This is a genomic window from Photobacterium sp. (assembly GCF_057456235.1).
Genome location: NZ_JBVCPH010000007.1, coordinates 170831 through 228501 on the forward strand (window position 1 = coordinate 170831; position 57671 = coordinate 228501).

Sequence of the window (57671 nt, forward strand, 5' to 3'; positions counted from 1 at the left end):
GGTCGAAAGATAGTAATTCATTGCGTAAAATTAAGATAACCCTATGAGTGTAATGATGAAATCAAAAGTCTTTGGCTTAACCCTGCTGCTTGCCGGCCCCCTGGCTTCTCATCATGCGGCGGCGGAAGATGCGGCGCCACTAATGCCACAATACAGCTATTACACGTTATCACCTGACATCACGACCAACTACGTGACTCAGGGCAAGAGGCTCGGTTACCTGCGCCTACAAATTGATTTGATGGTGTCAGATCCGGATCTCATCACCAAAGTGGAGCACCATTCCCCCCTGATCCGCGATGCCATCATTAACATTATCGGCCAGCAGCCTGAAGTAAAAGTGAAATCTTTGGCTGGACGCGAAGAGATCCGCCAGCTGTGCCTGAGCAAGGTCAATGAACTGTTGATCCGCGAGACGAACCAGAAGCTCCTGACCGAATTACTGTTTACAAAATACCTCTACCAGTAGCATTGTCGGTCTTCAATATACCGTAAAGGCACAAAAAGCGCTCGATGAGCGCTTTTTGTTATGATGGAAATACATGGCCATCGCTGCGAGACTATCCCCGCAATAGCTAGGCCGCCGCTTCAGGCCGAATTCTACCCTTTGCCCTGCAATCCCGGACTTTCTCCGCAATATATTGTGTCACCGCACCTACCTGCCCTTCATTGAGATACAGGCCAAGTTTGCTCCGGCGCCATAACGCATCGATTTCAGATAATACAAATTCATGCTCAATCATGTAATCAAGCTCTTTGGCATATAAGCCTTCCCCGAAGTGCTGTCCCATCTCCGCTTCGCAGCTCACTCCTTCCAGTAATACTGATACGCGGGTACCGTAGTTAGTTGCCATCCGCTCGCGGGTGAATGACGTTAGCCATGGATATTGCTGCTCCAGCTGACGGGCCAGCTGCTGACCATCAAAAGCTGCTTCGCCCCCCGGCAAATAGGCATTTTCAGTCCAGGCTTGCCCTATTTGCGGGAAGAACGGGGTCAGTTTGGTCATTGCCGCTTCAGCCAACTTACGATATGTCGTCAGCTTGCCGCCGAAGATTGACAGTAATGGCGCATTGCCCCCTTCCTGATCTAATTCCAGCGTGTAGTCACGGGTAATCGCTTGCGGCGAGTCGGATTCATCATCGCACAACGGACGCACACCGCTGTAGGTCCACACCACATCATCTCGGTTTAATCGCTTCACGAAATGTGCGTTATAGACCTTCAGTAAATAGTCGATTTCGCTGTCATCAATCGCAACCTGACGCGGATCGCCCTGATATTCCACATCAGTGGTACCAATGATCGAGAACCGATCCAGATACGGGATCACAAAGACAATACGGTTATCTTCGTTCTGCAGAATATAAGCCTGAGGTTCATCATGGACACGCGGTACGACGATATGCGAGCCTTTAATCAAACGGATATTGCGCGGAGAATTTTCTTCCAGGCTCTGGTCAAAGAAAGCTTTCACCCAAGGACCCGCCGCATTCACCAGAGCGTGTGCTTTACGAACAAAAGTCTGGTTGGTCAGCACATCGCGCACGGTCACTATCCATAAGTCGCCTTCACGTACCGCTTTTTCAACTTTACAGCGGTTACGCACTTCCCCGCCTTTCTCCGCGACTTCCATCGCGTTCAGTACCACTAACCGCGCATCATCAACCCAGCAGTCTGAATATTCAAAGCCTTTGGTGATGGCCGGTATTAAGACCGAGTCCTGACCAAACCTCAAGCCGTGACTGCCAGGCAAGGTCGTACGTTTGCCGAGGTGATCATAAAGAAACAGGCCAGCACGGATCATCCAGGCCGGGCGAAGATGAGGACGGTGTGGCAAACGGAAACGCATTGGGCGAGCGATATGCGGGACTTTACGTAATAGTACTTCGCGCTCAGCCAGGGCTTCCCCGACCAAGCGAAACTCATAGTGCTCTAAATAGCGCAAACCACCATGGATCAACTTAGAACTGGCAGACGACGTGGCAGACGCGAAGTCATCAGCCTCATATAAGCCGACATCCAGCCCCCGGCCTGCTGCATCGGCAGCAATACCAGCACCATTGATACCACCACCCACAACAATTACATCTAAGATATGTTCGTTTTCTGCCGCCATGCCGTTCCCTTCCTCATTACGCCTATAATTCGAAACTAAACGAGCACCGACAGCTCAATTAAGTTCTCATTCGCTCATAATAGCGAACATGCCATCAAAAATCATCCTTTTTTGTTTTCGATTTGTTACATGAACGTGACGGGCCGCCATTTCCATTATAGTGGTTAGGTATTGATCTTGACCGGAAGAGGTATTGCCGAAAAAAAACAGGCCACCATTTCTGGTAGCCCGTATCTTCACCAATATCGCTCGTCGTTCAGACTGGCATTGACTCGTTAGCCAACAATTTCAGTATGGACGTCATTGTCCTGCAGGTGCTTGACCAGCTCTTCCGGCGGTTGAGCATCGGTGAACAGCATATCAATCTGGCTGATATCCCCCAGATTCACCATTGCATTACGCCCAAACTTAGTATGATCCACCCCCAGCATGACACAGCGGCTGTTTTCAATGATTGCTTGTTTGACACGTACTTCGTGGTAATCAAAGTCCAGCAATGACCCATCAAGATCGATACCGCTGATCCCCATAATGCCGAAATCAAGACGGAACTGAGAAATAAAATCCAGTGTCGCTTCACCGACAATACCACCATCCCGGTTGCGCACTTCACCACCCGCCAGAATAACCCGGAAATCTGCCTTGCCGGTCAGCACACTGGCGACATTAAGGTTATTGGTCACAATGCGGAGGTCATTATGATTGAGCAAGGCACGCGCGACGGCTTCCGGGGTGGTACCAATATCAATAAACAGTGTCGCCCCGTCAGGGATATGTTTAACCATTGCCATCGCGATGCGATCTTTCTCCGCCAACTGCATGACTTTACGGGTTGTATAGGAGGTGTTTTCGGAACTGGATGGGATCGTTGCTCCGCCATGGTGGCGGCGAATTTTATTTTCCGAAGCCAGATCATTGAGATCGCGGCGAATAGTTTGAGGGCTTACCTTAAAACGTTCAACTAGGTCGTCAGTGCTGACATAGCCTTGGGTTTTAACAATATCGATGATTTCCTGATGACGTTTGCTCTGCTTCACGGCTAACGCAGCTCCTGGTTGCAACAAGGCTCCGCGAATGCGAAGCCCTGTCATATTACCTACAGCGTTAGCAAGATGCCAATGACGGCGATCTCAATCATGCATTTTGCTGTGCACTATCAAGTGCCCGTTGTGCATGAACGCTGTTTTCGCCAACCATTGCCAGCACCAGGAAGAAGATGGATAAGCCGCATGCTGACGTCAGCACCATGAAGCCACCATCCCAGCCAAAGTGGTCGACGGTGTAACCCAAAATAGCATTTGCGGCTACGGCGCCACCCAAGTAACCGAACAGCCCCGTCAGACCCGCTGCGGTACCTGCCGCTTTTTTCGGTGCCAGCTCGAGCGCATACAGACCGATAAGCATAACCGGGCCGTAGATCAGAAAGCCGATCGCAACCAGTGCCATCATATCAACCATAGGGTTACCGGCCGGGTTGAACCAATAAATCAATACCGCAATAGTCACCAGTGACATAAACAGAATACCGGCAGGTGCACGGCGCCCCTTGAAGAACTTATCCGACATCCAGCCGCACAATAATGTGCCGGGAATACCCGCCCACTCGTATAAGAAGTAGGCCCACGATGATTTATCGACCGAGAAGTCTTTGACTTCGCTCAGATAGACCGGCGCCCAGTCCAACACGCCATAGCGGATCAGGTAAACAAAGGCATTCGCAATCGCAATGAACCACAATAGCTTGTTGTTAAACACATACTTGAAGAAGATTTCCTTTGCGGTCATCTCTTTCTCATGGGACTCATCATAGTTATCAGGATAATCGTCTTTATGCTCTTCGATAGAAGGGAGACCACAAGACTGCGGCGTATCGCGCATGGCGATTAATGTGAAAGCCGCAACCAGCAATGCGAAGAACGCAGGCACGTAAAACGCAGTGCGCCAGTCATCGTTGAAGGCCCATAACCCCAGCAGGAACATCGGGCCAATCAAACCACCGCCCACGTTATGCGCGACGTTCCAGACCGACACTAATTCACCACGCTCTTTACGTGACCACCAGTGCACCATGGTACGGCCACAGGCCGGCCATCCCATCCCCTGGAACCAGCCGTTCAGGAACAACAGAATAAACATGGCGGTAATACTGCTTGTGGCCCAAGGCATGAAACCAAAGCACAGCATCACCAGGGCCGACATGGTCAAACCGGCAGCAAGGAAATACCGCGGATTGGAACGGTCTGACACGCTACCCATTAAGAATTTCGATAAGCCATAAGCGATCGACACGGCCGCCAGTGCGACCCCCAGATCACCGCGGCTATAACCGTACTCTTCAATTAAGAAAGGCATGGCCAGACTGAAATTTTTACGGACCAGGTAGTAACCGGCGTAGCCAAAGAAAATACCGATAAAGAGTTGCCAGCGCAGGCGCTTATATACAGAGTCTGTCTGCTCGTCAGGCAGACGCTCTATATGAACCGCGGGACGAAATATGCCAAACATAAGATGTTCCTTAAAAGGTTGTTGTTTTTAGCGATAGTTTGCGCGAACGCATAATGTAGGGCGAGGGAAACAATCGATTTCGCTCAATACAGGCAAATTATTGCGCGAATGGGGATGAAATAATGTGAAAACAATCAAAAACGAAGATTTATTTATCAGAAATAGATGTTTTACTCTAGGTTTTCGGAAAAAAATGCCTTCCAGATAACCCATTCCGTAACTTAAGTGAATATCCACCGTCTTCAATCATACCAATCGACGTCATTATCCCGATTGGTATATAGGCAAACCATCTCAAGATGCGAGATGGTTTGGCTCTAAGATCACTCAACGGGTCTTGATAAGCTTAGTATCGACCAGCGCCAGCGCACAGCCACTGATCAAACCAAACAAGTGGGCCATATTGGCCACTGACATACCCAAAGGCCCGGCAAAGCCAATCACCAGCCAGACCAGCATGAAAACGACATAGGGTTGAGGAATCGACAGGCCCCGCTGCGGCGCTAACCACCCTGACCACCAGATATACCCAAGCAAGGCATACACGACCCCAGACAAACCGCCAAAATTAGCACCATGGAGCCAGAACTGCGCAACCCCCGAAATGAGTGCCGACACCAGAAAAACCTGCACCAGTTTGCCGCTACCGCTGTGCCGTTCCAGCTGCCCCGCTAAAATCCACCACCACAGGCAGTTAAAGACAATATGCAAGGTCGAGAAATGGATCATAGCGTGGGAGAAAAAACGCCAGGCTTGCCACTGATCACCGTCCATCAGCGGAAAGTGGAGTGCATCGAATATCGGTTGCTGCAGCCCAAAGAACCACAGCAGATAAATACCGATGACCACCACCATTATCGACAGGCTGAAAGGGCCTGCCTGGGATTTGATCATGGCCAGCAAACTCGGACTGCCATAATGAAACCTGGCCGTGCGGCTTTCAGCGACTTGCCACGATGCAGCCTGATATTTTGCGTTATCAGGGTTCGCCAGAAACGCCGTTAATTCCGCTTCCGCTTCTATCAGGTGTTGTGAGTCCGTTAACCAGAGTGCAAACACCCCCTCAGGTTCAGACGCTAACGTTAACGCGATACCACGTGAGGCCATGTAATCGATAAAAGCCTGTGCTTGGCGAGGGTTATTAAATCCGGCTAACCGATGCATCTGTTACTCCGCTGAATATGGCAACGCCTGTCGGCGCCAGCCTTCAAAACCACCTTCAAGACTATACACTGTTTCATAACCTTGATTAATCAGATATTGTGCCGCACCCTGACTACTTACTCCGTGATAACACATCACAATCACAGGTTGCTCGAAATCAACCCGATCCATGAATTCAACCATTGTATCATTGGTCAGATGAAACGCCTGTTCAGGATGAGCCAAAGCAAATGACTGCGGATCCCTGATATCAACCAGTACGGCTTCAGAACCTGCCTGTTGTAATAAAATGTACGCCTGCTCTGCCGAAATATGTTCAAACTGCTCCATTGACTGCCTCATCTGTTGTTGATCTGTCTGCGTCATCATTACCGCAAAAATGTGATGATCATCCACTATGGGATCCTATCGCTTTTAAAGCGGCACCTTTTATACCCCGCTTATTATACCTCACTCACTTACTCACAACCTTGCACAGAATGTAAGGTCTTATCCACACTTGAAACTCGCACTGAAACTCAACAATTACAGGGCCTAGCGATCACCCGTTCCCTCTCCCACCCTGACCGCTGATCATAATTCAACCAGCTGTGGAAAAGCCTGTGGATTGCGTTGATAATGTGTCCAGCTCAAATAGGATCCACTACATATAGATTAGATCCGTCACAAGCTGTGGATAACTACCAGGGTCATTCACAGTGATACTCACAAATGTGAGTTATCTCTCAATATTCAAGCATAAAAAAACCGACTCTAGGCCGGTTTCTCATCATCATTCATTGTGGATAGCTGAGCAGGATCCTCAGAACACGTCACCCACTGCCAGCTTCAGTTTTTTCATGGCGTTTTTCTCTAACTGCCGGATCCTTTCCGCAGACACTCCATAGTGATCAGCCAGATCCTGCAACGTGGACTTATCATCGTCTAACCAGCGAGAACGAACAATGTGCTGGCTACGATCGTCCAACTCCGCCAAGGCATTAGACAAACGGTTATTGGCGTGGCTTTCCCAGTTATTTTCTTCATAACTAAGGGCAACATCAGAAGATTTATCTTCAAGGAAGTACACCGGAGCGGTATAGCTGACATCTCGGTCATCATCTTCCGCCGGCATCTCAAATGCCGGATCCTGTGCCGCCAGGCGAGATTCCATCTCGCGTACTTCAGAGGGATTCACGCCAAGTTGCTCTGCAACCATTTCAACTTCGGCATTGTTAAACCAACCCAGGCGTTTCTTCGCCTTGCGCAGGTTAAAAAACAGTTTACGCTGGGCTTTGGTCGTCGCAACTTTTACGATACGCCAATTGCGTAACACGTATTCATGAATTTCAGCTTTAATCCAATGCACCGCAAAAGAGACCAGCCGTACCCCAACTTCAGGGTTGAAGCGTTTTACCGCTTTCATCAGGCCAATGTTGCCTTCCTGCACCAGATCGGCCATTGGCAAGCCATAGCCGGAATACCCACGGGCAACATGCACAACAAAACGCAGATGAGACATCACTAAGTTTTTTGCAGAGTCAATATCACCCTCATAATGCAGACGTTCCGCTAACTCTTTCTCTCGCTCCGCTGACAACATCGGGTAGCGGTTGACGGTCTGGATATAACTATCCAGGCTATCTGCAGAAACCAGAGCCATTGAAGACATCGCTTTTGTCATGCAAAAACCTCATGTGTTTTTTTATACCAATGCAACGCTATGCAAATCTCCATAACGTCATGTAACTTACAATAATGCCAAGAAAATGGGTCACTTTGCAAGCGGGCCGCATAATCTACACCATTTGTAGACTCGAAAATGTCAGACAGGTTCAATTTCTTTCAAGTGACGTCCGGCAGAAAGTCGCGCCGCTAACAAACCAAGAAAAGCCGCGGTCATCAGTAAAATCAAGCTTTCATCCCAGCTCAGGCCGACTAACCGGAAGCTGTTATCATAAAGCGCAGCCAGTTTAGCAACGGCGCCGTCAAGAAGTATAGTCACTATCGCCGTCAGTACCCACGCGATAATCGCCCCAATTAATCCGTACCACACCCCGACATACAGATAAGGCCGGAGAATAAAGCTGTCTGTCGCCCCGACCATTTTCATCACTTGTATTTCATCTTTCTGATTCAGCACTTGCAGGCGCAAGGTGTTACCGACAATTAAGAACACGGCAAACAGCATTAGGCCTGACATTAATAATGCTAAGGTGATGGCCAGCTGTTTTATTGCAGCCAGACGTTGCAGCCAGTCACTGTCGAGCCGGACTTCATCAACGCGTGGCTGGGTTCGAATTTTTGCTGCCAGCTCAGTGGCTTTCTCACTGCTCTGCCACGCGGGAACCGGGCGCACTATCACCACCGCCGGCAACGGATTTTCATCTAACAGGCTTAGCGCCTGTTCAAAGCCGGCATGCGCGCGGAAATCCAGCAAGCCTTGCTGCGGAGAAACATAAGTGACGGCCTCAATTTCAGGCCAGTCCTGAATTTTTTCCGCAAAGCTTATGGCCACGGGCTCTGCCACACCGCTTTCTAAATACAGCGTCAGCTGCGTGGGGTTCTGCCAGGGCTGTGCCACCAGCGTGATGTTTTTCGCCAGCAAATAAAAGCTGGCCGGCAGAGTTAAGGCAACCGCCAGCACAGCCAGGGTTAATATATTGCCCAAAGGCCGCTTCATCAGATCGTTGAGCGCTTCGATACCCTGCTGCTTATGGATAGCAAAAAAGCCAATCTTATTACGCGCCATGTGCCATCTCCCTCAGGTGACCTTGCTGTAAGTCTAATCGACGGTAATTACGGCTCGATAACAATGAGGTATCGTGAGTCGCCATCAACACACAGACGCCGACCCGATTAAATTCTTCGAACAGACGCATCACTTGCTGTGAGAGCGCGGCATCAAGGTTTCCGGTGGGTTCATCAGCCAGTAGCAGCATCGGTTTATTGACCACGGCCCGGGCAATCCCTACCCGCTGCTGCTCCCCACCCGATAGCTGGATCGGCAGGCAGCGCGCCTTGTCAAGCAGGCCGACCTTATCAAGCGCGGCAGATACCCGGCGCTTAATATCATTTTCAGGCACTTGCTCTACCCGTAAAGGTAACGCCACATTGTCGTAAACCGTATGGTTCATCAGCAATTTATGATCCTGAAAAATAATACCGATATTACGTCGTAAAAACGGGATCTGTTTATTCTCGATCCGGGTGATGTCATGATCATTAAAATAGATGCGGCCATCACTTGGCCGCTCTATAGCGCAGATCAGTTTCAGCAAGGTACTTTTACCCGCACCTGAGTGCCCGGTTAAAAAGGCCATATCTGCCGACTGCAGATGAAAATCCACTTTTTGCAGGGCTTGCCTGCCGCCACGATAGGCTTTACTTACCTGCTGAAACCGAATCACACTCTATTCCTCGTCACTAAACAGCGCTTCAATAAACTCATCCGCGGCAAATGGGCGCAGATCATCAATCCCTTCGCCAATACCGATATAGCGAATGGGGATATTAAACTGATCAGCGACGGCAAAGATCACCCCGCCTTTGGCGGTACCATCCAGTTTAGAAATAGTAATCCCTGAAACCGGCGCCACTTCACTGAACAATTTGGCCTGACTGATCGCGTTTTGACCCGTGCCCGCATCAACTGTCAGCATAATTTCATGCGGCGCAGCAGGATCAACCTTTTTCATTACGCGGACAATTTTGCGTAACTCTTCCATCAGGTTGCCTTTGTTCTGCAGACGACCCGCAGTATCTGCGATCACGACATCGACATTGCGCGCTTGCGCCGATTCTATCGCATCATAGATAACAGACGCACTGTCCGCCCCGGTATGCTGGGCGATCACTGGCACATTATTGCGCTCACCCCAGACCTGAAGTTGCTCTACTGCCGCCGCACGGAACGTATCACCGGCAGCCAACATGACAGACTTGCCTTCAGCCTGAAACTGCTTCGCCAGCTTGCCGATCGTCGTCGTTTTACCGACCCCGTTTACCCCCACCATCAGAATAACAAAAGGTTTCTTGCTGGTATCGACAACCAGAGGCTGTTCCACCTGCGCCAGCATGCTGGCTAATTCTTCTTTGAGTAAACCATAGAGAGCTTCACCGTCTTTGAGTTCCTTACGGTTGGCTTTTTCTGTCAGGTTCTGGATGATTTTCAATGTGGTATCCATCCCCACATCGGCTATCAGTAGCTGCTCTTCCAGCTCTTCAAACAAATCATCATCAATTTTCTTGCCCCGAAACAGGCCCGAAAAGCCAGAACCGATATTGGTTTTGGTTTTCTTCAAGCCGCGCATTAAACGGGTAAAGAAACCTGCTGTTTTAGGTTTCTCCTGTTCGTGAACCACAGCGTCAGTTGTCACCTTGTCCGCCAGCGCTTCAGCTTCAGCTTCCTCTGCCGCCTTCGCCACAGCTAACGCTTCCGCCTCTTCTGCCGCCTTCGCCGCAGCTAACGCTTCCGCCTCTTCTGCCGCCTTCGCCGCAGCTAGCGCTTCCGCCTCTTCTGCCGCCTTCGCCGCAGCTAACGCTTCCGCCTCTTCTGCCGCCTTCGCCTTCGCCGCAGCTAGCGCTTCCGCCTCTTCTGCCGCCTTCGCCGCAGCTGACGCTTCCGCCTCTTTTTGCTCCTTTTGTTCAGTTGATTGCTGAGAATCAACCTCTGTTTCTACAGTTGGTTTTTCTGTCGTTTGGTCGGTTTGCTCGGCTTGTTCCTCAGAACCAAAACCCAGCCACGAAAATAATCCGCGTTTCTTTTTCTCTGCCATTGGCAAATCCTAGCCCTTGATTGGTACAATTTGCAGTCTAAAAACAGGTGTATACTATCATTTTCTAAACGGTCGAAAAAAGTTATGACGAGACACAGGCAACAAACGGGACGAAATGTGCAAAATAATCGCCGGGAAGGGTTCATCAGAATCATCAGTGGGCGCTTGCGCGGACGAAAGCTCCCGGTCCATGATGTCGACGGGCTCAGGCCGACAACCGACCGAGTAAAAGAGACTGTTTTCAACTGGTTAGCACGAGATATCCCCCAGGCAAAATGCCTCGATCTGTTTGCGGGCAGTGGCAGTTTAGGGTTTGAAGCCCTGTCGCGTGGTGCAGAAAACATCACCATGCTGGAATTAGATAAAAAAGCGGCCAATCAGCTGCAACAGAACCTTACAACGATCGGTGCAAGCAATGCTGAGGTGATTAATACTGACTGCCTGAAGTATTTAGCGCAGCCAGGTACACCTCATGATGTGGTGTTTATCGATCCGCCCTTCCGTAAAGATTTGATACAAAATGTCATCGATCTGCTGGAGGCCAACCACTGGCTCACTCCCCATGCAATGATTTATATTGAAGCAGAGAAAGAATTGGGTGCACTCACGACGCCGGCACACTGGCGTCTGCACCGTGAAAAAACAGCCGGTCAGGTCTGTTATCGTTTATTCGAAAGAGAGGAAGCATGAAGGCGCTGATTACATTAGCTAAAGCCGCTATCGGTTTTGTCTGGCTGATATTACTGATTAATATCTTTAACCCGTTCCCAGGGGTGGCTGCCATCGCGCTATACATCATGACTGGGTTCTTATTTATGATGCATGGTTTGCAGATGTTGATTTTCATCGGAGCATTTGGCGACAAGATCAATATGTCGAAATGGGAAAAGGGGTCAATTCTGATTTTTGGTATCTTTGCCCTGTTAGATATCCGTCGTAAGCATATGATGTAAAAAGATAGATACGAGAAGCGAGGTTACTAGATACTAGGATCTCGCCACTCGTAGCTCAGTTATAAACCGATTTCCAGGTACTTGCGTAACCCGTCTAAGAACATCTGGGTTGCTATCATGATCAGCAACAACCCCATCAGCCTCTCAACCGCTTTCAACCCTTTCTCGCCCAACAACCGGTTAAAGACCTCGTAGAACATCAGGATAACAAACGATGCCCCCCAGGCAAGTATGACCGCAAACGTCCAGTCCCAGATACGGGTTGGATCCTGATTGGACAACAATAATAGCGATGCCAGCACTGATGGTCCGGCAATCATCGGTATTGCCATTGGCACCAGAAAAGGTTCTTCACCTGCCGCCAACCCAGTCACACCACCCGGTTGCGGGAAAATCATCCGAATCGCAATCAGGAACAAAATAATCCCGCCGGAAATACTGACCGTTTCTGTCGAGACATGCAGGAACGTCAGCATCTGTTTACCGCCAAACAAAAACAGCAACAGAATAACCAGCGCAAAGCACAGCTCGCGAACCATGATAAATCGTCGACGTTTCGGCTCAATATGCCGCAGGATCGACAACATTACCGGTAAATTACCCAGCGGATCCATGATTAAAAATAACATGACCGCCGCAGACATTATTTCCACAGGGCAGACCTCAGACAGAGATTCGTAATACGAAGTAAGATGAAAAACAACAATATCAGCCGGACAGCTGATTAAGAGCTGGGGAGTATAACAAACGAACAAAAAGGTGGCGATGAAAACTGCCACCTCAATCAGAATTAAACCGCTATTTTTTATCCGTCAGCGAATTAGTGACTGCACATACGTTCACGATTCGCCGAGATTGTTTCACCCTCCTGAACGACTTTTTGGCGATCAAGTAAAAATGCTAACAACGCATCAAAGGTTAAGTCTTGCTGGCTACAGGTGTAGAAACGGACATCTTCACCATATTCAGCGACGATTGCTTGTTTTAACGAAGCTAAGGTATATGACGTATCTTCCGCAAGTAGCATATTCAACACAGTGTGACCATGGACTGATTGGCTCATCGTAGTACTCGCAACATAAGGGGCTTGACCATATTTAACCATGTTGACTGCGGGTCGTTTTGACTAGGAACAAATAAAGGCATTTAAAATGCAGGTTATAAGTTCAACCCGCTTTTATTGGCGGCGATGGCTTATCTTGTCCGCACTGCCAGCACAATTCAAATTGCCCTTCGTTCACTTCACGGCACTGCTGACACATCCATTGAGTATATTCGGCCTGCTCATAATCTTCTAGCTGTCGCCGCGCCGGTAATACTTGCTCAACGGATACCCATAACCCCACTTCCACGACATTAGCGGGCAGCTCTCCGGCAGCAGCCCCCAGATTCTCACCACTCAGCCGCACCGCGATGTGAGATCCCTCCAACATCCCTTTCAGGGTGTGAGCTTCCAGATTATTCGCCGCGCTGTAAACCTTGACCCATTGCCCTGTCATTACCAGCCCCTTACCGGGAAGAGCCCGTGCAATTCAATAACGGGAATAAAGCCCCTGATTCGCTTTGTTATTTTTTATCACAATGCCAATCAGAACAGTAACGTCGCCACGATCAGTGTCTGCGCCAGGTAGTAGGTTGACATAATAATACCGGTCGAGGGTTTAAATGGCCCCCGAAAACGGTCAACGGCCAGCATCGTATCGGAAGCCATAAAAATTAACGCCCCGACAAAGGCCAGCAGGCCGGTGGTGGAATGCGTTGTTAGCCAGAATTCCCCGGCCGCCCAGGTCATCTGGGCGATCATGACAATATAAACCGCCACAGGCAGCATCAGACGCCCCAGAGAAGGCAGCAATAATAAGAAAATAATGATCCCGCCACCCAACAACATCGCCGGCAACCACCACACCATACCTCCTGAAAGCTGACTCCAGAAAGCCACGGAATACGCGATATGAGCCAGAAGGAAGCAAGCCAGCCCATGGATAAAACGATCTTTAGGAAGCATTAAAAACACATCCCCAACCATCGAGAAGAGCAACCCCGTAAAAATCACCTGCTGATAAAAGCCAGTCAGCCCTGTCTGCCACGTAATACAGAGAAGCAAAAACAGGGTAAATGGCTTAAAGAAAAAAAACTGCCATTTAGGACCATGGTAGGCAGCATTAATATGTAGTAAACCGGATAAAAAAATGGCTAACCAAACCCACATAGGATCACCGTTGTTGTTATAAGCAGGGACAGTTTAAAAACCAAACCAGAATTGTCTAGCTTGGAACCTCGATAACAAGACCCCGATTGAAAAACAGTAACTAAATCTAGCAAGTTGCTATCCCGGTAGCGTTGATACTATTCAGGCATCACTGTTGGGCTATCTTGTTCCGGACCTGCGATGACAGCAAACAAAGGGGGAAACCCTCAGATACAGCGGCTCACTGAACCCAACTAGATTCTGATTCACTTTTATTTACCTTTACGGATCAGATACCAGGCAAATAACAGCGATATTACGACAAAAATCATAACAAATAATTATTTAATATTAATAACTTAACACCAAAAAACCCAGACTAACCACATTAAACCCTACCCGCCACCAAACGACCTCCTTTCCCCTACATTGTCTTTCATCTATAGCTTGTCAGCCTAAAAAATCCAACCAAATCGGAGACTTTATGCTGAATTCGACGATATACGCTGACTATGTTGATTCTCACCATACAACCAACCCCCATTAAAAACCCTTAAGCAGCCCCACGCCAAATTTGATCCTAAATTTCAAAAAAAACAAACACCCCTTCAACACCGCTCACTTACCAACCAAATATAAACATATAAAAACAAATACTTAAGTCAGAGGCGGTAAGGGAATGACCAATTCGAACGCTTTTAAATCACCAAGAAAAAACACAGCTTAACCACCAGATAAAGGCCAGTTAATGCCATGTAAATTGTTTTTATCAAACAAAAACAAGCCTAGCTATTGCCTAACCAACAAAAAAGATGCTATTGTTTTTAACACGATCAATTGAGCAGCAAGCAAAGGAGCCTACCAATGTTAACCCCTTCACAAAAACAAGGGCTTATGATGATCGCAGTTGTGGTTGGTCTGATGACACTGCCTGTGATCTATTAAGTCAAAATAAAAATTCATAGAAATGGCGCCTTTCGGAGCCATTTTTCTACCTGTAACAACCTCACATCTGCACTTTCTCAATCACTGAAAATGCTCTGCGATCAAGCAGATAACCGTAGTAATTCAGTCAATACAATAGATTGATAAACAAAAAGGCCCTGTTACAAAAACAGAGCCCAGGGCATATTGCGATAGAAGATTAAGAACTATTTCGGGGATAAGACAATATGATGCCAGTGAACGGAATAGAACCAGATAGCCAGCGCAGTAAAGCCCAGCACCAGTAACACAGCGGCGCTCCAGACAAAGCGTCCGCTCCGCGGAGTCAGTTCCTTTTCACAATCATGACAAGCACTGAGAAAACCTTGTTTGTCGTCTAACTGGTAGCCCTCTTCATGCACCGTTTTATTGCGCACTGAAGCAATAAAACGCAGCTTTGGCAGAATTTCATGAGGCAGACGCTCTTCGCAACTATTGATTAACTGGTGAAGTCCTTTTCCTTCTGCATGATAATGTTGACGAAGCAAATGCTCGATACGCCGCGAGCGTGTCACTACCATTTCGATATTTGCCATAGGCTTTCCTTCCTGACTGATCTTTGTTTTACCTTAGCGCGAGTCGACTGCCATGCAAAGCATGCTGACACTGATTTACAACCGAATCGTTGCTGTCCTGATATTACAATTATACTTCAGTGTCCGATTTCCTTGCGCTGTTCGCCCGAAAATCCTGCCAGGATCACGAATTCATCGCCTGCTGATATCGTTCTCAGGTTGAGCAGATAATAATGCTGTTTTACAAAACGTTACCGAGCCTGCTAAGGAGATAACTGGTGCCAATATGGATTATTCTGGCTATCGTCACGCTACTCATTGTTTCTGTTTTTTACTATGTGAGATTTTATCGTCGCCATATTCTGGGTGAAAGCGCTCCGGAAAAAAAAATTAAAGTCGAGATTTTAGATAAGCAGAATGTCCCCGTTATCGGTGCGCAGCCAGGCGAAGATAACGAAGACTATTGGATTTATGTCCAGCCCGAACAAGGGGGCCCTAAGCGTGAATTCATGGTGGGTATTCACTACTATCACGCCTTAAATCCCGGCGATAAAGGGATTATGACCTACAAAGGCCGCACTTTTGTTCACTTCGCTTTGCAAAGAGACTAACCCGGCCTTGGCATCTCTGGTCTTTCTGGCTGGTTAAGGCACCAGCCAGGCAGTCTTACTGCTTTTTGCTAACAGCCAGCTGGCTATCAGGGCAAGCCCGCCACAGATCAAGGTCCAGAACGGGATCATAATAATGGGATGGGCAAAATAGAGGCTAAACTCTCTGACTGGCCATAAAAATACCGGATGCAATAAGTAAATCCCTAAGCTGTAGCGACTCATAAACGCCAGTTTTTGCCGCCAGAATTCACCCGGCTGTTCACCATAGCGCTGGCATACGGCAAATATCATCGCGGCGATAAGCACTGTGTTCAACGTTTTATACGAGAGCCAGCGACCGACCGTGTACTCCCCGTTCATCAGGCTGTTGCTCACCACCATGTAGTCTGTTAACAGCAATGCCGCAATACCCAGCGGTAGTAACCATGGCAGTGAAGGCCAGCGAAACCGAAAAAGGCAGTAGCCTAACAGCAGGTAACCGCTGTAAAGGATCAGTTCATGGCTCCAAAATCCATCCACCTTGAACAGAAATAAGGTTGTCAGGGCTAACCAGACGCCGGTGATGCCAACCACACTGCCACGGTCATACTTTCGCACCAGCCATTGGAAGAACGGCACAACAAAATAGAGCGGAATAAAATAGTAGAAAAAGCCCAGATGGTAGTAGGTTTCATGTACCGGTAAGGCTTGCAGGGTTTGCAACGCCACGGCAGGATCAAAGCCGGCCCGGGTCAGTCCGGATAATACCGAATAGAACACTGACCAGACTAAAAAGGGCAGCAGCACTTTGCCCAAACGGCGTTTCACATAGTATTTGGCCTCAAAATCACGGGCATCACTCAGCATCAGGGCACCGGTGATCATAATAAATATCGGTACTGCCCAGCGGCTGAAGCTGTTAAAGCTGATGGCCGTGATCCATTCATTATCGGTGATCACCCCGAGCTGATCACGGTACGGCCCCAGCACATGGATCACTACCACCGCCACCGCTGCCAGACATCGCAACAGATCAAAAAACCACACTTTCTCTCTCACGATCTACACCTCCTGCCGGGCCCTTGCCGAAAGACGCTACGATCTCACCTCTCGCCTCTGAATATAGCAGTCAGCCCGTCAGGATGATCCGGAGAATAGGGATAAGATAATATGCTGTCTGCGCTGCTGCTCTTCGGCCATGTCTTTACTGAGAGGGAATTATAGTGATGAATACCGGCTATATTTCGCAGCCCAGATCACGGCCTGCCGATAACTGGTTGCAACCAAATCTTCTTTAATACCTAAGTCATGGCAACACTCAGTGACTCGCGGCCAGTCGGCATGGTCATAGGCATCTAACAGGTCGAGCACCTGACCCAGTAGCCCCTGATGGTTCAGCAACGCCACTTCCACCTCCTGCTCCAGCGGCAATAATGCCACCAGCTGTTCCAGAGAGTTATCCAGCAACGCATCAAGCAATGAAAACATCCCGATGAGAAAGGCCTGATCGGCTTTTGCGTTAAGGCTGCTATTTCTTGCCAGTACCTCACACATCCGCGCCCGCTGCAATGACTGCGAATATAGCTCTTTGGGCTTATCCAGCGCGGCATGTGCCGTGGCAACCACACCGACAAACATCCGGATTTTATCTTCTCCCAGATACACCAATGCCTGTTTGAACGAACTGATCGGCTCAATAGTGCGGGTACTTGCCGCATTCACGTAACGCAGTAACAGATAAGACAGTGAGACATCGCTACCGATGATCTGTTCTACCCGTTGAAAGTCAACCGGCTCACGGCAGATCTCCTGCAAGAGACGTACTGTGGTCAGCTTTTTGGGTTCTACCTGACGATTCTTCAGCAGCTCCGGCTTACTGAAGTAATACCCCTGGAAAAAATGGAACCCTGCCCGGTAGGCGGTTTCAAAATCTTGATGGGTTTCCACTTTTTCGGCCAGAAACTTCAGCTTATGCTTCTGATACCGAGCCACGAACTGACAGGCTTGATCCACCCCCAGTGTTATTAAATCCAGTTTGATAATGTGCACATACGGGAAGAAACGCAGCCACTGTTCAGACAGTTCGAAATCATCAAGGGCAATCACATAGCCAGTGCTGTGTAAAAATTTAATGGCCTCAAACAATTCGTCATCAGGTACACAGGTTTCCAGTACTTCAATGATGACCCGATTTTTCGGCAGCATCAGAGGCAGTGACTTAATCAGGCTCTCATGGGGGAAGTTGATAAAGGTGCGCTGACCGGAAGTGGCGAGGTTATCTCCCACGGCCATATAATTTTCTACCAACAGCCGGCAGGTTGCTTTATTGGCTTCAATTAACGGAAACGCATTATTCTCTCCATCACGAAATAGCAGCTCGTAACCGACAGTGCGTTGCTGACGGTTAAAAATAGGCTGACGAGCGACATAAGAATACATGAGTGACTGTAATTATCCTTTTAATCCATAATATGATGATCGAGCAACTGTTCAGATCATATCAGAATAACGGTAAACAACGAACGATAGCGTCTGACGCTCCATCATTAAGCACGAGCAGAAGCGAGTAAAGCACCACAGCCAATAAACATGGAACCAAAGACACGATTTAAGGTATCCATGACACGAGATGAGCGAATATACCCCGTTAATCTCGATGCCAACGTGACATAACACAACATTACACAAGTATCGATAACAACGGTGGTAATACCCAGCACGGTTATTTGCACCATTTGTGGTTCAGCCGGATTAAGGAACTGAGGGAATAAAGCGACCAGAAACACAATTGTTTTAGGATTAGTAATATTCACCATCACAGCCTGACGAAACAGCGAGCCGGCAGAAACGGGTTGCGCTGAACGATTCACATCAAAGGTCGCTTTTTCACGCCACTTCTGCACGCCAAGCCAGATAAGATACACCACACCGACCCATTTGATCACCGTAAACGCCAGTGCCGACTGCGCGACAATCGCCCCCAGCCCGACCCCCACCAAAATAATATGGAAAGCCAAGCCAATCTGCAGACCTAAAATAGACGCCAGGGACTTACGAAAACCATAAACCATACCATTACTGATAGAATTAACGGTGCCCGAACCCGGGGCAAAACTGAAAACCACAGCCGTCGCCAGATAGGCCAACCAAACGTCAATATTCACAACAACACTCCATACTAATTACAGCCAATAACCCGATCAATGGCACCAAAAAACGATTTATAGCAATCAGGTTTTAATTATTCTACCTGATCCTAACTTAAGCTCTGATAAATATCGCGCTGTTTGAACAATCGGGATAAGCATCTGAACCAATCCCTCAGGTATTGCTTAATACCAGAGGGATTGGGTTATACTTTTTAATATCAATCGCCAGTATCAACATTATGGTTTGCCAAACTAAGGGATTACATGACAGCCCAACCACCCCATTACTTTGATTTTACTCAGGAGTTCCAGTTCACCGAGACCATGGCAGGCCCGGTCGCTAGCATGTGGCAACATCGGCAGGAAGGCATGTTTCAGGGGGTCGATGATCTCAATATCGGCTGGGTCAGCCTGACCGGTTATAATCATGACAAAGCGATTATCGTGGTCAACGGCCGTGTCGAGAGTTACTGGAAATACCAGGAGCTATTTTACGATTTAATCAAGCAAGGTTATGACGTATATGCCCTGGATCACCGCGGTCAGGGTATTTCTGATCGTCTGACACCAGATACCGAGTTGGGCCATGTTGAAGAATTTGATGACTATGTCAGCGATCTCAAAACCTTTTTCGATACCGTGGTCAAACCGAAAGGTTACCTGCAACACTTCATGCTGGGCCACTCTATGGGCGGCACAATTGCCACCCTGTTTCTGGCTCAGTATCCGACGCTGATCGATAGCGCCGTCCTGAGTGCACCAATGCACGGTATCCGAGTGTCAAACTGGATGAAGCCTATTGCCTCACCGCTCGCCAGAGTCGTCGAGCAATTGCGGCGCCAGCCAGATTACGCACCGGGGCAGGTACCTTATTATCCTAAACCCTTCATCGGCAACCCGCTTTGTCAGAGCCAGGTCCGCTATGAGTGGTTCCGCGACCTGTATGAGAACAAACCGGAGCTGAAAATCGGCGGCCCGAGTGCCCGTTGGGTCTGGCAAGGTCTGGCTGCGGCTAACCGCTGTATTAAGCAGGCCGCGCAAATCACCACGCCCATTTTACTTCTCCAGGGTAGTGCCGATCATATTGTTGATAACCTGGCCCACCTGCGCTTTTATCGGGCCATGCTTCAGGCCGACCGTCCTTGCCAGCTGAAAATCATTGAAGGCGCCCGCCATGAACTGCTGTTTGAGCAAGACCAATACCGTAATCCGGTACTGGCAGCGACCCTCTTGCACCTGAACCAGAATACCCTTAAAAGGACAGCAGAGCCGGACAAAAAGGCGGAAGTGTAAAAACATAATAATAGCCTCTTTTTTCTGACGAGAAGTAGTTTAAAATTCATCATACTAATTAGGTACAGGCCAGACGACCTGCACCGTCCCCCGTTCCTATTATCGAGAGTTTCCATGTACAAAATTGTTGCTTCAGATCTAGACGGTACGCTGTTAACCCCGGACCATAAAATCACCCCATTCACCAAAGATGTGCTAAACCGCTTACACCAGCAAGGCAAAGACTTTGTTTTTGCCACCGGTCGTCATCACATCGATGTCGCGAACATGCGTGAGCAACTGGGGATCCCTGCCTATATGATCACCTCAAACGGTGCCCGGGTACACAACAGTCAGGGGGAGGTGGTATTCCAACAGGATGTTCCGGCAGAGGTTGTTAAAACACTCATTGAGATGACCAAAGACGATAATGAAATGAAAATCCATATTTATCGTAATGATGACTGGCTGCTCAGCGAAGAAGACGACAGTTTAAAAGATTTTCATGACAACTTTAGCTACCAGCTTTTTGACGTCAACAACCCGCCACTGGAAGGGGTTGCCAAGGTCTTCTTTATTCGCCATGACGCAGATCACGATAAACTGGTGACATGGGAAAACCGATTCAACGAGCAACTGGCTGGGCGGGCCAACATTGCGTTCTCAACCCCGTGGTGCTTGGAAGTAATGGATGCCGGCGTCTCCAAAGGCCATGCGCTGAAAGCGGTTGCCGAGGAAAAAGGCCATGCGCTGAATGATTGTATTGCTTTCGGTGACGGTATGAATGATGTCGAACTGTTAACCATGGCCGGTAAAGGGCTGGTGATGGGCACCTCCCACGAGAAAGTGAAAAAAGCCCTGCCAAATCATGAAGTCATCGGCTCTAGTAGTGATGAAGCGGTCGCCCATTACCTCGCTAACAACTTATTGTAATACGCCACCCTGCCCCAAAAAGCTGCTAAGTGCAGCTTTTTTGTGGTTAACGAACCGTTGATCGTGAAGAGGTATTTGAATGACACACCCATGGATTCGGCTAGCCTTACCCTTTGCTGCAATTGCCGTCTTAACGGGCTGCTCAACAGCCTCATCACCGGTGCCTTCAGACGCAATTGCTTCAAGCGCCCTCGAAACCACCCCCACATTGACAGACAAAACAGCTGATGGCACAACCATTCAGGCCTTTATGATGCGCGGTATGGTCATCCTCGGCCATGAAAGCAACAGCATCCAACCGTGTGGCAGCAGCCAGCAATACTGGCTCACTACGCCGATTTCCGATCGTGAAGCACTGGCCCAGAGCACCCCGCGAGGGTATCAGGCCATGTATGCCGAAGTGATCGGTTACTTAGAGCCCGCACCGACCCAAGGGTTCGCGGCCGACTATGACGGTCGTTTTAACACCAAACAGATCAACCTGATTTCAGCCGAAATGAGCGACGGGTGCAAGCAAGCCCCGCACACCACCCGCGCTTTTGGCAATGAGCCTGGCTGGGCCGCTGAAATTAAAGACAGTCAGGTTACCCTGCTGCAAATAGGACAGGATCGCCAGAGTCAAGCCATCACCAGCCAATCGGCCGTTGCCGGCAAACAGCAATACCATGGCAAAGGCTTCGATCTCACCTTAACCCAAGCACAATGTAACGACACCATGAGCGATACCCTGTTCGGTTGGCGGTCAGTGCTGCAATGGCAAGGCAAGCGGTATCAGGGCTGTGCGACCTTAGGCGCAACGGATGTCACCCAGCACTGGGCCGGCCAATACCGTAGCAAATCGCAGGGCACCTCAGGGCTGACCACCATTGTCACCCTTAACCCGGATCACTCCGCCATCACAACCTATGATTATCAGAATGAGGATCCCAGTATTGTGGAAACCGGCTTCTGGCAACAGGCGGGAGAAAATACCGTACAGGTGATGATGACCGAACATCAGGGGCGACGCCTCAACAGTGAGCGCCTGTTTACCCTCACCGGCAGGCATCTCAGTGTGTATGAAGAAAGGATCAACGGCCAGACCTACAGCTTAGGCCGTGAGGGGTTACAGTTAGACAAGCAATAATCACCGGCAGCCGCAATCCGCTCGCTTGCTCTTCTCACCGGGGATATGCCAGACTTCCCCCGGTGATATACTCCAACTTTTCCAGAGAAACCATATTATGTCTTGCCCGCGCTGTGGCTTTCACCATAACTGCATCTGTCATGTTGAGCCGCAACTGAGCTGCAGAGCTCACTTTATCCTGCTCACCCACCCCAAAGAATGCCATAAAGAGACCAATACCGGCGTTCTGTTAGAGCGCACTCTGCCGCATTGCCAACGTTACCGCTGGGATCGGGTCAATCCGCCGCAAGCATTATTGCAACAGCTCAGCGACAGTCAGTTTCAGCCCTGGCTGTTATTTCCCAGCGATGAACAGCACCCGGCCAGTCCTTTTCAACCCGCACCCGGCACAATCCCGCTGTTTGTGCTCCTCGATGCCACCTGGCAGGAAGCACGGAAAATGGTGCGCAAAAGCCCCTGGCTGGCAGCGCTGCCACGACTGGCCTTAACCCCGCAACAGACATCGGCCTACCAGCTAAGACGCAACCAGCAAGCCGGCAACCTGTGTACCTGTGAAGCCGGCATTGCGCTACTGGAACTTCTGGCGGAACCGCAACAAGCCGCACAGCTTCATCGCTATTTCACTGCATTTAACAACGTATTCCATGCCGATAAAAGCGGCCATACCAAGCAATAATCATTAATGCGACAACCAATGACGGCCAAATATGAATAAGGTTGCTTCTGCCTGTTTATCCACTACACTTTAACCGACCAATCAGTCGGTTTCATACCGTGTGTCCGGCATAACATGGAAAGCAGAGAGGGAACAGTGATGACAATGGCAGAACCGGTAGTCAGCAATTTAGATAATGCAGCCATGCAAAAGACATTAAAAGAGCAACGCAGCCGCTTTCAGGCCCAGCCGATGCCGGATCACGCGCTGCGGATCAGCCAGCTGAAAGCACTCAAACACGCCTTGCTCCAGCATAAAACCGCATTATGTGAAGCGCTCAATCAGGACTATGGCCAGCGCAGCCAGCAAGACAGCGTAATGGCCGATATCCTGCCTTGCGTGATGAATATCAATTATACCATCAGGCACCTGAAGAAATGGATGAAGCCGTCTAAGCGTCATGCCGGCTTATTGCTGGCCCCGGGAAAAGTCGAAGTGGTTTACCAGCCTCTCGGCGTCATCGGTATTGTGGTACCGTGGAACTTCCCGGTGATGCTGAGCATTGGCCCGTTAATTACCGCCCTGGCTGCCGGTAACCGCGCGATGATCAAACTCAGTGAATTCACCCCCCACACCAATAAAGTGTTGCGCGAATTACTGACTGAGATCTTCCAGCCCCAGCAAGTGGCCGTCTTTGAAGGTGAGGCCGATGTTGCCGCCGCCTTTAGCGCATTGCCGTTTGATCACCTGATTTTCACCGGCTCTACCGCCGTCGGCCGCCATGTCATGCACGCCGCCGCCGATAATCTCACCCCTGTCACCCTTGAGCTGGGCGGCAAATCACCGGCCTTTATTGCCCCGGATATGCCGGTTGATATTGCGGTCGAGCGGATGATTTATGGCAAAAGCCTCAATGCCGGCCAGATCTGCGTGGCACCGGATTATGTCTTGGTGCCGGAAGATAAAGTCGATAACTTTGTCGCGGAATACAAAAAACAGTTCAATAAGATGTATCCGAAGGGTGTTGCCAATCAAGACTTTGCTTCAATCATCAATGAGCGCCAGTACCAGCGCCTGAGCAGCTGGCTCGAAGAGGCAGAACACAAAGGGGCCACGGTGATCCCTTGCCATGAGCACAACCGCGATGATCTGCAACACCGGATGATCACCCACCTGGTGCTTGATACCAACGATGAAATGACGCTAATGCAGGAAGAGATTTTTGGCCCGTTACTGCCCGTTATCCCTTACCGTGAGGTAAATGATGCACTGGAATACATCCAGCAACGCCCCCGCCCGCTGGCCCTGTATCTGATGAGCTTCGATGCTGAGCTGCAGCAACGGGTTAAAACCACCAGCCATGCCGGTGGTATGTGCATCAATGAAACGGTATTCCATGTCGCGGCCGATGATGCTCCATTTGGCGGTGTCGGACCGTCAGGGATGGGGCACTACCATGGTAAAGAAGGCTTCCTGACTTTTTCTAAGGCCAAGACGGTACTCAGCCGGGGGAAAATCAATACCGCCAAGCTGGTTACGCCCCCTTACGGTGGCTGGCTGCAAAAACTGATGCTGGCTTTCTTTTTACGTTAAGCTTTGTCTTTACCCTAAAACTGTACCGCACCAGTCTGGCTCTGCCAGACTGGTTCCCTGTGTTAACAAACCAAACCGAAGCATCCCAATATGGCCACTGAAAAGAAACAGCAACTGTTAGACACCGCACTCCGCCTTTTTGTCGAGCAAGGTATTCAGGCTACCGCCACCGCCAAAATCGCCAAGCAGGCCAATGTCGCCACAGGCACCTTGTTTCACCACTTTGCCAATAAACAAGAACTGGTTATGACGCTATACCATGAAATCAAATCGGATCTCGGCCAGGCGATTGACCAGCCCGAGGCTCATGATGATTTGCATGCGCTCGTCCACCATTACTGGCAACATGCCCTGCAATGGGCCGTCGATAACCCGCAGAAATTGCAGTTTTTACAGCAAATTGCCAACAATCCGCAATTTGGCATCAGCCAGCAGCAAGAAGTGATGAGCGCTTCCATGGCCTTTCTGATTGATGTGATTAAACAGGGGCAACAGCAGGGGGAGCTGGCGAGCCTGCCACTCGATCTGGTACTCAACTATTGCCACTATCACTACCTGGCAACCGCAACCCTGTTTGTTGAACAACCGGAACTGGCGCGCCAGCAAGCCTATCAGGACGGGGCGTTTCAGATGTTCTGGCAAGGGTTGGCAGCCATCCGGGAGCTGGCATAAAAAACGGGAGCCATGCTCCCGTTTCTATTCAGCCCGCTAATTACATAATTACGCATGCTGACCGGCGACATAGCCGGAACTCCACGCCCACTGGAAGTTATAGCCGCCCAGCCAACCGCTGACGTCCATCACCTCGCCCGCAAAGAACAGACCCGGCACTTTCTTCGCTTCCATGGTTTTTGATGACAGCTCATCGGTATCGACGCCGCCCAGGGTCACTTCTGCCGTGCGGTAGCCTTCCGTGCCGTTTGGCGCGATAGCCCACTGATGGAAATATGCCGCCAGCGCGGTGATCTCTTTCTCGTTATACTGCTTCAACGGCTTGTCTGACAGATCCCCACGCTCAATCAGGGCCTCAATCAGGCGTTTTGGCAATAGCCGCGAGAGCGCGTTTTTCAGGCTCTGGTTCGGGTGTGTCTCGCGCATAACGTTGAGGGTTTCCGCCAGATCGAGATCCGGCAGTAAATCAATGGTCACCTTCTGCCCCGGCGTCCAGTAAGACGAGATCTGCAGAATCACCGGACCGGACAAGCCGCGGTGAGTAAAAAGCAGGTTTTCCTTAAAATGAGTGCCGTCTTCGGCGTCAACCGCCACCGGGATCGCTATGCCCGATAATTCAGCAAACGCCTCTTTTTCTTCTTTATGCAAAGTAAAGGGCACCAGTCCGGCCGTGGTCGGCACCATTTTCAGGCCAAACTGCTCAGCAACCTGATAGCCAAACGGGGTTGCACCCAGCTTGGGCATCGACAGCCCACCAGTGGCAATCACCAACGACTCACATTCGACGGTATTGGCGTTGAGCTTGAGGCTAAAGCCAGTTTCCGTCTTGCTGATACTGTGTACTTCACAGCGATAGCGCTGCTCTACCGTTGGCAGATCACACTCTGCCAGCAGCATGCTGACGATTTCTTTGGCAGAATCTTCGCAAAATAGCTGGCCGTGATCGCGCTCTTCATAGCCAATGTCATGCTTGGCAATCATCGCAATAAAGTCCCACTGGGTGTATTGCGACAGTGCCGATTTCACAAAGTGCGGGTTGCGGCAGACGAAATTATTCGCCGCCACATCATAGTTGGTAAAGTTACAGCGGCCACCGCCGGAGATCAGAATTTTCCGTCCCGGTTTTTTACCGTGATCGACCACCAGCACAGAGCGGCCACGTTTACCCGCTTCCGCCGCGCACATCAGCCCTGCCGCGCCTGCACCAATAATCACTACATCAAACTTGTCTGCCATCTCTGTACCTAAACCCTGAATCACCTTGCAATGAAAAAGGGATGCCCATACCTATCGGTCAGCATCCCTCTCAATAATTGCACTTATTTTAACCGCCTCGCCCGTGAATACCAAACGTAATTCTATCCCCGGAGGAAGTTACAGCTTGGGATGGCGTGGGCATCGGTAATTAAGAATACGGCGATGACTCCAGCTCGGAAAACGCATTCCCCATTGCTGCCATTGACGGCTCTGCCATATGCAGCGTCGTGGTCGGGAAGGCGAAATCAGCGCCATGACGATGTACCACGTCGACAATTTTAAGCATCACATCTTGCTGAACCTCTTTGTAAGTGATCCAGTCAATGGTGTGGGTAAAGGTATAAACCAGAATATCGAGCGATGACGGACCGTAATTATCAAAGCTGACAATCAGGGTCTGGCCAGTATCAATCTCCGGATGCTGGCGCAGCATGACTTTAATGTCGTTCACCACATCGCCGACTACCGCGGCATCGCGAAAGCGCAGGCCGATTTTCTGTTTTATCCGGCGATTGAACATCCGGGAGGGATTCTCAACCACAATAGAGCTGAACACCGAGTTCGGTACATAGAGCGGACGTTTATCAAAGGTACGGATCACGGTCACCCGGAAACCAATCCGTTCAACCGTTCCTTCAATCTCGCGATCCGGACTGCGGATCCAGTCACCCACTTTAAACGGGCGGTCTAGATAGATCATCATGCCGCCGAAGAAGTTAGCCAGTAAGTCCTTGGCAGCCATACCGACAACCAAGCCGCCGACACCACCAAAAGTGAGTACCCCGGACAGACTGAGGCCAAGATTCTGCATCATCACCAGGGCAGCGATCACCACCACTATCAGGCGCAATATTTTAGAAACCGCATGGATGGTGGTAGCGTCTTTCGCGGTGACCAACATGCCGGCTTCGACATTGCTGATCAGGCGGAGCAGCACCCAGGAAAACGTCCAGAGCAGTAACAACTGGCGGACCACAGCCAGAAAGGTCGTCGGATATTGACTGGTATTATCAATAATGATCCCGACAGAGAGCACGGCAGGCCACAGCCAGATCAACCAGCTGACCGGACGACGTACCGCTGCCACCAGTGCATCGTCCCATATTATCCGTGTTTTTTCCGCCATATGAGACAGGCGTCGGGTGATCAGTAACCAGGATCCCCATAAAATAACGCTTAACACCAGTAGCAGGCCAACATTAGACATCCAGTCGTGGCTGCCCCCTTGCTCCAGGGATAACCACCATTGCATCAATTTACTCATAAAAAACCGTTCGTTATTAGGGCCTGTCTATCTTTCAACATGATTGCTGCAATGTTGAAAGATAGACAGGCCCTTGTATCTGCGATACCTAGGATGAGCATTACGCTAAGCCGAGCGGCTCCCATAAGCAATCTGTAATTGTTCGTGATCGAACCAGGTTACAATTTTCTCCAGTTACATCCCTAGATAAGCCACCACAAAAATAGACACAAAAAAGACCATCAGAAAAGTACTGGCCAACACAAACAACTTACGTACTTTGACGCATTTGGCTATAAAGACAGGATCATGATGCTTTTGATATTGCTGACTACGAATATAGTGAAACAGGCGGATCTGTTTACTGACGTTCCCCTGAGAGGTGAAAAACCCCCGGCCGTCAACTTGCTGATAAAGTAGCGGATCGCATTCTCGCATCACCGCCAGCAGCGTCTTTAAGGTGCTGATATATCTGGAGACATTAATAACAGCAACTAAAAACAGTGCAAATAAAAAGGCATCACCACTAATCATAACAAACCCCCAAACAACTTCCGTCACAAGCTGGGGAGCGGAGAGGGCGCAAGGCTACGCCCTCAGAGCTGTTAGCCAGCCTGTGTATCCATCACAGATGTCGACTCAGCGTTGGCCATGGCTGCCAAATCTTTATCAATAAAGAACAGCGCTTTACCATCTTCACCCACCAGCTCAATCTTATCCAGAATCCCTTTGAACAATTTTTCTTCTTCATGTTGCTCTGAGACATACCACTGTAAGAAATTAAATGTGGAGTAGTCCTGGGTCGTAAATGCAACATGAGCCAGTTTATTAATTTTTTCCGTGATCAGCTGTTCGTGCTCATAGGTTTCACGAAAAACAGCACCCAACGAAGCAAACTCATGCTTTGGTGCCTCAATCGCACCAAGCAGCGGCATTGAACCGGTTTCACTCACATACGTGAACAAACGTTGCATGTGCGCCATTTCTTCAACAGCATGGGCACGAAGAAATTCTGCAGCACCTTCAAAGCCCTTATCTTCACACCATGCACTCATCTGCAAGTAAAGGTTTGAAGAGAAGAATTCCAGATTGATTTGCTCGTTCAGTTTCTCAACCATTGTTTGAGCTAACATTGCACTACTCCTATCTATTTCAGTGTAATAAACACATGGCTACTGTGCATAACTAAGTTTGCCATTCGCGCAAACAAAATAATCGCTTAACGTTCCCTAGTATCACATAACATACGCGCCAGATTAAAAAAAAGCTTAAATTTTAGAGTGATTTATTATCAGCATCACTTGGACCTCCTGCCATTAAGGATGCGATCCAGCCGATATTTTTCCCCTATACTCAATGCTAGCATGAGAAAAAACCATGATAAGGAATGCAAGGTATGGCTTATAAACACATTTTAGTCGCAATCGATCTCTCTGAAGACAGTTTCGTTCTGGTCGATAAAGCGGCCCAGCTCGCCAAATCTCTCGACGCAAAACTCTCCCTTATTCATATTGATGTCAATTATGCCGAACTCTATACCGGCCTGATTGATATCAACCTGGCTGATGCCCAGCACCGCATGGCTGACGATGCCCAAAAGCAGCTGCACCTGCTGGCCGATAAGGCTAACTACCCGGTTTCCCATACTCTGGTTGGCAGCGGTGATCTGAGTGACGAAATTTGTCTGGCCATCAATGATCTGGATGTAGAGCTGGTGGTCTGTGGCCACCACCAGGACTTTTGGAGCAAGATCCTCTCTTCCACCAAACAGCTGATGAACCATACCCCGGTCGATCTGCTGATCGTCCCTCTCAAATAAAAGGTATACCCGGCGAGCAGGATTCAAGCTGTTCGCCTCCTCTCTTTCCGAGGGATCTCCCCTTTGATTTTTTGATATTTCAACGAGGTAAATTCGGTTAAACTAGCGCCACCTTGAGAAATATAAAATTATCGGTCAAATGGGATATTTATCTGCTGTCACCCTGTTATGGGCTTTTTCCTTCAGCCTGATTGGCGTCTATCTGGCGGGACAGGTTGATGCCTGGTTTTCGGTTCTTACCCGAGTTGCACTGGCGGGACTGGTTTTTCTTCCCTTTCTGCGCAAGCAACATCTGCATGCAAAGCTGGCGCTGAAACTCATGGCCGTCGGGGCTTTTCAGCTCGGACTCATGTACTGCTTCTACTATCAGTCATTCCTCTATTTAAGCGTACCTGAAGTGCTGTTGTTTACCATCTTCACGCCCATTTATGTCACCCTTCTTTATGATTTTCTGCATAAGCAATTTTCTGCCTGGTATCTGTTGACCGCCGTGATTGCCGTTGTCGGTGCTGCGGTGATCAAGTTTTCCGGGATCAATGAGAACTTCATTATCGGCTTCCTGATAGTACAAGGTGCCAACCTCTGCTTTGCCATCGGCCAGGTCGGTTACAAGCACATCATGGAGCAGGAACAGGCCGATTTACCGCAGCATACGGTCTTTGGCCTGTTTTACTTAGGGGCTATTTGTGTCGCACTGCCGATGTTCCTGTTATTTGGCAATATCGACAAGCTGCCAACGACATCTACCCAGTGGGGCATTTTGATTTACCTGGGTACGGTCGCTTCCGGTCTGGGCTATTTTATCTGGAACAAAGGGGCGACAATGGTCAATGCCGGCGCACTGGCAATCATGAACAATGCCTTGGTGCCGGCAGGCTTAATCGTGAACATTGTGATTTGGAACCGTGATGTCGACTACCCGCGCCTGATCATCGGCGGTGTGATCATCATGGCATCGCTGTGGCTCAATGAAACCTGGGTAAAGCGAAAAGTCGAAATGGAAAGAACGGGATAAGAGCGGTTCTGTGGCCCTTGTGGACACCCCCTCCCTCCTATATAACAACAAAGCGAGAAGCATCTGCCTCTCGCTTTTGATTTTCCTAGGGCCTAGAACCTGCTCTTCCTAGGGCCTTTTCATCAAATAAATGCAAACGCGTCAGCAAACATACGCTCGCGATCAGCGCCTTTTTCTGCAGTGAACAGCTCGCGCGCTGCCCCTGCCATTTCAAACCGGCCGCACAGATAGATATCGTAAGCCGACAAGCTGATAAAGTCATTGCTCACCGCTTCCAGTACATTACCCACTTTACCTTGCCAATTTTCTGGTGCTGATTCGACAACGGGCACATAGGTCAAGTTGCTATGCTGGGCCGCTAGCGCTTGTAGTTCATCATCAGCATAAAGCTGGCACGCATCACGCCCCCCCCAGTAGATGAAAATCGGTTGCTTGATTTTCCGGCTCAGGCAATTATCAAGAATACTGCGAACATATGAAAAACCGGTACCACCGGCAATCAACAGCAAAGGCTTGTCGCTATCTTCACGCACCCATGCGTCACCGTACGGCGCTTCAATCTCGACAGGCTCACCAGACCCCAGTGCAGCCTTCATCGCCTCAACCACTTCGATGGCATAAGGGTTATGTTCAGCGGCACCAATATGCAGCTCCAGCTCATTTTCACGGCAAGGGCTGCTGGCAATCGAAAACGGGCGCTTATCTTTCTCACCCATGACTGCCAACAAGTATTGACCGGCCTTAAATTCAACGGGGTATTCAGGCTGTAATAAAATCTTAAATGTATTACAGGCTAATGACTCGACTGACTTTACTTCACATTTGATGGACATTCTTTTCCTCTAGTCTAGCTCTACTACCAAGTCACTCTTCACTACGGCCTGACAGGCAAAGATCCAACCTTCGGCTTGCTCGTTCTCAGTAAGCATAGGCTCTAGCTGGTAACTTATCTCGCCCATTTTTTTACGGCACATGCACATGGCACAAGCACCGACCTGACAGCGGTTAGGAAAAGCAATGCCTGCGTTGAGCGCAGCTTCCAATACGGTTTCCTGCTCGCTGGCAGTGAATACAATATCGTGCGGCAACAGGTGTATCTGATGCTTCGCGGTAGTTTCTGACATGGTTAATTAATCTAAAAAATTTACCCTAAAATACCCAGTTCATCCCAGATAGCGTCGATCTTGGCAACAATTTCGGGGTCTTTGGTGATCGGGGTTCCCCACTCACGATCGGTTTCCCCCTGCCATTTGTTAGTTGCATCGAGCCCCATTTTGGAGCTAAAGCCCACCGCAGATGAATCAATCGGTGTGCTACCGATCAGCAAAGTATCGCGGCTTGGATCCATTCGGGTGGTGATCGCCCAGATCACATCATTCCAGTCACGTACATTGACATCATCGTCACATACAATGACAAACTTGCCGTCCGTAAACTGACTAAGGAACGACCAGGTTCCCTCCATCACCCGAAGAGCATGGCCTGCAGCATCTTTTCTGATACTCACAATGGCCATGCTATTGGCGTCCGCTTCTGGTGGTAAATAGAAGTCGACAATCTCTGGAAATTGCTTAAGTAAGGTGCGGGTGCCCTCTTCAATATCGAAAGATGGTTTTGTCTGAGCGTTGACACATGGCGTGTTAACCGTTTCAGCTTCCCACTTAATGGTGACATCCAGTCCCATCTTAGAGCCAAGGCCTGCGACAGGAGACGCAAAGTCGAGCGAATCGATCGGTGTGTTCTCTATCATCACAGTATCACGAACCGGATCCATTCTGGTTGTCAGCGCCTGAATAACACTGTTCCAGTCACGTGCGTTGACATCATCGTCGCACACAACCACAAACTTGGTATACATGAACTGACGTAAGAATGACCACACGCCCATCATCACACGCTTGGCATGACCTGGGTATTGCTTCTTCATCGTCACCACGGCCATGCGGTACGAACAACCTTCCGGCGGCAAGTAGAAATCTTCGATTTCTGGGAACTGCTTCTGCAAAATCGGCACAAACACTTCGTTCAGGGCAACACCTAATACTGCAGGCTCATCGGGCGGACGGCCTGTATAGGTGCTGTGATAAATCGGGTCTTTACGCATCGTCACATGGGTAATGGTAAACACATGGTGACGCTCAACTTCGTTGTAGTAGCCGGTATGATCGCCATAAGGGCCTTCATCGGCAAACTCGTTCGGATTAATGTAGCCTTCGAGCACAATTTCGGCGCTGGCGGGTACTTCCAGCTCATTACTAAGGCTCTTCACCACTTCCGTCTTACTGCCACGCAGCAAACCGGCAAACGCATATTCCGATAACGTATCAGGCACTGGGGTTACCGCACCCAGAATGGTGGCCGGATCGGCACCAAAGGCCACCGTGACAGGGAACGGTTCGCCCGGATGGGTTTCCATCCAGTCTCGTAAGTCTAACGCACCGCCACGATGGGCCAACCAGCGCATGATGATCTTGTTCTTGGCTATTTTCTGCTGACGGTAGATACCGAGGTTCTGGCGTTTTTTATTCGGCCCCTTGGTGATGGTCAGGCCCCAGGTCAACAATGGAGCAACATCGCCCGGCCAACAACTCATGACAGGGATTTTATCGAGATCAACCTCGTCGCCTTCCCATACCACTTGCTGACAAGGAGCTTTACGTAAACGCTTGACCGGCATATTCAGCACTTGCTTGAACACGGGCAGCTTGTCAATCGCATCGCGAAAACCGCGCGGTGGCTCGGGTTCTTTCAGGTACGCCAGCAATTCGCCGACTTCACGCAGTTCTTTGACCTCTTTCCGGCCCATCCCCATGGCAACACGCTCCGGGGTACCAAACAGGTTAGCCAGTACCGGCATGTCATAACCGACAGGGTTTTCAAATAACAATGCCGGGCCACCCGCACGCAAGGTACGGTCGCAAATGTCGGTCATTTCCTGATTTGGATCGATCGGCTGCTGAATACGCTTTAATTGACCCTCTTGTTCGAGGTAATCAATAAAATCTCGCAGATCCTTGAATTTCATAGGTTCTACCCGTTGCCAATAATAAAGCAGCAAGACTCAAAGGGTTGCTGCTATCTGCTCTCAAGTTCGCGACATTATAACGATTTGTTAACCTGAACACACTGCAAAAACCAAGCAATCACCGGCAACAGAAGGATAAGTTGTCTTCACCACTGAAGTGCGCAGCTACGGCAACTCCGTCAGCGCCAGCTGCAGGTTTTTCTGCAACACCTGATTGCGGCTCGATGCTGCAATTTGCTTTAACCAGCTGGCATAACCTTGCTGAGCAAGTTGCGTCGCGACCACATGGCCGTCATCGACTTCGTTAAGTTTATCCACCAGAAACTCACGGGTCTGCGGTGACATCGGTTTCTGCACCGCCAGTGCACGGTATGCCTGTTGCTTGAGGGAAGGGTTTATTGTCGCAGCCATCAACTGCTCAACAGCCTGTGACGATGGCGCCAGATCAGCCAAACGATTCAGTTCAGCCAGACTATATTGATCGGTACGGCGGCGCCACAGCAGGTGATACAAGGACTGATCACCGGATAATGCCGCCAGGCTGGCAATAATGGCATTATCTGGCAGCCACATAAGATGCGAGTCGGAAGAGAATTGCGCCACCAGCTTTGCGATCGCACCGGATGATAAATTGGGTAACTGTTCGAGGAAAATATTACGCCGTTGTTTCTGAGTATGGCTCCCCCCCGTCAGCCATTTGGACAGGATCAAGGAACCGGCTTCGGCCTGCTCCACCATCTCTTGGGCCTGCAGAATTTGCTGCCAGTGCAACACTAAAGCGCGTGACTGGGCGCCATAGTGAAAGGCTGATTTCGTGACCAGGTAGCCATCTCCCTGCTCAACCACGGTAAAAGCAGGTTTACGCTCGGCCTGAGTTTGCAGCCAGTTTGCTTTCATTTGATCGAGCCGGCCAAACTCAGCCGCATGTTGTACCAGTTGTGCCCGCACCGCTTCCTGCTGTAACGGTGCCAACTGAGACAAGTTAAACTCTAAGGCACGAAAATCACCGTTGTTGTATAAGCGGGTTAATGCCGCGACCCGACTCACCACTTGTGATGATACTGCAGCCTGTTGGACCTCTTGCTCTGTTACTTCAATTGCCAGTGCAGAGTGAACGCCTCCGGCAAATAGCAAGAGTGCCATGCACATTCCTTGTCGCATGCCGTCTCCTTACGGTAAGTAAATCCATTCTGTTTTTTATCGTCGAGGTGTTGCCGTCGTCGAGTGTGATCGCGCACTGCCTACTCGCCTTCCTGGTCAAGTATCGCCGTGATGGCATGTTAACGATTCACCGCTAAAAAACATTAATCGAATGCTGTTTTTAGTATGCCGTAATTGTAACCCATAAAAAACGCCACACTAGGTGGCGTTTATTATTTTGTGACTTAAGCAGTCTTGATTAAGACTTCTGACGGCGCATCGCGTCAAAGAATTCATTATTCGTCTTAGTCATCGATAGCTTGTCGATCAAAAACTCCATGCTATCGGTTTCATTCATTGGGTGAACGATCTTACGCAGAATCCACATTTTCTGCAGCTCATCCGCTTTCGCCAATAGCTCTTCACGACGGGTACCAGAGCGGTTGAAGTCAATCGCAGGGAAAACACGTTTCTCAGCAATCTTACGGGACAGGATCAGTTCCATGTTACCTGTACCTTTAAATTCTTCGTAGATAACTTCATCCATCTTAGAACCCGTATCAACCAGCGCTGTTGCGATGATGGTTAAACTACCACCTTCTTCAACGTTACGTGCTGCACCGAAGAAGCGCTTAGGACGGTGGAGTGCGTTGGCATCAACACCACCGGTCAGCACCTTGCCCGATGAAGGAACAACGGTATTGTATGCACGCGCCAGACGGGTGATGGAATCAAGCAGGATAACCACGTCTTTTTTGTGTTCAACCAGACGCTTCGCTTTCTCGATAACCATTTCTGCCACTTGAACGTGGCGCGATGCTGGCTCATCAAACGTTGATGCAATCACTTCACCTTTCACCAGGCGTTGCATCTCGGTCACTTCTTCCGGACGTTCATCGATAAGCAATACCATCAACTCACACTCAGGGTGGTTGTGGGCAATACTTTGCGCGATATTCTGCAGCAACATGGTCTTACCCGCTTTAGGCGGAGCAACAATCAGGCCACGCTGACCTTTACCAATCGGTGATGCTAAATCAAGAACACGAGCGGTGATGTCTTCTGTCGAACCATTACCACGCTCCATGCGCATACGATCGTTCGCGTGCAGCGGCGTCAGGTTTTCAAACAAAATCTTGTTACGGGCGTTATCCGGTTTATCGTAGTTAACTTCGTTTACTTTTAATAACGCGAAATAACGTTCACCGTCTTTGGGAGGACGAATCTTTCCGGAGACAGTGTCACCAGTACGAAGATTGAAACGGCGGATTTGGCTAGGAGAAACGTAGATGTCGTCGGGGCCGGCAAGGTATGAACTGTCTGAGGAGCGGAGGAAGCCGAAGCCATCTTGGAGAATCTCTAGAACACCATCGCCAAAAATGTCCTCACCACCTTTTGCGTGCTGTTTGAGAATGGAAAATATGATGTCCTGCTTTCTCAAACGCGCCAGATTTTCTAATCCTAAGCTTTCGCCAAGCGCAACCAATTTTGGAATAGGTTGGTTCTTCAGTTCTGTAAGATTCATAGTGGTGGGTTTCTTGTCTGTCAAAATGGGGGTTCTATATTAGTTTGGATAGAATTGACCAATGGGCTGGTCAAGAAATGAACGATACAACAGTATACGAGCAACACGTTATCACTAAACATTCCTTCCGTCTAGCATAGTCGGAAGACAAACTGTGCACAACTGAGAAATTGCACACAGTTCGCGTATGATAGCTTATAGGTTCGCGTCCAGGAACTCTTTAAGCTGGGTCTTAGACAGCGCACCAACCTTCGTTGCCGCTACTCCGCCATCTTTAAACAATAACAATGTCGGAATACCACGGATACCAAACTTAGGCGGGGTTGCTGAATTCTGATCGATATTCAATTTACCGATAGTCAGTTTACCCTGATACTCGTTTGCGATCTCGTCAAGAATTGGGGCAATCATTTTACAAGGACCACACCATTCAGCCCAAAAATCGACTAGTACCGGACCCGCAGCATTAACTACATCACTGTCAAAACTTGCGTCCGTAAGCTGGACAATCTTGTCGCTCATCTTCCACTCCAATGGTTGATTTTTTTAGCTGATTTTATTTTAACCAGCAAATCGATGCCCTATTTGAATGGAATCCGTTTCGTATTGCAACCCTAAGCTGATATTCTATGCGAATGAAGACGACTCACATCACAGAGCAGAAATTTGCCGACCTAGGTTTACACCCTACGGTTTTAGCAGGACTGGAAGCTAAAGGGTATCATTATTGTACCCCTATCCAGGCCTTGGCATTGCCGGTAGTGCTCGCCGGCCAAGACATTGCAGGTCAAGCGCAAACAGGGACAGGTAAAACCCTGGCATTCCTGACTGCGACTTTTAACCATTTGATCCTTAACCCTGCATCAGAAGATCACAAAGCTAACCACCCGCGGGCAATTATCCTTGCCCCTACGCGTGAATTGGCGATCCAGATTTTCAATGATGCTCAACCGTTACTCGAAAGCACTGGCCTCAAAGCAGGTCTTGCCTACGGTGGCGAAGCCTACGAGAAGCAGCAAAAAACCCTGGAAGCGGGTGTCGATATCTTGATCGGTACTTGCGGCCGTGTTATCGATTTCTATAAGCAACGTGTTATTGATCTGGCGTCAATCCAGGCTGTGGTTCTTGATGAAGCGGATCGCATGTTCGATTTGGGCTTTATTAAAGATATCCGTTTCTTATTCCGCCGCATGCCTGCGCCTAAAGCACGCTTAAACATGTTGTTCTCTGCAACATTGTCTTACCGTGTGAAAGAGCTGGCATTCGAGCACATGAACAGCCCGGAAAGTGTGGTTGTCGAGCCTGATCAGAAAACAGGTCATCGCATCCAGGAAGAGTTGTTCTACCCATCCAATCAGGACAAAATGCGTCTGTTACAGACCCTGATTGAAGAAGAATGGCCCGATCGCGCGATTATCTTTGCCAATACCAAGCACCGCTGTGAAGATATCTGGGCACACCTTGCCGCAGATCAACACCGTGTTGGCTTGCTAACCGGTGATGTACCGCAGAAAAAACGTATCAATATTCTGGAACAATTCACTCAGGGTGAACTCGATATTCTGGTCGCGACTGATGTGGCGGCACGGGGCCTGCATATTCCCCAGGTGACACACGTCTTTAATTATGATCTGCCAGATGATGCTGAAGACTATGTACACCGTATCGGCCGTACCGGTCGTGCCGGTGAAAGCGGTCACTCGATCAGCTTTGCCTGTGAAGGGTATGCAATCAACCTGCCTGCCATTGAAACCTATATCGGACACGCTATTCCGCAGTCGAAGTACGATGCCGAGGCATTGCTAGATGACCTGCCTGCCGCTGTTCGCGTCCATCGTGCGCCGCGCCAGGGTGGTAACCGTCGCAATAGTTCACAACGTCAAGGTCAGGGACAGGGCCAGTCGCGTCAACGTAATAACCGCCGACGCACACAACCACAGAAATCACAGTAAGAAATGCCGATGGAAAGAAGTTCAGTATCACCTCTGTACGCCGCAATTGACTTAGGCTCCAATAGCTTTCATATGTGGATTGTTCGCGAAGTTGCCGGCAGTGTGCAAACATTGGCTAAAATTAAGCGCAAAGTACGCCTGGCTGCAGGGCTGAATGCCCACAGCGAACTGAGTGAAGAGGCGATGCAACGTGGCTGGGAGTGCCTGAGCCTGTTCGCAGAACGGTTGCAGGATATTCCGGCCAAACGCATCCGGATTGTCGGAACGGCAGCGTTACGTACTGCGGTTAATGCTGAGACCTTTCTTTCCAAAGCAAAAGACATTCTTGGCTACGATATCGAGCTCATTCCCGGCGAAGAAGAAGCCCGAATTATCTATCAGGGCGTCGCCCATACCTCCGGGGGAAGCGACAAGCGTTTAGTGGTCGATATCGGCGGTGCCAGTACCGAGGTCATTATCGGTGAAGGCTTTGATGCCAGCGCATTAACCAGCCTGAAGATCGGCTGTGTGACCTGGTTAGAGCGCTATTTTAAAGATCGCTACTTAACGGCTGAAAATTTTGCGGCGGCCATCAATGCAGCTAAACATACCATTGAACCGATTGTCGAGCATTACACCCAGTTAGGCTGGGAAACCTGTGTCGGTGCCAGCGGTACCGTGCAAGCCCTGCAGGAGATTATGCTGGCGCAAGGGATGGATGAAATTATCACCCTGCAAAAGCTAAAGCGCATGCAACGTCAGGCAATGCAATATGAACGCCTGGAAGATCTTGATATTGAAGGGCTGACCCTGGAACGTGCACTGGTGTTTCCAAGCGGTTTATCCATTTTAATCGCCGTGTTTGAGTCACTGAATATTCAGTCTATGACTCTGGCCGGAGGCGCCTTACGTGAAGGTATGGTGTATGAAATGATGAGCCAGATGCGCCACCATGATGTACGCGAACGCACACTTATCAGTGTTCAGGAGCGGTTTCAGCTTGATACCCGGCATGCCAATGCGGTGACCCATTGTGCAATGGCGTTGCTGACAGCTTGTGAGCAAGAATGGCAACTGGAGCCTCAGGCTAAATCTCTGCTGCATGCCAGTGCCACCCTGCATGAAATTGGTACCAGCATTGAGTTCAAGAAAAGTAGTGAACATGCTGCGTACCTGATCAATCACATTGATTTACCAGGATTTACCCGGGCCCAGAAGCACCTGATCGCCGAGCTGTTACGTCGTTTCCGCGAACAGTTGACCAGCCTGCCGGAACAACACGCGCTGTCTGCCCATAGTGCGGCCCGTCTGTTACGTCTGTTACGGTTAGCGGTCATTCTCTGCCATCGCCGCGACGATACCCAGCAGCCGCCATTTAACTTATCGGTTGCTGATAACACCCTGATCCTTGCACTTCCTGCCGGCTGGCTTGCCGCCAACCCGCTAACCTGTGCTGAACTACAGCAAGAAGCCACCCGCCAAACCGACATGGGCTGGCCACTGGTGATTGAAGAAAGCAAATAAACGCTTAACTTCCATCCCCATCCGATCAAAAAAGGCTCCCTCGGGAGCCTTTTTTATTTATTAACCGGCGATGCCAGAGTGACGTAATAACGCGTCAATTTTGGGCTCGCGGCCACGAAAGCGCTTGAACAGCACCATCGGCTCTTCACTGCCCCCGCGCTCTAAGATGCAATCTAAGAAATCTGCGCCAGTCTCAGCATTGAAAATACCTTCCTCTTCAAAACGTGAGAACGCGTCTGATGACAGCACTTCCGCCCACAGATAGCTGTAGTATCCCGCACTGTAACCACCGGCAAAAATATGGCTGAAGCCGTGCGGAAAACGCCCCCACTCAGGGCTAGGTAACACGGACACGCGAGCTTTCACCTCAGACAGGGTTTCAAGCACCTGTGCGCCCACTTCCGGATCGTAGTGAGTGTAGAGGCTGAAATCAAACAAACCGAATTCCAGCTGACGCAAAATCCCCATCGCAGACTGGAAGTTCTTCGCAGCCAGCATCTTATCTAACATCTCTTTTGGCAACGGCTCACCGCTCTCGAAATGGCCCGAGATGAATGCCAGCGCCTCTTCCTCCCAGCACCAGTTTTCCAGGAACTGGCTTGGCAGCTCTACCGCATCCCAGGGCACACCATTGATCCCGGAGACAGCGGGCGTATCAACTTTCGTCAGCATATGATGAATACCATGGCCCGTTTCATGGAACAGGGTGACCACTTCATCATGGGTAAACAGCGCCGGCTTATCACCAAGCGGCTTATTGAAGTTGCAGGTCAGGTACGCTACCGGTTTTTGCAGGCTTCCGTCAATACGGGTACGGCGAACCATACACTCATCCATCCAGGCGCCGCCATTTTTGTGCTCGCGGGCATAAAGGTCGAGGTAGAAGCTGCCGCGCAGTTCGCCCGAGGCATCAAAAATATCGTAAAAGGTGACGCTATCGTCCCAGACATCAACCCCTTCACGCTGTTGTACATCCATTCCGAAAACACGTTTAAGGACTTCGAACAGACCTGCGACCACCTTATTTTCAGGGAAGTAAGGGCGCAGCAGCTCATCAGAAATACTGTAGCGATGCTGCTTCAGTTTTTCGGCATAAAAGCCAAAATCCCACGGTTCCAGCTCATCAGCCCCGCATTCACTCTTGGCGTAGTCACGCAACTCAGCCACTTCACGCTCACCCTGAGGTTTCACATGGATCGCGAGATCGTTTAAGAAACTCAGCACCTGCTCCGGGGTTTCGGCCATTTTGGTTGCCAGTGACTTTTCGCTGTAGCAATTAAAACCAAGCAGGCGGGCCAGTTCATGGCTCAGTTTCAGTTTCTCGGCAATGATGTCGCTGTTATCCCATTTACCGGCATTCGGACCGCGATCGGAGGCCCGGGTCACAAAGGCTTCATACATTTCCCGGCGTAACGCCCGGTTCTCACAGTATGTCATCACGGGTAAATAAGACGGAATATCGAGGGTAAACAGGTAGCCATCGAGCTCTTTTGCTTCAGCAGCGGCTTTGGCCGCTTGCAGCGCTGAGTCCGGTAAGCCGGATAACTGGGCCTGATCGGGGATCTGCTTGCTCCATCCCATGGTGGCATCCAGAACATTGTTGCTAAATGACGACGCCAGCTCTGACAGGCGCTTGCTGATCTCGCCATAGCGATGCTGCTCATTAGCGGGCAAACCAATACCTGATAGTTCAAATTCTTTCAGCGCATCGGTGACCGATTTTTGTTGCGCTTGGCTTAACTGTTCAAAGTCATCACTGGCTTTAATCGTTTTATAAGCGTCATACAGGCCTTTATGCTGGCCGACCCAGGTCCCGTAATCAGACAGCAGCGGCAGACAGCTCTCATAGGCTTCGCGCAGTTCCGGGCTGTTTTTCACCCCGTTCAGATGACCGATCGGCGACCAGATACGACTCAGACGATCATCGGTTTCAGCCAGTGGTGCACAAATCGTCTCCCAACTTGGTACTGCCTCGCCGGCCAGCACTTCGTCAACGTTGCGACGGCAGTCAGCAATGGCTTGTTCAACCGCGGGTTTTACGTGCTCTGGCTTAATTTGAGAAAACGGAGGCAGATCCGTCATGGTTAATAATGGGTTAGACATGTGCATATCCTTAATTCATTCTTCCTTCATTAAATGTGTCTTCGGGTACATCAATTCAATCCCTTGCCCCGAATTATGGGCGAATTTTCTCAGTCAGCTCTATTATTTTAATCTCAAATCCACATCTCGCTTTACTAAAGTTCCAGCCGCTGTCTGGCTATTCACGGACAATTCGCCATAATAGCCACCAACAGACATCACTTAATACTCATAGAGACCGATTCATGCTGAGTTACCGCCACAGCTTCCACGCCGGCAACCATGCCGATGTGGTTAAACACATCGTCCAAAGCCTGATCCTGGATGCACTCAAGCAAAAAGATAAGCCTTTCGTGTATCACGACACTCACTCCGGCGTTGGCCGCTACGATCTGCAAGATGAGCGCAGTGAAAAAACCGGTGAGTTCAAACAAGGCATTGCCCGTATCTGGTCTCGTGATGATATTCCCGCTGAAATCGCGTCATACATTAATGCGATCAAAGTGCTCAATGACAGTGATGAATTGCGTTATTACCCAGGTTCACCTCGCGTCGCCCGCGCCCAGCTTCGCGAACAAGACCGGATGGTGCTGACTGAACTGCACCCGTCAGACTTCCCGCTGCTGCTGCAGGAATTCCGGGGCGATCGCCAGGTGCGGATGTATAAAGAAGATGCTTTCCTGCGCTTAAAAGGCAGCTTGCCGCCGAAAGAGCGCCGGGGTGTGGTGCTAATCGACCCGCCTTATGAGCTCAAGCATGAGTACATGGATGTGGTCAACGCGATCGCTGATAGCTACAAGCGCTGGGCAACCGGTACCTATGCGATCTGGTACCCGGTGGTATATCGTGAGAACATCGATAAGATGCTTAAAGGGCTGGAAAAAAGCGGCATTCGTAAGGTTTTGCAGATTGAGCTAGGGGTTGAACCCGACACGACCGAACGCGGCATGACGGCATCGGGCATGATTGTGATCAATCCTCCGTGGAAATTAGAAAACCAGATGAAGGCGATTCTACCCTGGCTGCAACAAGCCATTGCCCCCGCTCACGGACACCACAAAGTAGAATGGATCGTACCGGAATAACCTCCCGACGACCCAATAACTTTGCAGGCGGGTGCATGCCCGCCTTATTATCACCTCTAATAAGTTATTCCCTTCCCGCCCGACTTTCTCGATCCCCGCCGCTCGTAACTCTCAACGTTCTTGATTACACTAGGTCAGCGAATAAATTCTACAATAAGCGGAGAAAGTCATGGCAAAGCATTTTGATTACATTTGTATCGGCGGTGGTAGTGGCGGGATTGCCTCGGCAAACCGGGCGGCCATGTATGGCGCTAAAGTCGCTCTGATTGAAGCCAAAGCGCTTGGCGGTACTTGTGTCAACGTGGGTTGTGTTCCGAAGAAAGTGATGTGGCACGGCGCGCAAATTGCGGAAGCTATGCACCTTTATGCCAAAGATTATGGCTTTGATGTAGACGTGAAAAGTTTTAACTGGAGCAAGCTGGTAGAAAACCGCGAAGCGTATATCAGCCGCATCCATAAAGCTTATGATAATGTTCTAGGCAACAACAAAATCGAAGTGATCAATGGTTTTGCTACCTTTGTTGAGACTAATGGCGGTGATGTTAAGACCATCGAAGTAAACGGCGAGCATTATACCGCCGATCATATCTTGATTGCCGTCGGTGGCGAACCAACTATCCCTGACATTCCTGGCGCAGAGCACGGTATCGATTCAAACGGTTTCTTCGATTTGAACGAGCAACCTAAACGTACAGCGGTTATTGGCGCCGGTTACATTGCGGTCGAAATCGCCGGTGTACTGAGTGCCCTGGGTACCGATACCCACCTGTTCGTCCGTAAAGAGTCACCGCTACGCAGTTTCGACCCGATGATCATCGAAACGTTGGTAGAAGTGATGGATGCAGAAGGCCCGACGCTTCATACCCATTCAATCCCGAAAGAAGTGGTTAAAGAGGCCGATGGCACAACCACCCTGCACTTTGAAAACGGCGAGTCGCACAATACCGACCTGCTGATCTGGGCCATCGGCCGAAACCCGACCACAGACAAAATCAATCTGGCGGCAACGGGCGTAGAGACTACCGAATATGGCTACATCAAGGTTGATGAATATCAGCAAACCAATGTTGAAGGCATCTACTGTGTGGGCGACATCATGGCAGGCGGTATCGAGCTGACTCCTGTGGCCGTAAAAGCCGGTCGTCAGCTCTCTGAACGCCTGTTCAACGGCAAAACAGATGCCAAAATGGACTACAAACTGGTTCCGACCGTGGTCTTCAGCCACCCCCCGATCGGCACCATCGGCCTGACCGAGCCTGAAGCGATTGCCGAATACGGCGCAGATAACGTCAAAGTGTACAAATCGGGCTTCACCGCGATGTATACGGCCGTAACCTCACACCGCCAGCCATGCAAGATGAAACTGGTTTGTGCCGGCCCGGAGGAGACAGTGGTCGGCCTGCACGGCATCGGCTTTACCGTTGATGAGATGATCCAGGGGTTTGGTGTTGCAATCAAAATGGGCGCAACCAAAGCAGACTTCGACAGCGTTGTCGCTATCCACCCGACCGGGTCTGAAGAGTTTGTTACCATGAGATAACCAATCGGTTATCAAGCTAAAATGCTGCCTGAGTGGCAGCATTTTTTACCGGCCAACATCATCAACGCTATCTTTCAGCCCGCTCTCACCTTTCAGCATAAGCAACCACAGACTATGCACTACACGTCATTACCTTATCACGCCTTCAAACAGTGACAACCACCACAAACAGAATAAAACGCAGGATAAATAGCATAGATATCCAAATAAAAGTGGGATACCATTCCAAACCCTGAATAAAAAAGGTAATCTTCACCGACTAGATTATGGATGATCAGTGAATAGTTATTATCGGCAAATACAATGCCGTTACTTACTCTTAATCAGAACAGCACGTTAAAAGGTCGACCATGCAGGATCAAGCCATTTCAGCCTCTCCGAACAGCAAAGCCAACTGGCTGATGTTCCTTCTTCCTTCTCTATTAGGTGTTTTCCTCTTTATGGCACCTATCGAGTACCAAGGCACAATCACCATTCCGATTGCTGTGCTGGCAAAATCCGTGCAGACCGTTTTTGATGGTATGTTAACGGCAATGGTAACCTTCATCATCAGCCTGACATCTGTGATGTCAGTATTCACTAAGCTGGCGAAGCCTGGTTTTATCACCAGCAACCGTTTCCTAAACGGCCTGCTCAACCCAACTCTGCCATGGTTTGTTGTCCAGCAGATGGGGGCGGTATTTGTGCTGATGACCTATTTCGAATTCGGTCCGGAAATGATCCATAATGGCGCAACCGGTGGCTTAGTACTAAACGATTTATTACCTGTTCTCTTCTCTGTTTTCATTTTTGCGGGTATGTTGCTACCACTACTGCTAAATTTTGGTCTGCTTGAGTTTTTCGGCACCCTCTTTACTAAAATAATGCGTCCGATATTTGGTCTGCCGGGACGCTCATCCGTTAACTGTATCGCTTCCTGGCTGGGTGATGGCAGTGTTGGGGTATTGCTGACCAGCAAACAGTACGAAACCGGTCTTTACACTCAGCGTGAAGCCGCGGTTATTGGCACAACGTTCTCTGCGGTCTCTATTACCTTCAGCCTGGTTGTGATTTCTCAGGTTAACCTTGAGCATATGTTTGCCCAGTTCTATCTGACCGTCTGCCTGGCCGGTCTGGTTGCCGCAATCATCGTGCCGCGTCTGCCACCACTGTCAAACAAGAAAAACGTTTACATTGATGGTTCTGAAATCTCTGCCGACAGCGAGGCCGTACCTGCTGGCCATAATGTTTTCTCTTATGGTTTAGAACAAGCGCTAAACAAGGCTAAAGAAGTTAAAAGCCTGCGTGCAATCGCTCTAGATGGCGTAAAAAATGCCGTCGACATGGTCTTTGGTGTATTGCCTGTCGTTATGGCTATCGGTACGGTGGCGCTGGTCATTGCCGAAAACACCCCCGTCTTTGATTACCTGGGCATGCCATTCATTCCGTTCCTGGAACTGCTCCAGATCCCGGAAGCAACAGCTGCTTCGAAAACCATTGTGGTGGGTTTTGCCGATATGTTCCTGCCATCAATTCTGGCATCAGGTATTGAAAGTGACCTGACCCGCTTTGTCATTGCGGCAATGTCGGTCACCCAGCTTATCTATATGTCTGAGATTGGTGCCCTGCTGATTGGCAGTAAAGTGCCGGTCAAAGCGTGGGAACTGTTCGTGATCTTTATTCTGCGTACCTTGGTGACACTGCCCGTCATCGCATTGATGGCACATATTTTTTTCTAGGTCACTGTTACTAAAATTTAAACTTAAAAAAGCCAGCTGTTATTTCAGCTGGCTTTTTTTGTACCCTGCATTGATTTAACCTCAACACCGCATATAAATTCACTTACTTTACCTATGGCCTTTCCCGTCAATAATTTATAAGCGACTAATAAATAAGCACAAATAATTTTAACCCACCTGATAATAAAGTATTTACTCAAAAAAACCGCCTAACATCACAGTTATCAATGTGTGATATTGCTCTCATAACACCGCCATTATATACGCACGATGGATAAAGTTTAACTTTATCAACAACAATAATACCAATCACAGTGCAGCTGCATTTGCATGCACTGAAAAGGATAGAAAATGCAATTCAAATATTCTGTTTTAACATTGTCGTTGGCGGCAGCTCTTACACTTTCAGGCTGTGGTAGCGACAGCAACTCTAATACCACCCCGGCAACACCAGATGCTGAAGCAACGTTAACCCAAGGGCAGTTTATTGATGCCCCTGTGCAAAACCTCTACTACGTAACATCTTCAGGCAAGTCAGGACAAACCAATGACAAAGGCGAGTTCAGCTATAACGAAGGCGATAGCGTCAGCTTTTATTTAGGTGAGCCTACATCGGATAATGCCATTCTGTTGGGTACAGTAAGTGCTGACAAGCATATTACCCCTTATCACTTAGCCTCAGGCTCTGACCGCACAATTGGCCTGACGCGCCTGCTGCTTTCAGAGTCTGGCGATAATACAGATTTGATCAATGCTTCAGCAATCGATCTTGCTAAAGCAAAAGGCATTATTGAGAGCGATTTTAAAGACAAATCATTAACTGTTTCTGATTATGCTGCGAAAGAGCACTTGGATCAGAGCCGACAAAAATACCTGAGTAACGACGAGATCGTCCTCAAAGGCGCTGACGTTAAAAAAGTCATTTACAGCAGCGTGTCACTGCGCTCCAATGTCGGCCCTAGCAATAACAAGCAAACCTGCTTAACCTTCGACAACACCTTAGATACGCTGAACCTTCCAGCTAAGTACGAAGAAACGCTAGATGATGGTAGTAAGGTATTGAAAAATGTCTTCCTGGCACAAGGCCTGTATCCGGCAACATTTGAATTCTTGACACAAAACGGCGAAAAGATGGTCAGAGAGACGATGACTGACAATGGTATTAGCGCCGTACCAAGCACTATGGGCTGGAACCAATCCGTAGAAGACAAATATGCTGATCAATATAAAAATGGTGACTTTGTTCTTTGCGGCACTAAGCTGAAAAATGAAAATGGTGCTCCCGTTTTTGATGAGCCAGAAATAATGACCCTCACAAAATGGCTTGAGGACGCACCAACAACAACCGGGCTGTTTTCATGCCTGACTACGCAATGTAGGGCTGACCAGCTTAACGGGTTTTACTTTAACAAAGCCCATGTGGATATTGAACAAGATGAATACTCAGAGACAGGTAATGCAACTCAAACTTTCTGGGATAAAGATGGCAATATACACAATCTGATCAAATTGCCTGATGATGCTAGCGTTCGCCAGGAAGCCAACCAGTATTCATTTATCAAGTCTGCCAACCTGGCAATTGAAGCGCGCAGTAAAAAGGCTGTTCTGTCTGAAGATGCTGTACTGCTGAAGGCAAACTCTGGTGACTCATACTATTCAAATGCACTGCATGAAGCAAATGGTAATGAGTATGCCGCCTCGTACTACAGTGCGGTCGACAGCACGCAAATTGACTTTACGGCCATCAATGCCATGCCTGTGGTTGATATGAACGGTGAATGGAAAGTGGTGAGCAGCAATAGCGCAGAGATTGAAAAAGGTGTGACTGTCACCTTCGACAGCAATACGCTGGCAGCGCAAGACTTCTGGTGGGCTAAAGCCGAGTTCAGCAAAGACAAGAAAACCAACGAAGCCACAGTGCCGCAACTTAACAGTACCGTTCGCTGGAAAGACAGCAACGACAGCTACTGGGTAACGCAGTGGGAATATGTGCCTGCAGGCAAAGCGCATGACCAGGGCACTCTGTTTAAAACTCAGTCTCCGCTTGCTGGTGCAGATACAACTAAAATTGACGACACCAAAACGACAATTCGTATTCAATACAAGAAACAAGGTTAAGTTGATTGTATAAACCCAAAGGCGGCCTCCCGGCCGCCTTTTCCAATCTCGCCTCTCTAACCTTGCTACTCGCCCCTAGCCCTTATAAATCTTCGGGTTAAACACATCACGCAGCCAGTCACCCAGCAGGTTAATCACCAGGACTAACGTAACCAGTACCAGACCCGGGAAGGCGGTGATCCACCACGAACCGGAGAAGATATAATTGAAGCCGATGCTGATCAGCGAGCCCAGCGAGGGCTGATCAACCGGCAGACCTAAGCCAAGGAATGACAGGGCCGCTTCCGACATAATGGCGTTCGCCACCTGTACCGTTGAGATCACCAAAATCGGCGACAAGCAGTTCGGTAAGATATGACGGAACATAATACGGAATGATTTAAAGCCCATCACCCGTGCCGCTTCCACATACTCTTTCTTCTTCTCGGCCAGTACCGAAGCACGCACCGTACGCGCATACTGCGGCCACTCGGCAATACCGATGATCACCACCAGCATGACCACCGCATACTGGGCAAACATCTCAGCGCCCAACGCGGTACGGAAGATAGCGGAGACAATAATCGCCACCATCATGGTTGAAAATGAGAGCTGTACATCGGCAAAGCGCATTAGAAAGCTGTCGATACGCCCGCCAAAGTAACCGGCACTCAAACCAATAGAAACCCCGAGGAGCAGCTGCAGGCCCACGGCTAACAAGCCGATTGTCAGGGATAAACGCGAGCCGTATAAAATGGTCGAAAAGATATCTCGACCCTGGTCATCGGTACCCAAGACGAAACGGCTATCCCCGTCTTCCATCCATGCAGGCGGCAGCTCTGAATCCATAATGTCGATCAAAGACAGATCATAGGGGTCAGTAGGTGCAATAAACGGCGCCAGCACCGAGGCGGTCACAAAGGTCAGGAAGAGGGCAAAACTGAACATCGCGACTTTATCTTTCAGGAAATAGTAGACGATGTCAGAGTTTTTAAAACGCTTCCAACGGCTTGGCATTGCTACTGTCGTTGTATTCATGACTTACTCTCCCTTGCCAGTCAGATTAACAGTCGGGTTGACCAGGCCATATAACAGATCAACGATTGTGTTGGTTACCACGAAGATTAGACCAACAAAAATAACATAAGCGGTGATCAACGGTGTATCAACACGGTTAATTGCATCAAGGAACAACAAGCCTGTACCCGGCCACTGGAAGACGGTTTCGGTTAAAATGGTGTAGGCAACCATGGTACCAATCTGCACCCCACCCACCGTCAGTACCGGTAACATGGTATTTTTCAGTGCATGCTGATAGTAAATTTTATTCATTGCCAAACCCTTGGCTCTGGCAAATTTAATGTACTCAGAGCTTAGCGCTTCAAGCATTTCGGAGCGTACCAGACGAATAAAAAGCGGCATCATAATAGAAGACAGTGCAATACAAGGCAAAACAAGGTGCTTAAGGCCGTCGAGTGTAAAGTAGCCAGACTTCCAGCCCAATAAGTTCATGGTTTCACCACGGCCATAGGAAGGCAGCCAGCCAAACTCAATGGAAAAGACATACATCAGCATGATGGCGGTCAGAAATACCGGAATGGAGATCCCGATGCTACTTAAGGCCATTACTGTTTTAGTAAATATACTATTGGGGTGAATAGCCGTGTAAACCCCCAGAGGAATTGCAACCACAATAATAATCAGCGTTGCCCCGAAAACAAGTTCAAGGGTCGCTGGCAGTTTATCCAGGATCACATCTGCAGCCGGCCGCTTAAATGAATACGACGTGCCTAGATCCCCTTGGACCGCATTGCCGAGAAAACGGCTATATTTAGTTATAAACGGGTCGTTAAGCCCTAAGTCATCGCGTAATTGTTGACGTTCAGCTTCTGATACAGACTGCCCCACCAGCTCGCGCAATGGGTCGCCAAGGTTATCCTGAATGGCAAAGGCCACCAGACTGATCACAAACATCACTATCAGTGCCTGAAACAGGCGCTTGACCAGAAACGTAAACATTCCTTGCCCCTTTTATCATCCTTAAATTATACCCATCTCAATCATTGCGATTAGCAAATGGCTAAGATGGGTATCAGTGCCGAAAAACGGTTTTCGGCACTGCGCTTACTTTCTACTGCTATTTTTCTTGGTGACTTAACGTCTGTCTCGATTATTCCTCGTCGACAACAAGATCACCGAAGTATGGCATTACCATTGGGTTAACAATGTCTGCGGCATGAACGGTTGATTTAGCACCCCATGCCTCACTCTGCCAGTGTAATGGCACAAACGCGGCCTCGTTGTATAGCGTCGCTTCTACTTTCTGCAACATCTTGGCACGTTTTACCGGATCGGTTTCAACGTTCGAATCCTCGACCAACTTGTCGACTTCTGGATTTGAGTAATAACCACAGTTGTACTGGCCTTTACCGGTCTCTTCGTTACGCGTCATGGTCAAAAATTCAGTGAAGTTCGCTGAATCTTCTGTATCGGAATGCCAGCCAATCATCATCATGTCAGCAGAACACAAATCAAACTCTGGCCAGTACTGTGCTTTTGGCAGGGTTTTCAGATCCACCTTGATGCCAATTTTTGACAACATTGCCGCCGCAGCCTGGGCCACCTTGGCATCATTCACATAACGGTTATTCGGCGCCATCATGGTTAACTTGAAGCCTTTCTCGTAACCTGCTTCTTTCATTAATGCTTTGGCTTTTTTCAAATCATACCGCGGCACCAATGCTTCATCATACCCGACATAACCTGATGGTCCCTGCTGACCCGCTGCGGTAGCAAAGCCCTTCATGATTTTCTTCACGATGCCTTCGTTGTTGATGGCATGAACAATCGCCTGACGGACACGGACGTCTTTCAGCGCTTCATTACTATTCTGGTTCATCTGGAAAGTAATAATACGCGTACCCGGCAGGGTCACCAAGTCGATACCTTCTGCGCTCTGAACACGCTGATGATCGTTCGGTGCTACAGGGTGGATCATATCAACACCGCCGGAAAGCAGTGCCGCTACCCGGGTGGCATCTTCTTTGATTGGTACCAGCGTTAACTTGTCGACGTTGCCTTTCGATGCCTTATCCCAGTAATCGTTGAAACGTTCAAATTCAACTTTTACGCCCTGTTCACGCTCAGTAACGATGAACGGGCCGGTACCGGAAAGATGAGTAGAGGCATAAGAGTTGCCGTGCTTAACCAGCTCAGCTTTATCTTTACCGTCGTCTGTTTTACCGCTATAGAACTTGCTATCCATTGGGAAGATATAAGTAGCCGTTTGCAGCACCAGCGGATAAGGACCGGCAGAGATCAGATCGACAGTGTAGTCATCCACCTTCTTCAGTTCGCTATACGGTTCAAAGATCGCTTTAAAGTCTGGCGAATTCTTCAGGCGATTGAACGTCCATACGACGTCATCCGCACTCATGGTGTTACCCGAGTGGAACTTCACGCCCTGGCGAAGTTTGAAGCGGAAAGTAGTGTCATCAATACGCTCCCAGCTTTGTGCCAGGCGTGGCTCGAAATCCATATCCTGGGTAAAGCGTACCAGTGGATCAAAGACCATGTGGGACAATTGCAGCGTACCACCGGAAAGTTGCTCATGTGGGTCCAGTGAAACAGGGTCAGCACTGTAGGCAACCTTGATGTCAGCTGCTGCTGCGCTAAAGCTCAGACCTGCGGCTATTAAAGCGACTGCCAGCTTGCTCTTAATGGTTTTCATTGCATAGCTCCTTTATGCGGGGGAGGAAACTCCCTTGCTGTTGTGTTTGCTTGTTATTAGTTTTGAATCCAACCAAGAAATCATCCTCAGTCAGAAACCAACGGTTAAGCTAACTTCAATCCTTCCTGACTCATGCCCTTAAATTCAGGCATTAGTGAAATCAGGTGCTTGCTGTATTCATGCTGAGGTGCCGTGAACAGTTGCTCGGTAGGCGAGACTTCCAGCAGGGTTCCCATTTGCATGACACCGATACGGTCACACATCTGGCGGATAACCGGCAGATCATGGCTGATAAACAGCATGGTTAGATTGAGTTCATCCTGCAGATCTTTTAGCAGATTAAGAATTTGTGCCTGGACCGATACATCCAGTGCCGATGTCGGTTCGTCACAAATCAGCAGGCGGGGACGGGTTGCCAGCGCACGGGCGATTGAAATACGCTGGCGCTGACCACCGGAGAATTCATGGGGATATTTCACACTGGCTGCATGGCCTAAGCCAACATGATCCAGCAAATCATGTACAATCTGACGGGTTTGTGTTTCATTTTCAGTTAATTGATGGAAACGAATAGGCTCGGCGATGATGTCAAATATCTTCATTCGCGGGTTCATTGAAGAATAAGGATTCTGAAACACCATCTGCATCTGACGACGCAAAGGACGGCGCTCTTTCTCGCTCTTCAATGCGGTCAGATCAATCCCTTCAAAAGTAACCTTACCTGAGTTTGGCGGATACAGGCCGGCAATTACCCGGGCAATCGTCGATTTACCCGAACCCGACTCACCAACCAAACCAAATGTTTCCCCTTCGAAGATTTCGAAGCTGACATTGTTAGAGGCTTGAACATACTCACGGCGGCTTTCAAAGAATGAATCTTTGGTCACAAAACGTAAATTGACGTTTTCCACTTGCAATAATGCCCCGGTGTAGCTGCGCTGATCTTGACTCTGTCCCAGCCAGTGATTTTTTACATCCAGCTTAGTCAGCTCTTTTGCTTCTTCGATATAGCTCACCAGTGGAAAACGTTTTAATTTCACATCAGAGCGTGGTACCGCTGAAATCAGGCTTTGGGTATAAGGGTGATTTGGACGACGGAGGACTTGCTCTGTGGTGCCGATTTCAACCAGATCGCCACGATACATCACCGCAACGCGATCGGTAACATTTGCAACCACGCCCATGTCGTGAGTTACCAGCATGCAGCCGACATTTTTCTTAATACAAAGGTCACGAATTAAGGTCAGGATCTGATCCTGAATCGAGACATCCAGTGCTGTCGTCGGCTCATCAGCAATGATCAGATCAGGCTCACCAGACAGTGCAATAGCAATAACCACACGCTGCCGCATACCACCGGAAAACTGATGCGGATATTGTTTTATACGCAGCTCTGGTTCAGGGATCCCCACCTGCTCCATCAGACCGATGGCACGAGAGTAGGCTTCTGCTTTACTCACCTTCAGATTCGTTAAGATGGTTTCTGTCAGCTGCTGCTCAACCGTAAACAGCGGATTAAGTGACGTCATCGGATCCTGGAAGATAAAACCGATTTTAGAGCCGCGAATTTTCCGCATCTTTTCAGGCGAGAGACCCGAAATCTTTTCACCATCCAGATACACTTCACCGGCGGGAATTTGTCCCGGCGGGCTCAGCAAATCAATTACCGCATTCCCCACGGTTGATTTTCCCGCTCCCGACTCACCAACCACGCCGACAATTTCACCGCGCTCAATCGAAAACGACAGCGATTTTACCGCCGCATGCGTACCGTGACGTGACGGATATTCTATACGGAGATTTTTTACTTCTAATAATGGCATTACCAGACCCCAACTGCTCGGCAGCGTTCTGCCCTGTCTGAAAAACTGAATCCTTTCGCTTCCAGCATAAATGGCTGGAACTTTGCTCATCCAACAATCTGTCAAAAATTTCACAGAAAATCAACAAAACAATGTGAAAAACTGAAAAATAGAGAATAAAACGAATAAATAGTCACTATATTTTTTAAGAGGAGCGAACATGCCAAGTATTAAAGCTGCTCTGACCTCACCTCAAACACGCCATAATAGCAGTGTTTCGCACTGATACCTGAGTTATAAGTGATTATTTAATATAAACAAAGAGTGCATAAAACAGCACAAGGAAAATTATCACAGATTAACAAACCATAAACAATCGGCCAAAAAACAGGCCGTTTATGGTGATTTCCATTAGGTATAAAGTACCGTGCAATATATACATCTGATTTCTAGTAGGGTGGTCAGTGAATACCACTACATAAATTGCGTGTTATTAATAGAGATCGAGGCCGTCGGCTAAAGGCTTAGCTAACACAAGTAAGGGAGGTGGGCTACAAAAGCAGATATCAAAAGCCGGAGATGCGCCACCAAGCGGTGCTATTCGCTGAATTTTGATCGAAAAAAAGCCCCGTCTTTCGACGGGGCTTTCTTAATGTGGTCGGTGAAGAGGGATTCGAACCCCCGACCCTCTGGTCCCAAACCAGATGCGCTACCAAACTGCGCTATTCACCGAACAGTTTTAGGCTTATAGCCAAGGAAATGCATGCATTACCTGAATATGGGGTGGCTAACGAGGCTTGAACTCGCGACAACCGGAATCACAATCCGGGACTCTACCAACTGAGCTATAGCCACCATTGTAAGTGGTCGGTGAAGAGGGATTCGAACCCCCGACCCTCTGGTCCCAAACCAGATGCGCTACCAAACTGCGCTATTCACCGAACTAATTTTTACTGTTGGTGCCCTTACCGAGGGTCGCCCTCTGGTCCGCTACTCCCAAAATCAGGATGCCCGACCAAACTGCGCTATTCACCGACATTAGTAGCGAGGTTCTAGGTTCTAGATACTCGACACTTTTTATATGTTTCAAATCTTACCAGATTATTCTGCCCGATTGTATCCAACAGAAGTAAAATGGTCGGTGAAGAGGGATTCGAACCCCCGACCCTCTGGTCCCAAACCAGATGCGCTACCAAACTGCGCTATTCACCGAACTTTTTTGGCTTTTGATGCCCTTGCCGAGGGTCGCCCTCTGGTCCGCTATTCCCAAAAATCAGGATGCCCGACCAAACTGCGCTATTCACCGACATTAGAAGCGAGGTACTAGGTACTCGACACTTCTTTGTATGTTTTAAATCTTACCAGATTGTTCTGCCCGATTGTATCCAACAGAAGTAAAGTGGTCGGTGAAGAGGGATTCGAACCCCCGACCCTCTGGTCCCAAACCAGATGCGCTACCAAACTGCGCTATTCACCGAACTTTTTGGCTTTTGGTGCCCTTGCCGAGGGTCGCCCTCTGGTCCGCTACTCCCAAAATCAGGATGCCCGACCAAACTGCGCTATTCACCGACATCATCAACAGTCTCGCCGTTGAGGCCGCCTATATTACTCAGCAATTTATTTTAAGCAAGTTTTACAATGCATTTTTTCCTATTCAGGAATCAGTTGCTCATCAAACAATCAAAGAAGAGAAAACACCGTAACTTAAGTGATCTCAAACGCATCATTTGGGACACTAATCAAACAATTATCGAACCATTGATCCAGATCATCATAACAATTTCATTCCATTGGTTATCTTGTGACCACTATTCCACGACTTAAGGACAGAGCATGGATTTTTGGCTAGATCTTCTATTTGGTAATGCCATAGGACTCTCTTCAATGATCGTCATCTTTGGGGCGTTGGGATTAATGATATTTTTCGGTGGTTACTTTGTCTACAAAGTACTATCAGCACCCTCTCCTCACTAGAGCCATTTAGCAAAGTCATTTGCTTACCAGGGTCAAACTGTCGGTCTTGACCCTGGATTTCTTTTTCTTTATGCCTGAGTACATGACTCGTATAATAACAATATCGTCCCCTAACTCCGAGCTATCATGTCAGATAACGATGAATCAGATCTCTTCCGAGAGATGATGGCCGATGTATCGCCGCTCAAACAAGACCAAGTCGAAACGCAACATAAATACCAGGTTACCGAAGCACACATCGCCAGACAAATTGCAGCACAATCACTTACCGATAGCGATCCAGAATACCTGTCACTTGATTACGCTAATATGCTAAAACCTGAAGACATGGTCGAATTTAAACGCGACGGTGTACAGGAAGGTGTTTTCAGAAAGCTGCGTCTTGGTAAATACGAGATCCAGGCTCGTTTAGATCTGCATCGTAAAACCTTACAGCAAGCCCGTGATGAAATACTGCAATTTTTAAAGCAATGCCAGCGTATGGATGTACGTACAGTAATGATTGTGCATGGCAAGGGTGAACGTTCTAATCCACCCGCGATGATGAAAAGCTATGTCACCACCTGGCTAGAACAAATTTCAGATATCATGTGCTTCCATTCTGCCCAGCGACAACACGGTGGGACTGGAGCCACTTACGTCATGCTCAAAAAAAGTGCAGAACGAAAAATGGAAAATCGCGAACGTCATCAAAAACGCCAACGATAGCCTCTAGCCTAAGCTTGCCATACCACTCTAAAAGCCAATAATATCAACACAATGCCAGACAATCGATCAATCATTTGTGCTTTGGTTCGTAACTTATCCAGCACGTTGGGATTGGAGAGGACAATTGCAATAAAGGTGTACCATAAGCCGTCCACCAACAAAGGGGTCGCGACAATGATCGCACGGCTCGAGACTTCTGTTCCCACGGCAACAAACTGACTGAAAAGAGCTAAAAAGAACAGAGCCAGTTTCGGGTTCAATAACGAAATCATTAAGCCATCACGCGCCGCCTCACTGAAGCTCGCTTGTTCCCCGGCCGCCAATTTGGCCGCAACTCCCCCTTTGGAGCGTAATGCATTTACCCCCAGATAGGCTAGGTAGGCCGCCCCCGCGTAAGAGATAAACATAAATAGCGTCGGTGACTGCTTTAATACCACCGCAAGCCCCAACAAGGTCAGCAAAGCATAGCCTCCCACACCTAAGGCATGCGCCCACGATGTGGCAATACCGTGACGTCTCCCACCGGCCAGACTGTGTTTGGCAACAACCGCTAAACTGGGTCCCGGAGACATCGCTCCTAATAAACAAATCATCAATAATGAAAGCCAAATACTCAGTGTCATGCCTTACTCCGTGTCTCGGGGATACGTTCATATACTGACATCCAGCAGCACATCTGTATAGTTATCAGTACAAACGGATATCGCTAATTTACTTCTAGCTCTTAGGTTTTGAAAGCGGTGCAATCCGCCCTTGGGTTAGCGACAGCAAATCTTTCGGTGCTAACTCAATTTCCAAGCCCCGGCGTCCGGCACTGACACAAATTGTCTCAAATTGTTGTGCTGAAGCATCAAGGAAAGTCGGCAAACGCTTCTTCTGCCCCAGAGGGCTGATCCCGCCCACAATATAACCTGTCGTTTTTTCAGCTATTTGAGGGTCAGCCATATCCGCTTTCTTTCCTCCCGCCGCCTTTGCGGCAGCTTTGAGATCAAGCATGCCAGATACCGGCACTATTGCCACGGCCAGTTTTTTGGCATCGCCATTGAGGGAAAACAATAATGTTTTAAACACAAGGTTGGGGTTGTGGCCCAGAACTTCTGCGGCCTCTAAGCCGAAGTTAGTATTTGCCGGATCATGCTCATATTGATGAACGGTAAAAGTGATCCCCTGTTTTTTAGCAAGCTTAATCGCTGGAGTCATTGTTATTTTACGCCTTAGATCGAGTGGTAATGAATGGTTCATTTAAGGACATTGTTTAAGCACTATACCAACTCTGATAA

The 57671-nt window shown here is 49.0% G+C and carries 54 protein-coding genes and 5 tRNA genes; 20 read left to right on the plus strand and 39 right to left on the minus strand.

Annotated features, from left to right (window positions below; translation table 11 throughout):
• Positions 1 to 52: 52 nt before the first annotated feature.
• A complete protein-coding gene (locus AC2204_RS10295) occupies positions 53 to 469 on the plus strand; it encodes a flagellar basal body-associated protein FliL (RefSeq protein ID WP_318925476.1) in 417 nt (138 codons plus the stop codon).
• Positions 470 to 575: 106 nt separating this feature from the next.
• On the opposite strand, the gene glpD is transcribed toward AC2204_RS10295, so the two are convergent.
• The 9 genes from glpD to ftsY all read right to left on the minus strand — a co-directional run bounded on the left by glpD (position 576) and on the right by ftsY (position 10543).
• Entirely contained in the window at positions 576 to 2117 is a 1542-nt protein-coding gene (gene glpD, locus AC2204_RS10300) for a glycerol-3-phosphate dehydrogenase (protein ID WP_318925408.1), read from the minus strand.
• Between the two features lie 275 nt (positions 2118 to 2392).
• The gene (locus AC2204_RS10305; protein ID WP_318925477.1) at positions 2393 to 3154 is read right to left on the minus strand and encodes a DeoR/GlpR family transcriptional regulator; all 762 of its coding nucleotides are present in this window, start codon (positions 3152 to 3154) and stop codon (positions 2393 to 2395) included.
• A gap of 97 nt (positions 3155 to 3251) precedes the next feature.
• Positions 3252 to 4622 carry a glycerol-3-phosphate transporter gene (glpT, locus tag AC2204_RS10310; RefSeq protein ID WP_318925409.1) on the minus strand — a complete coding sequence of 457 codons (1371 nt, stop codon included), beginning with the start codon at positions 4620 to 4622 and terminating at the stop codon, positions 3252 to 3254.
• 327 nt (positions 4623 to 4949) lie between these two features.
• Positions 4950 to 5786 (minus strand): rhomboid family intramembrane serine protease GlpG, encoded by an 837-nt coding sequence (gene glpG / locus AC2204_RS10315; protein ID WP_318925410.1) that lies wholly within the window; start codon positions 5784 to 5786, stop codon positions 4950 to 4952.
• Between the two features lie 3 nt (positions 5787 to 5789).
• A complete protein-coding gene (gene glpE, locus AC2204_RS10320) occupies positions 5790 to 6116 on the minus strand; it encodes a thiosulfate sulfurtransferase GlpE (RefSeq protein WP_318925478.1) in 327 nt (108 codons plus the stop codon).
• Between the two features lie 472 nt (positions 6117 to 6588).
• Positions 6589 to 7449 carry an RNA polymerase sigma factor RpoH gene (rpoH, locus tag AC2204_RS10325; protein WP_318925411.1) on the minus strand — a complete coding sequence of 287 codons (861 nt, stop codon included), beginning with the start codon at positions 7447 to 7449 and terminating at the stop codon, positions 6589 to 6591.
• Positions 7450 to 7590: 141 nt separating this feature from the next.
• Entirely contained in the window at positions 7591 to 8517 is a 927-nt protein-coding gene (gene ftsX / locus AC2204_RS10330) for a permease-like cell division protein FtsX (protein ID WP_318925412.1), read from the minus strand.
• Positions 8507 to 9175 (minus strand): cell division ATP-binding protein FtsE, encoded by a 669-nt coding sequence (ftsE, locus tag AC2204_RS10335; protein WP_318925413.1) that lies wholly within the window; start codon positions 9173 to 9175, stop codon positions 8507 to 8509. Before ftsE ends, ftsX begins: the two co-directional genes overlap by 11 nt.
• A gap of 3 nt (positions 9176 to 9178) precedes the next feature.
• Positions 9179 to 10543 (minus strand): signal recognition particle-docking protein FtsY, encoded by a 1365-nt coding sequence (gene ftsY, locus AC2204_RS10340; protein ID WP_318925414.1) that lies wholly within the window; start codon positions 10541 to 10543, stop codon positions 9179 to 9181.
• Positions 10544 to 10627: 84 nt separating this feature from the next.
• On the opposite strand from ftsY, the gene rsmD reads away from it, so the two are divergent.
• A complete protein-coding gene (gene rsmD, locus AC2204_RS10345; RefSeq protein WP_318925415.1) occupies positions 10628 to 11233 on the plus strand; it encodes a 16S rRNA (guanine(966)-N(2))-methyltransferase RsmD in 606 nt (201 codons plus the stop codon).
• Positions 11230 to 11496 (plus strand): DUF1145 domain-containing protein, encoded by a 267-nt coding sequence (locus AC2204_RS10350; RefSeq protein ID WP_318925416.1) that lies wholly within the window; start codon positions 11230 to 11232, stop codon positions 11494 to 11496. Before rsmD ends, AC2204_RS10350 begins: the two co-directional genes overlap by 4 nt.
• Before the next feature lie 59 nt (positions 11497 to 11555).
• Here the strand turns inward: AC2204_RS10350 and AC2204_RS10355 are convergent, their stop codons facing one another.
• The 5 genes from AC2204_RS10355 to AC2204_RS10375 form a co-directional block, all read right to left on the minus strand.
• Positions 11556 to 12149 carry a YhgN family NAAT transporter gene (locus AC2204_RS10355; protein ID WP_318925417.1) on the minus strand — a complete coding sequence of 198 codons (594 nt, stop codon included), beginning with the start codon at positions 12147 to 12149 and terminating at the stop codon, positions 11556 to 11558.
• 167 nt (positions 12150 to 12316) lie between these two features.
• A complete protein-coding gene (locus AC2204_RS10360; RefSeq protein ID WP_318925418.1) occupies positions 12317 to 12559 on the minus strand; it encodes a YecH family metal-binding protein in 243 nt (80 codons plus the stop codon).
• Between the two features lie 103 nt (positions 12560 to 12662).
• A complete protein-coding gene (locus AC2204_RS10365; RefSeq protein WP_318925419.1) occupies positions 12663 to 12995 on the minus strand; it encodes a putative signal transducing protein in 333 nt (110 codons plus the stop codon).
• Positions 12996 to 13084: 89 nt separating this feature from the next.
• Positions 13085 to 13708, minus strand: a complete 624-nt coding sequence (locus tag AC2204_RS10370; RefSeq protein ID WP_318925420.1) for a lysoplasmalogenase — start codon at positions 13706 to 13708, stop codon at positions 13085 to 13087.
• Positions 13709 to 14838: 1130 nt separating this feature from the next.
• Complete coding sequence (locus tag AC2204_RS10375; RefSeq protein ID WP_318925421.1) at positions 14839 to 15207, minus strand: DUF4145 domain-containing protein; 369 nt, start codon at positions 15205 to 15207, stop codon at positions 14839 to 14841.
• Positions 15208 to 15464: 257 nt separating this feature from the next.
• Between AC2204_RS10375 and AC2204_RS10380 the strand changes: the two genes are divergently transcribed.
• Entirely contained in the window at positions 15465 to 15797 is a 333-nt protein-coding gene (locus AC2204_RS10380) for a DUF2500 domain-containing protein (RefSeq protein ID WP_318925422.1), read from the plus strand.
• 33 nt (positions 15798 to 15830) lie between these two features.
• Here AC2204_RS10380 and AC2204_RS10385 read toward each other — a convergent pair whose 3' ends face one another.
• The 3 genes from AC2204_RS10385 to rhtB all read right to left on the minus strand — a co-directional run bounded on the left by AC2204_RS10385 (position 15831) and on the right by rhtB (position 18940).
• Positions 15831 to 16835: an acyltransferase gene (locus AC2204_RS10385; RefSeq protein WP_318925423.1), complete on the minus strand. Its 1005-nt coding sequence runs from the start codon at positions 16833 to 16835 to the stop codon at positions 15831 to 15833.
• 159 nt (positions 16836 to 16994) lie between these two features.
• Entirely contained in the window at positions 16995 to 18215 is a 1221-nt protein-coding gene (locus AC2204_RS10390) for an EAL and HDOD domain-containing protein (RefSeq protein WP_318925424.1), read from the minus strand.
• Positions 18216 to 18322: 107 nt separating this feature from the next.
• Positions 18323 to 18940, minus strand: a complete 618-nt coding sequence (gene rhtB, locus AC2204_RS10395; RefSeq protein ID WP_318925425.1) for a homoserine/homoserine lactone efflux protein — start codon at positions 18938 to 18940, stop codon at positions 18323 to 18325.
• 249 nt (positions 18941 to 19189) lie between these two features.
• On the opposite strand from rhtB, the gene AC2204_RS10400 reads away from it, so the two are divergent.
• From AC2204_RS10400 to AC2204_RS10425, 6 genes are all read left to right on the plus strand, one after another.
• A complete protein-coding gene (locus AC2204_RS10400; RefSeq protein WP_318925426.1) occupies positions 19190 to 20218 on the plus strand; it encodes an alpha/beta fold hydrolase in 1029 nt (342 codons plus the stop codon).
• Positions 20219 to 20332: 114 nt separating this feature from the next.
• A complete protein-coding gene (locus AC2204_RS10405; RefSeq protein WP_318925427.1) occupies positions 20333 to 21130 on the plus strand; it encodes a Cof-type HAD-IIB family hydrolase in 798 nt (265 codons plus the stop codon).
• Between the two features lie 79 nt (positions 21131 to 21209).
• On the plus strand, positions 21210 to 22256 hold the full coding sequence (locus AC2204_RS10410; protein ID WP_318925428.1) for a COG3650 family protein: 1047 nt from the start codon (positions 21210 to 21212) through the stop codon (positions 22254 to 22256).
• A gap of 97 nt (positions 22257 to 22353) precedes the next feature.
• Positions 22354 to 22932 carry a tRNA-uridine aminocarboxypropyltransferase gene (locus AC2204_RS10415; RefSeq protein WP_318925429.1) on the plus strand — a complete coding sequence of 193 codons (579 nt, stop codon included), beginning with the start codon at positions 22354 to 22356 and terminating at the stop codon, positions 22930 to 22932.
• Between the two features lie 138 nt (positions 22933 to 23070).
• A complete protein-coding gene (locus AC2204_RS10420; protein ID WP_318925430.1) occupies positions 23071 to 24504 on the plus strand; it encodes a coniferyl aldehyde dehydrogenase in 1434 nt (477 codons plus the stop codon).
• 90 nt (positions 24505 to 24594) lie between these two features.
• Positions 24595 to 25176, plus strand: coding sequence for a TetR/AcrR family transcriptional regulator (locus tag AC2204_RS10425; RefSeq protein ID WP_318925431.1), 582 nt, complete (start codon positions 24595 to 24597; stop codon positions 25174 to 25176).
• Positions 25177 to 25224: 48 nt separating this feature from the next.
• On the opposite strand, the gene AC2204_RS10430 is transcribed toward AC2204_RS10425, so the two are convergent.
• The 4 genes from AC2204_RS10430 to ftnA form a co-directional block, all read right to left on the minus strand.
• Positions 25225 to 26412, minus strand: coding sequence for a BaiN/RdsA family NAD(P)/FAD-dependent oxidoreductase (locus tag AC2204_RS10430; protein WP_318925432.1), 1188 nt, complete (start codon positions 26410 to 26412; stop codon positions 25225 to 25227).
• A 169-nt stretch (positions 26413 to 26581) separates the two neighbouring features.
• Positions 26582 to 27697 (minus strand): mechanosensitive ion channel family protein, encoded by a 1116-nt coding sequence (locus AC2204_RS10435; protein WP_318925433.1) that lies wholly within the window; start codon positions 27695 to 27697, stop codon positions 26582 to 26584.
• Positions 27698 to 27871: 174 nt separating this feature from the next.
• Complete coding sequence (gene uspB / locus AC2204_RS10440; protein WP_318925434.1) at positions 27872 to 28210, minus strand: universal stress protein UspB; 339 nt, start codon at positions 28208 to 28210, stop codon at positions 27872 to 27874.
• 71 nt (positions 28211 to 28281) lie between these two features.
• Positions 28282 to 28809, minus strand: a complete 528-nt coding sequence (gene ftnA, locus AC2204_RS10445) for a non-heme ferritin (protein ID WP_318925435.1) — start codon at positions 28807 to 28809, stop codon at positions 28282 to 28284.
• Positions 28810 to 29072: 263 nt separating this feature from the next.
• Here ftnA and AC2204_RS10450 point away from each other — a divergent pair, with 263 nt between their 5' ends.
• Positions 29073 to 29495 (plus strand): universal stress protein, encoded by a 423-nt coding sequence (locus AC2204_RS10450; RefSeq protein ID WP_318925436.1) that lies wholly within the window; start codon positions 29073 to 29075, stop codon positions 29493 to 29495.
• Positions 29496 to 29634: 139 nt separating this feature from the next.
• A complete protein-coding gene (locus AC2204_RS10455; protein ID WP_318925437.1) occupies positions 29635 to 30510 on the plus strand; it encodes a carboxylate/amino acid/amine transporter in 876 nt (291 codons plus the stop codon).
• A 122-nt stretch (positions 30511 to 30632) separates the two neighbouring features.
• Here AC2204_RS10455 and fre read toward each other — a convergent pair whose 3' ends face one another.
• The 6 genes from fre to trxA all read right to left on the minus strand — a co-directional run bounded on the left by fre (position 30633) and on the right by trxA (position 36722).
• Positions 30633 to 31343: an NAD(P)H-flavin reductase gene (gene fre / locus AC2204_RS10460; protein WP_318925438.1), complete on the minus strand. Its 711-nt coding sequence runs from the start codon at positions 31341 to 31343 to the stop codon at positions 30633 to 30635.
• Between the two features lie 9 nt (positions 31344 to 31352).
• Positions 31353 to 31634 carry a 2Fe-2S iron-sulfur cluster-binding protein gene (locus AC2204_RS10465; protein ID WP_318925439.1) on the minus strand — a complete coding sequence of 94 codons (282 nt, stop codon included), beginning with the start codon at positions 31632 to 31634 and terminating at the stop codon, positions 31353 to 31355.
• Positions 31635 to 31654: 20 nt separating this feature from the next.
• Positions 31655 to 33535 (minus strand): 4-hydroxy-3-polyprenylbenzoate decarboxylase, encoded by a 1881-nt coding sequence (ubiD, locus tag AC2204_RS10470; RefSeq protein ID WP_318925440.1) that lies wholly within the window; start codon positions 33533 to 33535, stop codon positions 31655 to 31657.
• A 165-nt stretch (positions 33536 to 33700) separates the two neighbouring features.
• On the minus strand, positions 33701 to 34696 hold the full coding sequence (locus AC2204_RS10475; protein ID WP_318925441.1) for a hypothetical protein: 996 nt from the start codon (positions 34694 to 34696) through the stop codon (positions 33701 to 33703).
• Positions 34697 to 34934: 238 nt separating this feature from the next.
• Entirely contained in the window at positions 34935 to 36200 is a 1266-nt protein-coding gene (gene rho / locus AC2204_RS10480; RefSeq protein WP_318925442.1) for a transcription termination factor Rho, read from the minus strand.
• Positions 36201 to 36395: 195 nt separating this feature from the next.
• Complete coding sequence (gene trxA, locus AC2204_RS10485; RefSeq protein ID WP_318925443.1) at positions 36396 to 36722, minus strand: thioredoxin TrxA; 327 nt, start codon at positions 36720 to 36722, stop codon at positions 36396 to 36398.
• A 113-nt stretch (positions 36723 to 36835) separates the two neighbouring features.
• Here trxA and rhlB point away from each other — a divergent pair, with 113 nt between their 5' ends.
• Positions 36836 to 38152, plus strand: coding sequence for an ATP-dependent RNA helicase RhlB (gene rhlB, locus AC2204_RS10490; protein ID WP_318925479.1), 1317 nt, complete (start codon positions 36836 to 36838; stop codon positions 38150 to 38152).
• Positions 38153 to 38161: 9 nt separating this feature from the next.
• A complete protein-coding gene (gene gppA / locus AC2204_RS10495) occupies positions 38162 to 39655 on the plus strand; it encodes a guanosine-5'-triphosphate,3'-diphosphate diphosphatase (protein WP_318925444.1) in 1494 nt (497 codons plus the stop codon).
• Positions 39656 to 39715: 60 nt separating this feature from the next.
• On the opposite strand, the gene prlC is transcribed toward gppA, so the two are convergent.
• Complete coding sequence (prlC, locus tag AC2204_RS10500) at positions 39716 to 41758, minus strand: oligopeptidase A (protein WP_318925445.1); 2043 nt, start codon at positions 41756 to 41758, stop codon at positions 39716 to 39718.
• Between the two features lie 224 nt (positions 41759 to 41982).
• Between prlC and AC2204_RS10505 the strand changes: the two genes are divergently transcribed.
• The 4 genes from AC2204_RS10505 (at position 41983) to AC2204_RS10520 (ending at position 48198) form a co-directional block, all read left to right on the plus strand.
• Positions 41983 to 42822 (plus strand): 23S rRNA (adenine(2030)-N(6))-methyltransferase RlmJ, encoded by an 840-nt coding sequence (locus tag AC2204_RS10505; RefSeq protein ID WP_318925446.1) that lies wholly within the window; start codon positions 41983 to 41985, stop codon positions 42820 to 42822.
• Positions 42823 to 42991: 169 nt separating this feature from the next.
• Complete coding sequence (gene gorA, locus AC2204_RS10510) at positions 42992 to 44362, plus strand: glutathione-disulfide reductase (protein ID WP_318925447.1); 1371 nt, start codon at positions 42992 to 42994, stop codon at positions 44360 to 44362.
• A gap of 350 nt (positions 44363 to 44712) precedes the next feature.
• Entirely contained in the window at positions 44713 to 46080 is a 1368-nt protein-coding gene (locus AC2204_RS10515; protein WP_318925448.1) for a YjiH family protein, read from the plus strand.
• A gap of 351 nt (positions 46081 to 46431) precedes the next feature.
• Positions 46432 to 48198: a hypothetical protein gene (locus AC2204_RS10520; protein ID WP_318925449.1), complete on the plus strand. Its 1767-nt coding sequence runs from the start codon at positions 46432 to 46434 to the stop codon at positions 48196 to 48198.
• Between the two features lie 75 nt (positions 48199 to 48273).
• Here the strand turns inward: AC2204_RS10520 and AC2204_RS10525 are convergent, their stop codons facing one another.
• The 9 genes from AC2204_RS10525 to AC2204_RS10565 all read right to left on the minus strand — a co-directional run bounded on the left by AC2204_RS10525 (position 48274) and on the right by AC2204_RS10565 (position 55186).
• On the minus strand, positions 48274 to 49215 hold the full coding sequence (locus tag AC2204_RS10525) for an ABC transporter permease (protein WP_318925450.1): 942 nt from the start codon (positions 49213 to 49215) through the stop codon (positions 48274 to 48276).
• Positions 49216 to 49218: 3 nt separating this feature from the next.
• Positions 49219 to 50196 carry an ABC transporter permease gene (locus tag AC2204_RS10530; protein WP_318925451.1) on the minus strand — a complete coding sequence of 326 codons (978 nt, stop codon included), beginning with the start codon at positions 50194 to 50196 and terminating at the stop codon, positions 49219 to 49221.
• A gap of 151 nt (positions 50197 to 50347) precedes the next feature.
• Positions 50348 to 51907, minus strand: a complete 1560-nt coding sequence (locus AC2204_RS10535) for an ABC transporter substrate-binding protein (RefSeq protein WP_318925452.1) — start codon at positions 51905 to 51907, stop codon at positions 50348 to 50350.
• A gap of 104 nt (positions 51908 to 52011) precedes the next feature.
• Positions 52012 to 53730 (minus strand): ABC transporter ATP-binding protein, encoded by a 1719-nt coding sequence (locus AC2204_RS10540; RefSeq protein ID WP_318925480.1) that lies wholly within the window; start codon positions 53728 to 53730, stop codon positions 52012 to 52014.
• Positions 53731 to 54364: 634 nt separating this feature from the next.
• Positions 54365 to 54441 (minus strand) — tRNA-Pro (locus AC2204_RS10545).
• A 47-nt stretch (positions 54442 to 54488) separates the two neighbouring features.
• A tRNA-His gene (locus AC2204_RS10550) sits at positions 54489 to 54564 on the minus strand.
• A gap of 9 nt (positions 54565 to 54573) precedes the next feature.
• Positions 54574 to 54650, minus strand: a tRNA-Pro gene (locus AC2204_RS10555).
• Positions 54651 to 54844: 194 nt separating this feature from the next.
• A tRNA-Pro gene (locus AC2204_RS10560) sits at positions 54845 to 54921 on the minus strand.
• Between the two features lie 188 nt (positions 54922 to 55109).
• A tRNA-Pro gene (locus tag AC2204_RS10565) sits at positions 55110 to 55186 on the minus strand.
• 356 nt (positions 55187 to 55542) lie between these two features.
• On the opposite strand from AC2204_RS10565, the gene AC2204_RS10570 reads away from it, so the two are divergent.
• Both AC2204_RS10570 and smrA read left to right on the plus strand, forming a co-directional pair.
• Positions 55543 to 55683 carry a DUF3149 domain-containing protein gene (locus tag AC2204_RS10570; protein ID WP_318925453.1) on the plus strand — a complete coding sequence of 47 codons (141 nt, stop codon included), beginning with the start codon at positions 55543 to 55545 and terminating at the stop codon, positions 55681 to 55683.
• A gap of 126 nt (positions 55684 to 55809) precedes the next feature.
• Positions 55810 to 56391, plus strand: a complete 582-nt coding sequence (smrA, locus tag AC2204_RS10575; protein WP_318925454.1) for a DNA endonuclease SmrA — start codon at positions 55810 to 55812, stop codon at positions 56389 to 56391.
• A gap of 8 nt (positions 56392 to 56399) precedes the next feature.
• Here the strand turns inward: smrA and AC2204_RS10580 are convergent, their stop codons facing one another.
• Positions 56400 to 57014, minus strand: coding sequence for a LysE family translocator (locus AC2204_RS10580; protein ID WP_318925455.1), 615 nt, complete (start codon positions 57012 to 57014; stop codon positions 56400 to 56402).
• A gap of 94 nt (positions 57015 to 57108) precedes the next feature.
• Positions 57109 to 57591: a Cys-tRNA(Pro) deacylase gene (gene ybaK / locus AC2204_RS10585; protein ID WP_318925456.1), complete on the minus strand. Its 483-nt coding sequence runs from the start codon at positions 57589 to 57591 to the stop codon at positions 57109 to 57111.
• Positions 57592 to 57671 lie beyond the last annotated feature (80 nt).

Coding starts and splice junctions, on each gene's coding strand:
- rho (WP_318925442.1), bottom strand. CDS start 36,200: ATGAATCTTACAGAACTGAAGAACCAACCTATTCCAAAATTGGTTGCG.
- prlC (WP_318925445.1), bottom strand. CDS start 41,758: ATGTCTAACCCATTATTAACCATGACGGATCTGCCTCCGTTTTCTCAA.
- AC2204_RS10390 (WP_318925424.1), bottom strand. CDS start 18,215: ATGTATTCTTATGTCGCTCGTCAGCCTATTTTTAACCGTCAGCAACGC.
- glpD (WP_318925408.1), bottom strand. CDS start 2,117: ATGGCGGCAGAAAACGAACATATCTTAGATGTAATTGTTGTGGGTGGT.
- AC2204_RS10515 (WP_318925448.1), top strand. CDS start 44,713: ATGCAGGATCAAGCCATTTCAGCCTCTCCGAACAGCAAAGCCAACTGG.
- ftnA (WP_318925435.1), bottom strand. CDS start 28,809: ATGTTAGCTCAAACAATGGTTGAGAAACTGAACGAGCAAATCAATCTG.
- glpT (WP_318925409.1), bottom strand. CDS start 4,622: ATGTTTGGCATATTTCGTCCCGCGGTTCATATAGAGCGTCTGCCTGAC.
- smrA (WP_318925454.1), top strand. CDS start 55,810: ATGTCAGATAACGATGAATCAGATCTCTTCCGAGAGATGATGGCCGAT.
- AC2204_RS10410 (WP_318925428.1), top strand. CDS start 21,210: ATGACACACCCATGGATTCGGCTAGCCTTACCCTTTGCTGCAATTGCC.
- AC2204_RS10415 (WP_318925429.1), top strand. CDS start 22,354: ATGTCTTGCCCGCGCTGTGGCTTTCACCATAACTGCATCTGTCATGTT.
- AC2204_RS10400 (WP_318925426.1), top strand. CDS start 19,190: ATGACAGCCCAACCACCCCATTACTTTGATTTTACTCAGGAGTTCCAG.
- AC2204_RS10420 (WP_318925430.1), top strand. CDS start 23,071: ATGACAATGGCAGAACCGGTAGTCAGCAATTTAGATAATGCAGCCATG.
- AC2204_RS10450 (WP_318925436.1), top strand. CDS start 29,073: ATGGCTTATAAACACATTTTAGTCGCAATCGATCTCTCTGAAGACAGT.
- AC2204_RS10455 (WP_318925437.1), top strand. CDS start 29,635: ATGGGATATTTATCTGCTGTCACCCTGTTATGGGCTTTTTCCTTCAGC.
- AC2204_RS10525 (WP_318925450.1), bottom strand. CDS start 49,215: ATGAATACAACGACAGTAGCAATGCCAAGCCGTTGGAAGCGTTTTAAA.
- AC2204_RS10295 (WP_318925476.1), top strand. CDS start 53: ATGATGAAATCAAAAGTCTTTGGCTTAACCCTGCTGCTTGCCGGCCCC.
- rhlB (WP_318925479.1), top strand. CDS start 36,836: ATGAAGACGACTCACATCACAGAGCAGAAATTTGCCGACCTAGGTTTA.
- AC2204_RS10350 (WP_318925416.1), top strand. CDS start 11,230: ATGAAGGCGCTGATTACATTAGCTAAAGCCGCTATCGGTTTTGTCTGG.
- fre (WP_318925438.1), bottom strand. CDS start 31,343: ATGTCCATCAAATGTGAAGTAAAGTCAGTCGAGTCATTAGCCTGTAAT.
- rpoH (WP_318925411.1), bottom strand. CDS start 7,449: ATGACAAAAGCGATGTCTTCAATGGCTCTGGTTTCTGCAGATAGCCTG.
- ybaK (WP_318925456.1), bottom strand. CDS start 57,591: ATGACTCCAGCGATTAAGCTTGCTAAAAAACAGGGGATCACTTTTACC.
- gppA (WP_318925444.1), top strand. CDS start 38,162: ATGGAAAGAAGTTCAGTATCACCTCTGTACGCCGCAATTGACTTAGGC.
- uspB (WP_318925434.1), bottom strand. CDS start 28,210: ATGATTAGTGGTGATGCCTTTTTATTTGCACTGTTTTTAGTTGCTGTT.
- gorA (WP_318925447.1), top strand. CDS start 42,992: ATGGCAAAGCATTTTGATTACATTTGTATCGGCGGTGGTAGTGGCGGG.
- ftsX (WP_318925412.1), bottom strand. CDS start 8,517: ATGGCGCGTAATAAGATTGGCTTTTTTGCTATCCATAAGCAGCAGGGT.
- AC2204_RS10365 (WP_318925419.1), bottom strand. CDS start 12,995: ATGACAGGGCAATGGGTCAAGGTTTACAGCGCGGCGAATAATCTGGAA.
- AC2204_RS10505 (WP_318925446.1), top strand. CDS start 41,983: ATGCTGAGTTACCGCCACAGCTTCCACGCCGGCAACCATGCCGATGTG.
- AC2204_RS10370 (WP_318925420.1), bottom strand. CDS start 13,708: ATGTGGGTTTGGTTAGCCATTTTTTTATCCGGTTTACTACATATTAAT.
- AC2204_RS10475 (WP_318925441.1), bottom strand. CDS start 34,696: ATGCGACAAGGAATGTGCATGGCACTCTTGCTATTTGCCGGAGGCGTT.
- rsmD (WP_318925415.1), top strand. CDS start 10,628: ATGACGAGACACAGGCAACAAACGGGACGAAATGTGCAAAATAATCGC.
- AC2204_RS10465 (WP_318925439.1), bottom strand. CDS start 31,634: ATGTCAGAAACTACCGCGAAGCATCAGATACACCTGTTGCCGCACGAT.
- AC2204_RS10530 (WP_318925451.1), bottom strand. CDS start 50,196: ATGTTTACGTTTCTGGTCAAGCGCCTGTTTCAGGCACTGATAGTGATG.
- AC2204_RS10520 (WP_318925449.1), top strand. CDS start 46,432: ATGCAATTCAAATATTCTGTTTTAACATTGTCGTTGGCGGCAGCTCTT.
- AC2204_RS10375 (WP_318925421.1), bottom strand. CDS start 15,207: ATGGCAAATATCGAAATGGTAGTGACACGCTCGCGGCGTATCGAGCAT.
- AC2204_RS10435 (WP_318925433.1), bottom strand. CDS start 27,697: ATGAGTAAATTGATGCAATGGTGGTTATCCCTGGAGCAAGGGGGCAGC.
- AC2204_RS10535 (WP_318925452.1), bottom strand. CDS start 51,907: ATGAAAACCATTAAGAGCAAGCTGGCAGTCGCTTTAATAGCCGCAGGT.
- ftsY (WP_318925414.1), bottom strand. CDS start 10,543: ATGGCAGAGAAAAAGAAACGCGGATTATTTTCGTGGCTGGGTTTTGGT.
- AC2204_RS10540 (WP_318925480.1), bottom strand. CDS start 53,730: ATGCCATTATTAGAAGTAAAAAATCTCCGTATAGAATATCCGTCACGT.
- trxA (WP_318925443.1), bottom strand. CDS start 36,722: ATGAGCGACAAGATTGTCCAGCTTACGGACGCAAGTTTTGACAGTGAT.
- AC2204_RS10425 (WP_318925431.1), top strand. CDS start 24,595: ATGGCCACTGAAAAGAAACAGCAACTGTTAGACACCGCACTCCGCCTT.
- AC2204_RS10570 (WP_318925453.1), top strand. CDS start 55,543: ATGGATTTTTGGCTAGATCTTCTATTTGGTAATGCCATAGGACTCTCT.
- AC2204_RS10360 (WP_318925418.1), bottom strand. CDS start 12,559: ATGAGCCAATCAGTCCATGGTCACACTGTGTTGAATATGCTACTTGCG.
- glpG (WP_318925410.1), bottom strand. CDS start 5,786: ATGCATCGGTTAGCCGGATTTAATAACCCTCGCCAAGCACAGGCTTTT.
- glpE (WP_318925478.1), bottom strand. CDS start 6,116: ATGGAGCAGTTTGAACATATTTCGGCAGAGCAGGCGTACATTTTATTA.
- AC2204_RS10580 (WP_318925455.1), bottom strand. CDS start 57,014: ATGACACTGAGTATTTGGCTTTCATTATTGATGATTTGTTTATTAGGA.
- AC2204_RS10430 (WP_318925432.1), bottom strand. CDS start 26,412: ATGGCAGACAAGTTTGATGTAGTGATTATTGGTGCAGGCGCGGCAGGG.
- AC2204_RS10405 (WP_318925427.1), top strand. CDS start 20,333: ATGTACAAAATTGTTGCTTCAGATCTAGACGGTACGCTGTTAACCCCG.
- ubiD (WP_318925440.1), bottom strand. CDS start 33,535: ATGAAATTCAAGGATCTGCGAGATTTTATTGATTACCTCGAACAAGAG.